The sequence below is a fragment of the Danxiaibacter flavus genome (assembly GCF_041060425.1).
Lineage (GTDB): Bacteria > Bacteroidota > Bacteroidia > Chitinophagales > Chitinophagaceae > Danxiaibacter > Danxiaibacter flavus.
In genome coordinates this window covers 900,142-941,346 of sequence record NZ_JAULBC010000002.1, presented here as the reverse complement: position 1 = coordinate 941,346, position 41,205 = coordinate 900,142, and the positions used below count along the sequence as shown (strand labels likewise).

29 protein-coding genes are annotated in these 41,205 nt (G+C 41.2%); 9 read left to right on the top strand and 20 right to left on the bottom strand.

All coding sequences use genetic code 11. The features are described from left to right. Positions 1-520: 520 nt before the first annotated feature. The 6 genes from leuB to QTN47_RS09400 all read right to left on the bottom strand — a co-directional run bounded on the left by leuB (position 521) and on the right by QTN47_RS09400 (position 7,445). Positions 521-1,636, bottom strand: coding sequence for a 3-isopropylmalate dehydrogenase (gene leuB / locus QTN47_RS09425; protein ID WP_369329106.1), 1,116 nt, complete (start codon positions 1,634-1,636; stop codon positions 521-523). A 27-nt stretch (positions 1,637-1,663) separates the two neighbouring features. Then, a complete protein-coding gene (locus QTN47_RS09420; protein WP_369329105.1) occupies positions 1,664-3,235 on the bottom strand; it encodes an ATP-binding cassette domain-containing protein in 1,572 nt (523 codons plus the stop codon). Between the two features lie 57 nt (positions 3,236-3,292). After that, complete coding sequence (gene leuD / locus QTN47_RS09415) at positions 3,293-3,889, bottom strand: 3-isopropylmalate dehydratase small subunit (protein ID WP_369329104.1); 597 nt, start codon at positions 3,887-3,889, stop codon at positions 3,293-3,295. 46 nt (positions 3,890-3,935) lie between these two features. After that, positions 3,936-4,697, bottom strand: coding sequence for a class I SAM-dependent methyltransferase (locus QTN47_RS09410; RefSeq protein WP_369329103.1), 762 nt, complete (start codon positions 4,695-4,697; stop codon positions 3,936-3,938). A gap of 80 nt (positions 4,698-4,777) precedes the next feature. Continuing rightward, positions 4,778-6,175, bottom strand: a complete 1,398-nt coding sequence (gene leuC / locus QTN47_RS09405) for a 3-isopropylmalate dehydratase large subunit (RefSeq protein WP_369329102.1) — start codon at positions 6,173-6,175, stop codon at positions 4,778-4,780. Between the two features lie 106 nt (positions 6,176-6,281). Continuing rightward, complete coding sequence (locus QTN47_RS09400; protein WP_369329101.1) at positions 6,282-7,445, bottom strand: 2-isopropylmalate synthase; 1,164 nt, start codon at positions 7,443-7,445, stop codon at positions 6,282-6,284. Positions 7,446-7,646: 201 nt separating this feature from the next. Here QTN47_RS09400 and QTN47_RS09395 point away from each other — a divergent pair, with 201 nt between their 5' ends. From QTN47_RS09395 to dinB, 3 genes are all read left to right on the top strand, one after another. Further along, positions 7,647-9,200 (top strand): hypothetical protein, encoded by a 1,554-nt coding sequence (locus QTN47_RS09395; protein ID WP_369329100.1) that lies wholly within the window; start codon positions 7,647-7,649, stop codon positions 9,198-9,200. A 750-nt stretch (positions 9,201-9,950) separates the two neighbouring features. Then, the gene (locus QTN47_RS09390; RefSeq protein WP_369329099.1) at positions 9,951-12,200 is read left to right on the top strand and encodes an FUSC family protein; all 2,250 of its coding nucleotides are present in this window, start codon (positions 9,951-9,953) and stop codon (positions 12,198-12,200) included. A 264-nt stretch (positions 12,201-12,464) separates the two neighbouring features. After that, entirely contained in the window at positions 12,465-13,634 is a 1,170-nt protein-coding gene (gene dinB, locus QTN47_RS09385) for a DNA polymerase IV (RefSeq protein ID WP_369329098.1), read from the top strand. A gap of 4 nt (positions 13,635-13,638) precedes the next feature. On the opposite strand, the gene QTN47_RS09380 is transcribed toward dinB, so the two are convergent. Together QTN47_RS09380 and QTN47_RS09375 are read right to left on the bottom strand one after the other, a co-directional pair. Beyond that, entirely contained in the window at positions 13,639-14,055 is a 417-nt protein-coding gene (locus QTN47_RS09380) for a hypothetical protein (protein WP_369329097.1), read from the bottom strand. A gap of 180 nt (positions 14,056-14,235) precedes the next feature. Then, a complete protein-coding gene (locus QTN47_RS09375; RefSeq protein WP_369329096.1) occupies positions 14,236-16,143 on the bottom strand; it encodes an OmpA family protein in 1,908 nt (635 codons plus the stop codon). 325 nt (positions 16,144-16,468) lie between these two features. On the opposite strand from QTN47_RS09375, the gene rlmN reads away from it, so the two are divergent. From rlmN to QTN47_RS09355, 4 genes are all read left to right on the top strand, one after another. Then, complete coding sequence (rlmN, locus tag QTN47_RS09370; protein ID WP_369329095.1) at positions 16,469-17,533, top strand: dual-specificity RNA methyltransferase RlmN; 1,065 nt, start codon at positions 16,469-16,471, stop codon at positions 17,531-17,533. 126 nt (positions 17,534-17,659) lie between these two features. After that, entirely contained in the window at positions 17,660-18,832 is a 1,173-nt protein-coding gene (locus QTN47_RS09365) for a pseudouridine synthase (RefSeq protein ID WP_369329094.1), read from the top strand. A 95-nt stretch (positions 18,833-18,927) separates the two neighbouring features. Continuing rightward, positions 18,928-19,644, top strand: a complete 717-nt coding sequence (locus QTN47_RS09360) for an RluA family pseudouridine synthase (protein ID WP_369329093.1) — start codon at positions 18,928-18,930, stop codon at positions 19,642-19,644. A 490-nt stretch (positions 19,645-20,134) separates the two neighbouring features. Next, positions 20,135-20,770 (top strand): peroxiredoxin, encoded by a 636-nt coding sequence (locus QTN47_RS09355; RefSeq protein ID WP_369329092.1) that lies wholly within the window; start codon positions 20,135-20,137, stop codon positions 20,768-20,770. A gap of 268 nt (positions 20,771-21,038) precedes the next feature. Here QTN47_RS09355 and QTN47_RS09350 read toward each other — a convergent pair whose 3' ends face one another. The 12 genes from QTN47_RS09350 to QTN47_RS09295 form a co-directional block, all read right to left on the bottom strand. After that, positions 21,039-21,614 carry a DinB family protein gene (locus tag QTN47_RS09350; protein WP_369329091.1) on the bottom strand — a complete coding sequence of 192 codons (576 nt, stop codon included), beginning with the start codon at positions 21,612-21,614 and terminating at the stop codon, positions 21,039-21,041. Positions 21,615-21,690: 76 nt separating this feature from the next. Then, positions 21,691-22,290 carry a Crp/Fnr family transcriptional regulator gene (locus QTN47_RS09345; RefSeq protein ID WP_369329090.1) on the bottom strand — a complete coding sequence of 200 codons (600 nt, stop codon included), beginning with the start codon at positions 22,288-22,290 and terminating at the stop codon, positions 21,691-21,693. A 264-nt stretch (positions 22,291-22,554) separates the two neighbouring features. After that, positions 22,555-23,073, bottom strand: a complete 519-nt coding sequence (rimM, locus tag QTN47_RS09340; protein WP_369329089.1) for a ribosome maturation factor RimM — start codon at positions 23,071-23,073, stop codon at positions 22,555-22,557. Positions 23,074-23,235: 162 nt separating this feature from the next. Then, positions 23,236-23,697, bottom strand: coding sequence for a 30S ribosomal protein S16 (gene rpsP, locus QTN47_RS09335; RefSeq protein ID WP_369329088.1), 462 nt, complete (start codon positions 23,695-23,697; stop codon positions 23,236-23,238). 189 nt (positions 23,698-23,886) lie between these two features. Further along, positions 23,887-25,266, bottom strand: coding sequence for a SusD/RagB family nutrient-binding outer membrane lipoprotein (locus tag QTN47_RS09330; RefSeq protein ID WP_369329087.1), 1,380 nt, complete (start codon positions 25,264-25,266; stop codon positions 23,887-23,889). Positions 25,267-25,278: 12 nt separating this feature from the next. After that, a complete protein-coding gene (locus QTN47_RS09325; protein ID WP_369329086.1) occupies positions 25,279-28,344 on the bottom strand; it encodes a SusC/RagA family TonB-linked outer membrane protein in 3,066 nt (1,021 codons plus the stop codon). 293 nt (positions 28,345-28,637) lie between these two features. Beyond that, positions 28,638-30,017, bottom strand: coding sequence for a SusD/RagB family nutrient-binding outer membrane lipoprotein (locus QTN47_RS09320; RefSeq protein WP_369329085.1), 1,380 nt, complete (start codon positions 30,015-30,017; stop codon positions 28,638-28,640). Positions 30,018-30,033: 16 nt separating this feature from the next. After that, positions 30,034-33,336 (bottom strand): SusC/RagA family TonB-linked outer membrane protein, encoded by a 3,303-nt coding sequence (locus QTN47_RS09315; RefSeq protein ID WP_369329084.1) that lies wholly within the window; start codon positions 33,334-33,336, stop codon positions 30,034-30,036. A gap of 240 nt (positions 33,337-33,576) precedes the next feature. Continuing rightward, positions 33,577-34,230 carry a DnaJ domain-containing protein gene (locus QTN47_RS09310; protein ID WP_369329083.1) on the bottom strand — a complete coding sequence of 218 codons (654 nt, stop codon included), beginning with the start codon at positions 34,228-34,230 and terminating at the stop codon, positions 33,577-33,579. 256 nt (positions 34,231-34,486) lie between these two features. Then, on the bottom strand, positions 34,487-36,613 hold the full coding sequence (locus tag QTN47_RS09305; RefSeq protein ID WP_369329082.1) for a tetratricopeptide repeat protein: 2,127 nt from the start codon (positions 36,611-36,613) through the stop codon (positions 34,487-34,489). Positions 36,614-36,878: 265 nt separating this feature from the next. After that, a complete protein-coding gene (locus tag QTN47_RS09300) occupies positions 36,879-37,646 on the bottom strand; it encodes a 3-keto-disaccharide hydrolase (protein ID WP_369329081.1) in 768 nt (255 codons plus the stop codon). A 70-nt stretch (positions 37,647-37,716) separates the two neighbouring features. Beyond that, positions 37,717-39,033 carry a Gfo/Idh/MocA family protein gene (locus QTN47_RS09295; protein ID WP_369329080.1) on the bottom strand — a complete coding sequence of 439 codons (1,317 nt, stop codon included), beginning with the start codon at positions 39,031-39,033 and terminating at the stop codon, positions 37,717-37,719. 245 nt (positions 39,034-39,278) lie between these two features. On the opposite strand from QTN47_RS09295, the gene QTN47_RS09290 reads away from it, so the two are divergent. Beyond that, on the top strand, positions 39,279-40,007 hold the full coding sequence (locus QTN47_RS09290) for a ThuA domain-containing protein (protein WP_369329079.1): 729 nt from the start codon (positions 39,279-39,281) through the stop codon (positions 40,005-40,007). Between the two features lie 228 nt (positions 40,008-40,235). Further along, positions 40,236-40,793, top strand: coding sequence for an NUDIX domain-containing protein (locus QTN47_RS09285; protein ID WP_369329078.1), 558 nt, complete (start codon positions 40,236-40,238; stop codon positions 40,791-40,793). The last annotated feature ends 412 nt before the right edge of the window (positions 40,794-41,205 follow it).

The window sequence follows — 41,205 nt, the reverse complement described above, 5'->3', positions numbered from 1 at the left end:
CCGGATCGGGATTTGGAGGATTAGTGAATTGTGGGATTATTATCCCGTTGATCCTTTAATCCGATAATCCTGATCAAGACTGATTTTGATTTGGATATTTGTCTAAATCGGGATTTGTTGGATTAGTGGATTATTGGATTTTATTTGTATTAATCCTTTAATCTCATAATCCGATAAATCCAAATCAAGACTTATCCAAATGAAAAACCCGCCTTTGTGAGAGGCGGGTTCGTATATCGTTATTGTGTTTATACTAGTTAACCACCTCCATGCAAAGCAGGAATAATAATGACTACCACCACCACAATAATTGTGGAAATGTTGCGAATGATAGTATTGTTATTGCTGTTAAACATGGAATAAAATTGTTCCACGAATATACAATCGCCAAGTTAATAAACAAAGAACTTACCTGGATTTTGACCAGGATTTGTGGGATTTTTCGGATTCACCGGAATTTAGAAGGATATGAACCAAAAGGTTCTAATCCAAAAAATCCAATAAATCTGTTTAATCCAGGTTATATGATCGTAGACTTCCTCAACTCTATATTTCCCTTATTCACACCATCGGGGATTTTTCCTGATACGTATTCGCTGATCAGGTCGCCGATGGTAGAAGTGAAGTAAAAGTTGATGGGATCAATATCTTTTGTAACGAAGCCGTTGGCTAGTGTCCAGTTAACTGCTTCGCGAACAAGATTTGCTTCTTTTGCTAATCCGAAATTATCAAGCAACATTGCAGCTGATAAAATTGAACCTAAAGGATTCGCAATATCTTTTCCTGCAGCCTGCGGATAAGAACCATGGATAGGTTCAAATAATGCAGCGCCGGTACCGATCGATGCAGATGGAGCGAGACCAAGAGAGCCGCTTAATACGCTGGCTTCATCGCTGATGATGTCACCAAACATATTCTCAGTAAGAACTACATCAAATTGTTTCGGATTAAGAATGATCTGCATTGCTGCATTATCAACAAACATATAGTCAACAGTAACATCGCTGTATTGTGCAGCAATTTCCTGCACAACTTTTCTCCACAAACGGGATGTTTCCAGAACGTTGGCTTTATCAACCAGCGTTAATTTCTTTTTCCTGTTTTGTGCATATTGAAAAGCGAGGTGTGTTACTCTTTCTATTTCAGGTTTTGTGTACAGGCAGTTGTCGCTTGCTGTATTTCCATCTTCACTTAGTTCCTTCTTGCCAAAATAAATACCGCCTGTAAGCTCACGGAAGATAACGAAATCTACATCTTCCAGTTGTTTTGCTTTTAAAGGAGATAAATGCTGTAACGCAGTGTAAGTTGTAATGGGGCGAATATTCGCGTATAGTTGTAAAGATTTGCGCAGTTTTAATAGTCCTTGTTCGGGGCGAACTTTTGCGGTAGGATCATTGTCATATTTCGGATGACCGATGGCTCCAAACAAAATGGCATCGCTGTTAAGGCAGATCTCTACTGTTTCATCAGGTAAAGGATTACCCGTTTTGTCAATAGCATCAGCGCCCATCAGGCAATGCTCGTAAGTGAATTCATGATTGAATTGTGCTGCTATGGCATCCAGCACCTTGATAGATTGTTTGGTCACTTCCGGTCCTATACCGTCTCCATTAATTACTGCAATCTTCTTTTTCATATTATTTTCCCGTAGGGGAGTTTTGTTTTATGCTATTTGTTTTTCTTGTTGGTCGTTTTGAAGTGTTACGTTTTTTTGCATGCCTTCATCCAGCAACATCGCATGGTTAATGCATTGTGGAATCTGGTCCTTGCGATGGCTTACATAAATCAATGTCCGTTCGTTGTTATGCATCAGTGCATCAACTATGCTGATAAACTGATTGCTTTGCTCCACATCCAATCCCTGGCAAGGTTCATCCAGTATTACCAGCGGTGGATTCTTAACCAACGCTCTCGCTAACAACAACATTCTTTGCTGGCCTATAGACACATCTTTCAAACGCTTGTTGGCAATCTCTGTCATGTGTAAATAGGAAAGCCAGTTATTGGCTTCGGCCAGTTGCTGTTCTGTCGGTTTTCTGTATAAGCCTGTTGTATCATAAAATCCTGATACAACGGTATCAAGACAAGTTGTGTTGTTATCAAAGTACCAATGTAATTCAGGAGAGGAGTATCCTATCTTTTTTTTAATATCCCAGATGGTTTCACCTGTTCCTCTCTTTTTGTCAAAGAGATAAATTTCATTGGCATAAGCCTGCGGGTTATCACCTGTAAGCAAGCTTAATAAAGTTGATTTTCCTGCGCCGTTATGCCCTTGCAATAACCATTTTTCACCTTTGTTTATTTTCCAGTGAATATTTTTTAATACAGTTTTTGCACCGTATTTAACGGAAACATTATTTAATGTAACCGCATTCGAAAAGCCAAAGGAAGGTTTGTCAATCGTATGGAGGCCGGCGAGGATTTTTTTGTAAGAAGCCTCTTTATGAGAGGCCGGTTGTTGTTGGAGCGTATAGACCTCTTTTGTTTTTACGCTGATGTGCATTTCTTTCAATTCCGCGATGTGCGTAATGCAACCAGGAATTTCTTCTGTATCCGCAATCAAAATCAGCTGCATACCCTTCAGCGTGAGTCTGCTGAATATTGCATCCAGATTTTTTCTTGCGTCTACATCCAGCCCTATAAATGCGTTATCTATGATGATCAATTGCGCTTCTTCTAAAAAAGCTTTGATCAGTTGTAATTTCTTTTGTTCACCACTGGATAATTGGATCAGCGGTGCATGTATACGATGAAACAAACCGAGTTGTTCCAGGTAGCTGTTGGCTTTTTCTGCCGTTTGTTTATTGGAAAGATCAAAAGACCGTTTAAGATCTTCGAGTACTGTTATGGTATCTTCCGCATCCGAACTTTGATAGCGTTGCTGATAATACAGATCGCTAACGCCGGCTGTATTGGTGAAATGATACCATTGTTCAACAAATACTATTTTCTTTTTTAACGGGGATGTTTTGCTGAAGTCAAGATTGATTGCTCCGTTGCTGTAGATTTTACCACAAATGGCCTTACCAAGAGCAGATTTGCCGATACCAGCCTTTCCGGTGATGAGCCATTGTTCACCACGATTTACAGTGAAAGAAATATTGCTTAATATAACCTGTTGGCGATACTTTATCGTCAAGTCTTTCACCGTTATGAAAGCGCCTGCTTCCATTCTTGCTGATGTGATTTCCTTTTCGGATTGATCTGTTGCCGGTATGTTATTTATTTCTTTCAAAACGAAGTGCTGTTTTTATCAGTGTTGGGGTTTAACCTATAACATAAAGCGCATAGCTTAGTTCTTTTTTGTTTCAAATGCTTCAATCTCACCTTTCATACTCAGTAAATAGTCGATATCATCATACCCATTTAAAAGGCATGTTTTTTTATAGCTGTTGATGTCGAATGATTCCTGTGCGCCTGTAGACACAATCCTGATATATTGATTCTCCAGGTTAACTTCAATTTCAGTATCCGCATCTTTTTGAACCGCATCAAAAATTTGTTGCAGAAAATCTTCGCTAACGGTAACAGGGAGCAAAAAGTTATTGAGCGCGTTGTTTTTAAAGATGTCAGCAAAAAAGCTGCTCACCACAACATCAAAACCGTAATCTTTAATGGCCCATGCAGCATGTTCTCTTGAAGAACCGCAACCGAAGTTTTTTGCCGCTACCAGAACTTTACCCTTAAATGTAGGGTTGTTCAGCACAAAATCTTTTTTTGGATTATTCTCATCATCATTTTCAAAACGCCAGTCGCGAAACAGGTTCTTTCCAAAGCCATCCCTGCTTGTTGCTTTCAAAAAACGTGCAGGAATGATCTGATCCGTGTCAATGTTTTCAATATTAATCGGAACGACTGTGCTTTCTACTATGTTAATGCTTTTGCTCATGATGATCTTTATTTTAAATCGTCTTTCTCTTTTTTGTTGTTTGGCCTTAATGTTTAATGGCCTTCATTCTTAATCTTACATAATCCGCGTACCAAATGCCATCCCGCAGATTTGTTGGTCTAAGCAATTCAACGGCTTTATCAGTGATGGTTGCGGCCCTTTCTTTCGATATATTTTTGAAAAAGAAAGATCCAAACATATGGATCCAATCCTTCATTCCTTCTGCTCCAACAAGTTCAGTCTCCCTTTCAAAATAAGCAGCTTCCTGTATCACGAACCCTTGCTTTTCCAAAAGTGTTGCATATTCGGCAACGGATGGAAAGAACCAGAAGTCATTGGATATTTCATCCTTCAAACCTTCTTCAATCATTGCTTTCTCAACTGCTTCGTAAATGCTTCTTACATTATACTTGCCACCCATCTCAAAAACAAATCTTCCGCCTGGTTTCAAAGTGTTGTAAATGCAACGGATGGCATCTTCCTGCTTGTTGATCCAATGCAGTGTGGCATTGGAGAAAACCGCATCAAAGGGCTCATCGTAAGAAAAATCCGTTGCATCTTTTACTTCAAATTGAATGTCCGGATAAGCGCTTTTTGCTTTAGCAATCATTTCCGGTGATGCATCCATCCCTTTAACCTTTGCACCGTGACCTCCTATTTCATTTGCCAGCTGACCTGTTCCGCAACCCAGATCAAGGATCTGTTCTCCGTCCAAAGGCTGTAACCAGGCGACAACACCTTCTCCGTATTTAGATACGAAATTGTGTTTGTTGTCATATAAGGTTGTGTCCCATTTAATGGTCGGCATAGAATACGTTTTAGGTGTAAGGTGTAAGGTATAAGGTGTGAGGTATCAGGTGTAAGGCTGTTTAACCTTAAGCCTCACGCCTAAATAAATTCTCTAACATCGCCAACCTTACCGGTAACTGCTGCAACTGCCGCTGTTAACGGGCTGGCGAGGAATGTTCTTGCATTAGGACCCTGCCTTCCTTCAAAGTTTCTGTTACTTGTACTAATGCAATATTTACCTGCAGGAATTTTATCTTCATTCATGCCAAGGCACGCAGAGCATCCTGGTTGTCTTAAAATAAAACCTGCTTCTTCAAATATTTTGTTGATACCTTCTTCAATGGCTTGTTTTTCTACCTGTTTACTACCAGGCACAACCCAAACTTCCACATCATCCGCTTTCTTCTTGCCTTTTACAAAAGAGGCTACCATTCTCAAATCTTCAATGCGGCTGTTGGTGCAGCTTCCGATGAAAACATAGTCAACCTTTCTGCCTTTGATATCCGCACCAGGCTCAAGACCCATGTAGTTAAGAGATTTTTGATAAGAAACTTTTTCTTTTTCATCAATCTCAGTTAATGCAGGTATATGGCCAGTAACGCCGATGCCCATGCCCGGGTTTGTACCGTAGGTGATCATCGGTTCAATGTCTTCCGCTTTAATGTTCAGTTCAACATCAAACTTCGCGTCAGCATCGGAATATAAAGTTTGCCATTCTGCAACTGCATTATCCCATGCATCACCTTTAGGAGCAAACTCTCTGCCTTTAATGTAATCGAAAGTTGTTTGATCGGGGGCAATCATACCACAACGGGCACCCATTTCAATGCTCATATTGCAGATGGTCATGCGTGCTTCCATACTTAGGTTGCGGATTGCGCTTCCTGCATATTCAACAGCATAACCTGTTGCACCACTCGCAGATATTTTAGATATGATATATAGAATGATGTCTTTAGAAACAACACCTTTGTTCAGTTCGCCGTCAACATTAATACGCATCAGCTTGGGTTTGCTCTGCATAAGGCACTGGGTAGCCAATACCATTTCAACTTCACTGGTACCGATACCAAATGCAATTGTTCCAAATGCGCCGTGTGTAGAAGTGTGGCTGTCACCGCAAACAATCGTCATGCCTGGCTGAGTAATACCCAGCTCAGGGCCGATTACGTGAACGATGCCCTGGTAAGGATGGCCTAAACCGTATAATTCAATGCCAAACTTTTTACAGTTATCCTGTAATGTTTGTACTTGTAAACGTGATAATTCTTCTTTGATGGGAAGATGCTGATTAAGCGTAGGAACGTTGTGGTCTGCTGTTGCAACCACCTGTTTGGGACGGAAAACCTGTAAACCTCTTTTCTCCAGTCCTTTAAAAGCCTGTGGACTGGTAACCTCATGAATAAAATGCGTATCGATGTAAAATACAGAAGGACCGCCTTCAATATTCTTAACTACATGTTTCTCCCAAATCTTATCAAATAATGTTTTCGCCATTTTTATCTCTTTAAAAACCTGTTCTAAATATTAAGGATTTGAGATTTGAAATTTGAGATTTAAGATTGACGAAATCCTAAATCTCAAATTTCAAATCTCAAATGTACTATATCCCAACTGCTACGTAAGCATTCGCCATTTCTTTCAGGTCGCTGTCTTCCACTTCTTTCTTCGCATCAGCTATTTTCAGGAATTCCTGGTACAACACGTCAATATCATTGCGATTGTATTCAAAACCGAGTTTTAACAAGCGGTGGGCAAGTGCACTGCGGCCGCTGCGGGCAGTAAGTACAATTTTAGAAGTATCAGCACCTACTTCTTCCGGAGCAATAATTTCGTAAGTAAGCGCTTCTTTCAGAAATCCATCCTGGTGAATACCTGATGAATGAGAGAAGGCGTTGCAACCAACAATCGCCTTGTTAGGCTGCACCGGCATACGCATGGTATCAGAAACCAGGCGGCTAACGGGATTCAACTGTTCTGACTTAATGTTGGTATAAAGGTTAAGATCCTGGTGTTTTTTGATGATCATCACTACTTCTTCAAGTGATGTGTTTCCTGCTCTTTCGCCGATACCGTTGATGGTACACTCGATCTGGCGCGCACCCGCAACCGCGCCGGCAATAGAATTGGCGGTGGCAAGACCAAGATCATTATGACAATGGCATGAAAGGATTGCTTTATCTATGTTAGGAACATTGTTCATTAAATAGGCAATCTTGCTGCCATATTCATGAGGCAGGCAATAACCCGTAGTATCAGGGATATTTACTACAGTGGCACCTGCAGCAATAACCGTTTCAACCAGCTTTGCCAAAAATTGCAGGTCTGCGCGTCCTGCATCTTCAGCAAAGAATTCAACATCATCCACAAAATTGCGCGCAAGTTTAACTGCGGCAGTTGCCCTTTCCAGGATAACTTCTCTTGTTGTATTGAATTTGTGTTTAATATGTATATCTGAAGATCCAATGCCGGTATGTATACGGGGACGTTTAGCAAGTTTAAGTGCCTCTGCAGCAACCTCTATATCTTTCTGCACCGCTCTTGTCAGGCCACAAACAGTTGCATTTGTTATTACTTTAGCTATTTCCTGTACGGAAGCAAAATCGCCGGGACTTGAAATAGGAAAACCTGCTTCAATAATGTCCACACCTAAATTCTCTAATGCCAGCGCCAGCTCTATCTTCTCTTTTGTATTTAATTTACAACCGGGAACTTGTTCGCCATCTCTTAAAGTAGTGTCAAAAATGTCTATCTTTTTAGCCGACATATGAATGTTTTAGATAAAAAAATTATGCAGACTGTTTAATTTTGGTTGCCTGCCATAAACTTAAATCAGCCTGCATTGTTCAAATATATTTGCAGATTGCGCTTAAATAAAACCATATTTATGCAGGTTTTACGGTAGATAACGGGTCTTAATATAGTTGAAACCCTTATCTGGCAAGGATTCTTAAACAGTTTATTTACGATGGCTAAACGTACCACAGACGAGTTATTTCAGTTGGTTAAATCTCTTTCCAAAGGTGATAAGAGGAATTTTAAGCTATTTGTTAAACGCCAGACAGGTACGGATGATTTGAAAGTAGTGCAATTGTTTGATGCGCTGGATAAAATGGACGAGTACGATGAAGAATTGCTGCTGCAGAAAAATCCTTCCATTAAGAAGCAACAGCTATCTAACATAAAAGGATATCTGTACAAACAGTTGTTAGCAGGTTTGCGGCAGGTGAAGGATGATGACAATATTGATTTGCAGTTGCATGAACTGATGGATTACGCACGCATTTTATATAACCGCGGCCTTTACCTTCAAAGCCTGAAAACACTTGAAAAAATAAAAGAGCACGCAAAGGGCTCCCATCAACTTGTTTTTCAGTTAGAAGCCGTTTTGTTTGAGAAGAAAATTGAATCCCTCCATATCACCCGCAGCATGGAAGACCGTGCGGAGAAACTGGCTAGTGAGGCGAAAGAACTGACGGATCATGTTTCGTTGCTGGTGAAGGTGTCTAACCTATCGCTTCAGTTATATAGCTGGTACATTAAAATGGGACATGCCAGGGACGAAAAAGATGTTAGTGCGATTAAGCTGTTTTTTGAAACTAACCTTCCCAAGCATAGCATCTCCAAAATGGGCTTCTATGAAAAAATGTATTTGTACCAGTCATATTGCTGGTACACGTTCATTATGCAGGATTTGTTGTCCTTCTACCGGTATGCTCAGAAATGGGTGGATATCTTTGATGCAGAGCCTCAAATGAAAATTTCTGAGGCCGGACAATACATTAAAGGTCTTCATAATTTACTTACTGCACACTTTGTGCTGAATAATTATGACCGCTATAATGAAACACTTGAACAGTTTGAAGCTTTTGCTTCTTCGCATAATAGTGCCTTGAACACAAACATACTTATTCAAACTTTTGTGTATTTGTACACGGCTAAAATTGACCGGCATTTCCTTGAAGGAACTTTCAGCCAGGGGCTTGAATTGGTGCGTGTGATTGAAGAGAAAATCAAGGAATATGAGCTTAATCTGGACAGACATCGTATTCTTGTATTCTACTACAAAATAGCGTGTTTGTATTTTGGAAGTGGTGACAATGAAAAGGCAATTGATTACCTGAATAAGATCATTAACTGGAAGGTTGATCTGCGTACAGATCTTCAATGTTATGCACGTCTGCTGCATCTTATTGCACACTATGAATTAGGCAACTACAGTATCCTCGAATATCTGATTAAATCAGTTTATCGCTTCATGGCCAATATGAAAAATTTGAGTGTGGTAGAGGAGGAGATTTTTAAATTCCTTCGTAAATCTTTTTCGCTTCAGGCCAAACAGATCATTCCCGCTTTCAGACTTTTAAAAGAAAAGCTTGAAAAATATCACGACAATCCGCTTGAGACAAGATCATTTATGTACCTGGATATTATCTCCTGGCTGGAAAGTAAAATACAGAATGTGCCCGTACAGCAGATAAGAAGGCAAATGTTTTTAGGAGGAAGAAAGGTAAGAGCTTAAGAAGACCGTAAGACAGTAAGACAGTAAGATCGTAAGACCGTAAGACAGTAAGATCGTAAGACCGTAAGACGTTTAAGATGGTAAGAAAGTAAGACAGTAGGAAGGGCGGATTTATCGCTCAGATAAACGTATAACGTAAAACTTAAAACGTAAAACTTAAAACGTATCACTTAAAACGTATAACTAAAAAGCAGCCGCAAGTAGTTTTGGTATTATTTACAGGGGATACAGAAACTTCAAATTACAGTATGTTGTTTTAAGTTGCCTAACCACACTTTTTATTCTCTTGCTATAAAAAACATGATTGTTCTTCTTTACAACATCTTGCGGCTTGCTATAAGATGTTTAATTTTTACATATCACAAACTGAAAAGGCCTGAATATATCAGATTTGTGCACTTTGACCAGTTTAAATTTGCGTGTAATTCGTTTTCTTTTTTCGGTGTTAAAAACTTCGTTGACTTTAGCAAAAGTGAAAAAAGAGTCGGCAAGAGGCATTACCTTTTTTATGAAGTTTTTTTCTGCTGTGACCAAATCTTCCCCGAACCCGGGAGTTTTCATTGGCAATATTAATTCGATTTCCATTGGGGGTGGTGTTTATATTACAACATTACATATAAAGTTTGACTAATGCGAATGAAATTCTCGTTAAAAAAAAATACAAATCACCCTTAATTTTTAAGGCAGTTTACGGTATTCTTGTCTCAAGTATATTACATTGTATCTTCGTATACATTCAACGTTTTTGGTATGGGATTAAGCAAAGGATTGAAAAGCCTGGATTATAGCAGAGAACTACGGAAATTTATCACCAGCCAATATTTATACAGCGGCGTCAGAATCACCGCAGGCGTTATTATTCCTGCAATCATTCTTAACCGTTTTGGCCTGTTGCAAACGATGATCGCATTGCCCTTGGGGGCATTGTGTGTGAGCCTTACAGATAGCCCCGGCCCTGAACATCACCGGAGAAATAGTCTTATTGCCAGTCTCATTATTAACGTGCTTGTTTTGCTGGTTACAGGCATAGTTCATACAAGTCCAACGTTAACCATTATCTGCATTATCGTTTTTGGGATGTTTTTTTCCCTGATCGGCGTATATGGAAACAGGGTTTCTTCGATCGGTTTAATTGCTCTGGTTGCATTTACTTTTAATGTGGATGGCCACATGCAGGGTTCGAACCTCTGGCAGACATGCTTATACTTTTCGATCGGCGGGGTATGGTATGCGCTGTTAAGTATGTTGCTGAATACTTTGCGACCATACATGTTTATACAGCAACTGTTGGGTGAAAGTCTTACAGAGATCTCCAACTACCTTCATCTTAAATCGCTTTTTTATAAAAAGGATCCTAATTATAACGCGCTCTACAACCAGATGATCAGCCTGCAGGTAAAGATTCACCAGCACCAGGAAGACTTGCGCGAAATGCTGTTTAAAACCAGGCGCATTATTGAAGAGTCTACGGTGCGCGGCAGGTCATTGATGATGATGTTCCTGGATAGCGTGGACCTGATGGAAAGCGTAATGACATCCCAGCAGGATTATGAAGAGCTTCATAAGGAACTGGATGATACGGGCATGCTGAATAAATACTATGATTGCATTGATGCGATGGCCGAAGAACTGTTTGAAATCGGACTTGCGGTGCAAAGTGGTATTTCTTTAGGCGAACCGAAAGAAATGGAGGAAAAAGTGCAGGATGCCGTAAATGCATTTGTAGCGTTAAGAAAACAGGAATTGAATTCAACCAATATCAGCAAGTTCATCAGGCTCAGACAAATTTTATACAGCATACAGGATGTTGCCGAAAGAATAAAGCGGTTGCGCAGCTTTGCGGAAAACGATAAAAAAGCTGCACGCAAATGGGTTTCGGAGTTAAAGCCGGATGCCGCCGTTCAGCGAACAGAAATTAACCCGATGCTACTCCTGGAGAACCTTAGTTTAAAATCAAATCATTTCAGGCACGCGTTAAGGGTAACGTTGGCAATGCTTACCGGTTACATTATATCCCTGTTGTTTCCGATCGGTCATGGCTATTGGATCCTGCTGACCATCATCACGATCATGAAGCCGGCATACAGCCTTACGAGACAGCGGAACATCCATCGTTTGTTGGGCACAATTGTGGGAGTGATTATCGGCTTTGTAGTTTTGTACTTTATCAAGGACACTACTGCTCTTGCTATCATAATGATCATCGCAATGATCCTCTCTTACAGTTTTATCAAACTCAATTATTTTATCGGGACAGCAGGAATAACGGTTTACGTGTTGGTAAGCTTTCACTTTTTAAGCAGTAATGATTTCAGTTCTGTGATCAAAGACAGGATGATTGATACATCCATCGGATCTGCCATAGCATTCTTTTATGCACTGTTTGTATTTCCCTCCTGGGAGCGCGGGCAGATTGAACAATATCTTGTTGCCATGCTTCAGGCCAATAAAAAGTATTTTGATGCGGTTACGAAATTATACACTGGCGCCGAACCTGTAGATTTTAAGCCGGCCCGTAAAGAAGCATTTGTGGCATTGGCCAACCTCTCTGATAATTTTCAGAAGATCCTTTCCGAACCAAAAGCGCAGCAAAAAAATCTGTCATACTACCACCAGCTGGTGGCAAGTAATCATATTTTAACCTCTTACATAGCATCGCTTTCCTATTATGCGCAACGGACGAAGAATAAATATGCTTCGGCAGATTTTGAACCGTTGATTGAAAAGGTTAGCGATCAAATGGATCTTTCTATTCAGCTTGCTGAGCATAAAGATGTTGTGTTGACCGAAGCTGAAAGCCTGGAATCTCCGGTAATGCGCCGGGTAAATGATTTGCTGGAACAGCGGATCCGCGAGGTAGAAACAGGTCATGGAGAAGGCGATATGACTGTTCGCCGGGCACTGTCAGATCTAAAAACTATCGCCGAGCAATTTAAGCTCATCAATACAATTGTGCGCGACGAGATCAACGTATTGAAAAAACTGGAAAAAGCCGCGTAGTTGTTTGAACCACGGAGGCACGGACGGCACTGAGAAACACGGTTTTTTGAACCACAAAGACACGATGGACACAAAGAAGCACAAAGTTGTAAAATATCGAAGCTATTAAACGTATAACGTACAACTAAAAACGTACAACTTTTCGCCGCGTCGCCGCCTCTTTGCGTACGTTGCGTGAAATTAACCTATTTAAAATCAAACAGCTGGCTGATAGCTGATAGCTGATATCTGACAGCTGATAGCTAACCGCTATCTTTGTATTTCATGAGTAAAAAGCAACGTTATATTGCCCATTTTGACCTGGATTCTTTCTTTGTAAGCGTTGAGTTGTTGAACAACCCGTCGCTGAAAGGATTGCCTGTAATTGTAGGCGGATCAAGGGACAGGGGAGTTGTAACGACCTGCAGTTACGAAGCGCGCAAGTTTGGCGTTCATAGTGCCATGCCGATGAAGCAGGCCATGAAGCTTTGCCCGCAAGCAATTTTGCTACAGGGAACACGGAGTGACTATAGCAAATATTCCCGTTGGGTAACGGAAATTATTGCGGCAAAAGCACCTTTGTTTGAAAAAGCTTCTATAGATGAGTTTTACGTTGATCTTACCGGAATGGATAAATATTTCGATCCTTATCAGTGGACCATAGAACTTCGCAAAGAAATCATCGATCAAACACAGTTACCAATATCATTTGGTTTGGCGACCAATAAGCTGATTGCAAAAATTGCGACTGACGAAGCAAAACCCAATGGCTACATTTTTGTTCAACCTGGAATGGAACAAATGTTTTTGGCGCCCCTTAAGGTCAGCAAGATCCCAGGTGTTGGTAAGCAAACCTACGCCGCACTACAGGCTGCCGGTATTCTAACAATCGGGGACATTGTAAAGACTTCCGAGCAATTCATGGAAACTAATTTCGGTAACTATGGCATCGAGCTTTGGCATAAGGCACATGGAAAGCATGACGGAATTGTGCAGCCTTATCATGAAGCAAAGTCCATTTCCTCTGAAAATACTTTTCATGAAAATACCGCAGATGTTACTTTTCTTCTGAGTGAATTGGTTCGGCTGACAGAAAAAATAGCGTATGAACTGCGCCAGGATGAAAAACTTGCCGGTTGCGTCACTGTTAAAATACGTTATCCCAATTTTGAAACCACGAGCCGCCAGGTGTCCATCGACTATACATTCCGGGATGATGAATTGATCGTTGTTGCAAAAGATCTCTTTCACAAACTATATCGCAAAGGCACCCCCGTTAGGTTGCTGGGCGTGCGGTTAAGCGAACTCACCAATCACGCCGTTCAAGGCAGTTTGTTTGACGATGCTGAGAAAAAGACCAATCTCTATAAGGCAATTGATGATGTTAAAAATAAATTCGGTCGCAGTGCTCTCAAAAAAGCCCGGACAATTCGCGACAACGACCGGGAGAGTTAAATTTTTATCCTTTTTTTAAATAAAGTTCATATGATTCAAAGGCTTGATCTACATCTATATCATTTAGCAGATTATTGATGGTTGCTGAAATGCAGTCAATCCAGGATGACAATTGCTCAATCTGCTCATTACTCAAAAGCTTGTTTCTTCTCAGCATTCCTCCTTCATCGAGTGCCCAAGACCTTGTGAAGTAGCAAATGCTCCAAAAAGAAGAAATGACTTGTCTGTTGATATGAGAATCTCTAAAGTGATAGCTTAATGTCCTCAAAATTGACATTACTTCATGGAAATTTTTTTCATATAACGAGCCTTGAAATGGCCTCAACATTCCAAGAAATCCTTGTTTTGTTTTAATATTCTCTAAATCTTCGTGATTATAGCCATGATATTTTAATAGCTCTAAGGACTCAGTTTCCGTCATACAAATAAGTTCAAAAATTAGTTCTTCTCAAATACTTTTCACATAAGTAGGTACGAAATGAGATTGGAAATATTTGGTGGTTGAATTTGTAATGCGTCCTGCACCTTTGCAAATCAGTCATCCTCAAATCCGAAATCAGCCATTGCCTCCCATTTTCAATTGTCAACTTTCAATTGTCCATTAAATAGACGTTATTACGAACTCCGTTCTCCTGTTCGCAGCTTTGCCTTCCTCGGTATTGTTGTCTGCAATAGGTTTGGTTTCGCCAAAGCCTTTTGCAGCAAGACGTTTGGCATCGATGCCGTTTGATACCAGGTATTCAACAACGGCTTTAGCACGGTTAAGTGATAGTTGCATGTTTTGTGCCGGAGTACCGGTGTTATCTGTATGGCCGTTGATCTGCACTTTTACCGTTTCATTGTCTTTTAATAACTGCACCAGCTTGTTCAGCTCGATAATACTAACCGGCTGAAGTTTGTATGAGTTTGTTTCAAACTGGATGTTCTTAAGCGTGACAGAAGAGTTCACGGCAATTGGCTGCAGACTGATATTCTTTTTATATGTACTATCAGAAGGCTTGGTTGCCAAGGCAAATACATCGCTGTAAAACAGGTATCCTTTGCGGTTCACCACAAATGTATAGTCCTTGTTTACAGGCAGCGTTACAAAATAAAACCCTGTTTCATCGGTTTGCAAATGTGTTACCGGTTGTTGTGTTTTATCATCAAACAGATCAACAGAACATGGGATTCCTTTTTGCGTTGTTGCGTCTGTAACATAACCCTGCACGTACAATGTTTTTGCAGGACGAATATCTGCCCTCAGCTTAAACTTATACAGATCGAGCCCGCCACGCGAGTCAGCTCTGTCGGCAGCAAAATAACCGGTAACGCCATCTGAAGCGATGAAAAGACTGCCTTCGTTGTCAACCGTATTTACCGGATAACCGATATTTTCGGGTACGCCCCATTTTCCGTCGGCACCTTTACGTGTAACAAAAATGTCGAAGCTGCCGTATCCGGGCAGACCGCTGCTGGTAAAATATAAAGTCTGATTATCGGCATGGATAAATGGCGCCAATTCATCGCCCTTTGTGTTAATATTCGGCCCCATGTTTTCTGCCTGCGACCATTTTCCGTTTGGCTGTCTGTAGCTAACATACAAATCCTTGCCTCCATAACCGCCGGGTCTGTCACTGGCGAAATAGAGTGTGTTTTTATCCGGACTCAAACTTGGCGAGCTATCCCAAAAATCCGTATTGATGGCAGGACCCAGATTGGTTGGTTCGCTCCAACCAGTGGGTGTATTGTAGGAAATGTATAGATCAAAATTTCCGAAGCCCCTGGCAAAGTTTCCTGCAAATAGTAACCATTCACCATCCTGGGAAATATTCAATGCGCCCTTGGATGGTTCTACGTTAATGTCGCCTTCAATCAATTTTGCTTTATGATAGCCGCTATCCATTAGCCTGCTTTCCATAAAGTTCTCACGAATGCCGCCGCCATTTTGTGTGAAAACAAAAATGCTATCGTCGATGGTGAAGGAGGGATAATACTCATGCCTGGGCGTGTTTATGCTGTCTCCTAAATTAATCGGCGCAAATACATAGTTGTCTGCAGGATGTTTTGAAGCATAATCTATCGCAAACTCATAAGTTTTTTTCTTGTATTCAGCATTGGCCTTGTTACGGTCGTTCAGGTTGGGTATTTCCAGGAAATGGTTCACCGCATCCAGTGCCTCATTAAACTGACCTGATGCAGCAAGGCTGGTTGCATAGGGCAGGTAGAATATTTTAAAATAGCTGGAGTCAATGTCTTTTGCTTTTTTGTAATTGGCAACGGACTTTGAATAATCTCTAATCTCCGCGTAGCCGCCGGCCAGAGAAAGATAGGCGTCCATGTAATTTGGGTCTAACTGAACTGCTTTCTCTAATAACGGTAGCGCATCCTTTACCGGAAGACCATTTTGTAGTTCCTGAATCCCCCTATTATAGGCTGCAACCGCTTTTTTATTGACATTTTCAGGATTATATTGAGCAAACGATGATATGCCGAAAAGAACAGATATGAGTAAGAGAAGTTTTTTCATCGATATTTTAAGATTAATAGCTTGAACGTCAACGCCAGCGCCTTAGTTCTTTTAAAACGTTATATTTCATGTTAAAAATAAGGAAAAGGAGAGAAGCTAAAAGCTCCGGAAAAGTTTTACGTTATAAGTGGTACGTTGTACGTTTATTGGAGCGAAGAAAATTATAATAGCATAAACAGGCGGTTATGCATATCGTTTCTGATGCATATTTCAGTCCCTTTTAGCCTACACTTCTGTCTTGGAGCATTAAGCCCTCAAACCTGATACCTGACGTCTGATACCTCATTCCCGCCCCACATCCCCCACTTTTTTGTACCTTTGCGCCATGTCAGACGCGCAGCAGAAGAATATCCGCCATTTAACCTACGCGGAAATTGAGGAATACTTTTTACAAATCGGTGATAAGAAATTCAGGGCCAAACAGGTCTATGAATGGCTTTGGCAGAAGCATGCCCATAGTTTTGAGGCTATGACCAATTTGAGTAAAGAGTTGAGAACCAGGCTGGGTTCAGACTTTTCTCTGCCTGCATTACTGGTAAATACAACGCAACATAGCGGGGATGGCACCATTAAAAGCCGTTTTAAAACATTTGACGGTCACATGGTGGAAGGTGTATTAATACCTACCGATAACCGTCAGACCGCTTGTGTTTCTTCTCAAATAGGCTGTAGCCTTAGCTGTAAGTTCTGCGCCACTGGTTATATGGATCGCAAACGTAACCTGACGTTCGACGAAATCTATGATGAAGTAGTACTCATTAATCAACAGGCGGAAAAAGCATATAATAAAAAGCTGTCAAACATTGTTTTCATGGGCATGGGGGAACCGTTGCTTAATTATAACAATGTGATGAAAGCGATCGAGCGCATTACAGCGGAAGATGGTCTTGCGATGAGCCCTAAGCGTATAACAGTTTCAACCGCGGGCGTGGCGAAGATGATTAAAAAGCTGGGTGATGATAAAGTAAGATTTAAGCTGGCTTTATCACTGCATGCGGCGAACGATGAAAAACGCAACCAGATAATGCCGATTAATGAAAGCAATAATATTAAAGCACTGATCGAAGCATTGAATTATTTCTACAAGAACACCAAGAACGAAATAACTTTCGAATATATTCTTTTCAAAGATCTCAATGATGGCCTGAAAGACGCCGAGGAACTGGTAAAGATATACAGGCAGGTGCCTGCTGATCTCGTAAACATTATTGAGTACAATCCAATTGATGCATTCCAGTTCACTAAACCGGATGAAGAATCAACCCAACAATTCATTCAATACTTAGAGGCACACAAAGTGAATGCGCATTTACGCAGAAGCCGGGGTAAAGATATTGATGCAGCATGCGGACAGTTGGCGAATAAAACAAGAGAGGAAGCTTTAGCTTAATTGACAATTGAAAATGGACAATTGAGAATGCCATCGCAGCAATCTTCTGACTATACAACGTACAACGTATAATTTAAAACGTACAACGTTACTTAACTACTGTTGAAAAACAGCAAATACAATTCTATGAGTAAAAAAGCATTTGACAAGTTTATTCAGCCTAATAACGCGAGCCGCAAAGAAGCAATGCGCCGCGAAAAAAGGGAAGCCAAAGCTGATATGAGAGCGCAGGGTGAAGAAATGCGCAAGAAGAAACTTGATAAGCAAAGAGGTATCGAGTCGCCTGAAGACAAAACCAAGCGTGAAGAACGACAGGCAAAACATAAAGGCAGAACCGTTGGTGAAAATGGAAAGGCTGGCAAAAGAGGACAGGAGCCGCGTTTTGACAAGAGAAACGACAAACCCGCAAAAGAAGAAGGAACCTTTGAAGGAAGAAATGACAAGAAATTGTTTTTGAAGAGGGATGGTAAAAGGTCTCATGCAGAAAGCCCCGAAACAAAAACAGGCGGAGCTCCGTTTATTCAGAAAAAGCTGGGTGATGAGAAGATGCCGCTCAACAAGTATATAGCACATGCAGGTGTGTGTGCGAGAAGGGAAGCAGCCGAATTGGTGAAGGAAGGAAAAGTGCAGGTGAATAACAATATAATTTATGAACCTGGCTTTAAAGTTTCGCCTGATGATAAAGTGAAAGTGAAAGGAAAACTGGTACATATTCAAAAGAACCTTGTCTACATATTATTAAACAAACCCAAAGATTATATTACTACCCTCGATGATCCACAAGGCCGCAAGACTGTGCTCGATCTGATTAAAGGTGCAGTAACAAACGAGCGGGTATATCCTGTTGGCCGCCTCGACCGCAACACGACTGGTGTTTTATTAATTACCAATGATGGGGAGCTTGCGCAAAAACTAACGCACCCTTCTTTTGAAGTTAAAAAGATCTACGAAGTAACGCTCGACAAGCCGCTCGCTAAAAACGACGGACAAGCCATTTTAGATGGAGTTGAGCTGGAAGATGGTTTGGTTAAAGCTGATGCTGTAGGTTATGTTGATGCGCGTGACAAGAATGTTGTAGGTGTGCAGATCCACAGCGGACGAAACCGCATTGTGCGTCGCATATTTGAACATCTGGGTTACAATGTGAAAAATCTTGACCGGGTAATGTTTGCAAATCTTACCAAGAAAAATGTAGAGCGCGGCAAATGGCGCTACCTTAACGAGAAAGAGGTTAGGTTGTTGAAGTTTATGAACCAGAGCTTTATTAAGAAAGCTCAAAGCGCAAAGCCTAAAGCTTAAAGCCTAAAGCCCAAAGCTTAAAGCCTAAAACTATTCTTCAAAAAAGGACGTTGTCCGAATTTTCACGATTGACTATTCACGATTGACTATTATCAATGAAGCTTAATATAATATTCGAAAACGATCATTTTATTGCCATCAATAAGCCTGCTGGTTTGTTGAGTGTTCCGGACAGGATGCAGAGTGAAGTATCTTTAAAAGATTTGCTTTTGCAGCAATATGGTTCGATTTACACCGTACACAGATTGGATAAAGACACCAGCGGCGTAATTGTTTTTGCAAAAGATGAAGAAACTCATAAGCAGCTTTCTCAATTATTTGAAGGCCGTGACGTAGAGAAGTTTTATCTCGGGCTTGTTCATGGACATCTGCAACAGGAAAAAGGAAGCATTGATGCATCTATAATGGAACATCCTGGCAAGAATGGAAAAATGATCACGCATGCAAAGGGCAAGACGTCGTTGACAGATTATGAAGTTGTTGAGAGTTTCAAATTGTATTCTCTTATAAAATTCCAGATTCATACCGGCCGTACACACCAGATCCGTGTACACATGCAGCATATTGGTCATAGTATTGTATGTGACGAATTGTATGGTGACGGTGAGCCCGTTTTTATTTCGTCTCTTAAACGCAACTACAAACTTTCTAAATCGGAAGATGAAGAAAGGCCGATATTATCAAGACTGGCGCTGCATTCAGCACTGTTGAAGTTTGAGCTTGACGGAGAAAGTTATACGCTTGAAGCGGAACTGCCTAAAGACATGCGTGCATTGTTGCAGCAATTAAGAAAAGCGGGACAGAAGAAGTAGCTGTGAGCTTTGAGCTATCAGCTATCAGCTTTCAGCGATAAAACGCTTAACATAAAAAAAATGGCCTGAATGTATGTGGGTATATTCAGGCTTTTTTGTTTGTCAGTATGTCGGATCGCAATTTAAACACAATCATCTTCAATTTTAATTTTCGTTCCCCGCCCAAGCCGTGTGGCTTCGTCCCCCCGCAACGGCGCTCCTTAGAGCGCTTTGAAAAAAATGCTACGCATTTTTCAATCGTCCATTCGGAAGGAATGTACTATAAGATACACCTTCGATCAATAAGTATCTGAAGGGACGCTAGCATTAGCCCAGGGCAACGCCCTGGGAAATAAATCCAACACAAGTAAGCCCTGAAAGGGCGAAAGCAAATAATTAATTAACCGGCAAAATGGAAATCTGTTTAAAATGCCTAACCAAAAAATATTTTTCAGAAGTCTACTTTTTTTATAGGGAATTACTATATTCGTAGCCTTAAAAATTATTCCGTATGAGTTTACGTCTGGGCGATGCCGCTCCTAACTTCGATGCAAAAACAACCATTGGTGATATCAATTTTTACGAATACCTGGGTGATAGCTGGGGTATTCTGTTTTCGCACCCTGCTGATTATACTCCTGTTTGTACAACTGAATTGGGCAAGACTGCCTTATTACAGGAAGAGTTTGCAAAACGCAATGTAAAAGTATTGGCGTTAAGTGTTGACGATCTTGGTAAGCACCGTGGCTGGATCAATGACATCAACGAAACTCAATCTTGTGCAGTTGGATTTCCGATCATTGCTGATGAAGACAGAAAAGTGGCTGGTTTATATGATATGATCCATCCTAATGCATCTGAAACATTTACTGTTCGTTCTCTGTTTGTTATCGGACCAGATAAAAAAGTAAAACTGACTATCACTTACCCTGCTTCAACCGGAAGAAATTTCAATGAAGTATTGCGTGTAATTGATTCTTTACAATTAACAGCTAACCATAGCGTTGCTACTCCCGCAAACTGGCAGGAAGGTGAAGATGTGATTGTTGTCCCTGCGATCAAAACAGAAGATGCTATTGTTAAATTCCCTAAAGGCGTTAAAGTAGTTAAACCTTATCTGCGTTATACACCGCAGCCAAATAAATAAACAACAACAAGGCAGCTCGCGTTGCCTGTTTTAGCAACCTCTCATGTGTCTGCCCTGCATGTATGAATGTAAATTCTGTGCGGGGCCTTTTTTTGAAGACGCGTAAGACCGTAAGATCGTAAGACAGTAAGATCGTAAGAGACAGGTGAAACAACTTTACTTTTTTTCATCTTCATTCAATCTTATACAGCTCTTATAATCTTACCATCTTACGAGTCTTACATGTCTTACCATCTTACGGTCTTACACGTCTTACTATCTTACTGTCTTACGATCCTACTGTCTTACGATCTCCCACGGCCCTCTCCGCCTGCAGTACATGCCTTCTATTGTGAGCAATAACAAACATAAATACATCGCCCAGTTTGAGACGGATGAATTTTGCGATGGAAATAGGGATCTGTATTTTATTCAGGTCTTTTTTTCTGGCCAGTTCCAGTAGCTGTAATGTTTTTTCCTGCTGATCGATAAATGTTGAAATTACCTCAACACTGCTTTTTATTGTTTTTGGTGAATGATTGGCAGGCGATTTCATTTTCTTAGACGGACCATTCTCGCCGGGTTCCATCAGCCGTGTAAAATAATTTCCCAGGCGACCAGTTTTGAAAGTTGCTGAAGGTTTTGCCGCTGATAGGCCCATTGCTTTTTCAATGGCGGGCAAATAGTAATCACCATAGCTATTCAGGTGTTGCAGGCATTCATTAGCGCTCCATTTGCCGGGAGCGGGTTGCCTGGAAAATTCTTCATGAGATAACATTTGCCATTCGCGGATAGCTGTTTGCAAAATTTCCTCAGTCTGTTCCTGAAGCGTTGTTATCAGTTCCTGGGATGTGTAGGTTGGCATGGTCTTATTTTTTCACAAAGTTGTTAGCAATGCTCAAAAAAAATCTTGGTCTGCGCCAAGATTTTGTGGCAATGAATTACATCGTCAGTCTTACCGATCCCAATAACTTACTAAAGGTCGTCGCGTCTATCCCAAGGTAAGAAGCAAGGTATTTGTGAGGAATGAGTCTGAGTACATGCGGACTTCTTTTAAGCAAGGTGAGAAATTTCTGTTCGGCGGAAAAGCATTGCAGTTCTATCTGCCTTTCTAAAACGCCGGATAAAGTTGCACTCAATGCCTTAATGATAAAGCTTTGAAATGACGGATACAGTTTCATCATTTCATCCACCTGCGAATAAGTTGTACGAATAAACCTGCTCGCCGTAAGCGTTTCCATATAATATTTTGATGGCTGCTGCAACAGGAAGGAATCAACAACGCCCGAAAACGAGGGAGCATAAGTGAACACCAGCGTTACATCTTTTTCCTCGCCACTTAGGCTAAAGGCTCTTTGCACACCTTCAGTAACAAAATAAAGATGCTTTTCAGTCTCGCCTGTTGCCAGTAATAATGTTTTTCTTTTTGCTGTAAAAGGCTTCCAAGTGCCAGCGAAATGTTCCCATTCTTCTTCACTGCTAAATGCATATAAGGGTGAAACAAATTTCCTTAAGGTTAACAAGTCTTCGGAGTGGGACATACGCGCAGTGTTGTAATAAAGATAGGAGAAAAGCCGGGGGGGGCAAAAGTCAAAATTCAAAAGTCAAAATTCAAAAATCCGTGCTGGTAACTTCATCGACATTGGCAGCTCTTTTCCTCTTGAACCTGGCATAAAAGCCGGCCTAATAACCTGCATGCACTCTATCATTCGCAACAGCCCTCTTACATGTCTTACTTTCTTACAGTCTTACGGTCTTACGATCTTACGGTCTTACGGTCTTACGGTCTTACGATCTTACGATCTTCAAAGATATATCTCTAATAATCCATCCGGCAGCGTTACATGAACTTCCTTTTTCTTTTTATCAATTTTGTCGAGTGTTTCCTGGTGGAGAGGGATAAGGGCTTCTTTGTTTTTATAATCCACGCGGAGAAGAACCTGGTGCGGCTGCTCGATCACTTCTTCAATAATGCCGACAGGCTCACCTTCATTGATTAGCGTATAGCCGAGCAATGCAATGGGAGAGGATGAGTCAGCCAGTTGTCTGAAATCTTTATCAGTCAGCCAAACCTGTTTGTGAAGAATAGGTCTTGCAGCTTCTTTGGTGTCAATTCCTTCTACCTTGACAAACATCTCAGTTTCGTCTTTGGCTTTTGATTTTTCAACAAAATAAGGCAGATAAGAACCTTTTACCTGTTCTACGAAGATAACTTTAACGTCTTTCAAATTTGTTTTAGCACCAAGGCCATGTTGAAGAATCAATTCTCCCTTTAAGCCAAATGCGGCCACAATTTTTCCAATATTAACGTAGTTCTCTGTCATCTTGAATAATTGACAATTGACAATTGAAAATTGAAAATTGAAAATGGGGGATGGAGTACGCTTCGATTGTTTTTCATTATCAATTTTCCATTATCCACTTTCAATTAAAAAAGTCCCGGGCAAACTGCCAGGGACTTTAAAAATTTTGTACGGCAAATACCATTAAGCTTCAGTAGCAGGAGCAGCTTCGCCACCTGAATTTTCTACTCTTCTAACTGCTGGTCTTGTACCACCGGATCTTTTTGTACGCTGCTGTTTCTTGTGCTCTTCAGTACGTTTTTTCATAGTCACTTCGTGTTCTTCATGCCACTTTTGGAATTTCACCATTGCTGTAGCTTCATCAAACAGTCCTAACTTAACGCCACGTAATAAGTGCTTCAGGTAAAGAACGCCTTTGAAAGAAAGGATGCGACGAACTGTGTCAGTAGGTTGAGCACCTTTGTGCAACCATTCCAATGCTTTCTGACGATCTAACTGAATTGTAGCAGGTACGGTAAGCGGGTTGTACGTACCAATTTTCTGAATGAATTTACCATCACGGGGTGCACGGGCATCGGCAACTACAATAAAGTAGAACGGCCTTTTTTTACTTCCGTGTCTTTGAAGTCTCATTTTTACTGCCATTGTAAATAGACATTTAACGGCTATTAAACCAGGTTAACAAAAAATATTCGCTGCGAAAGTAGCATTTACGTGGGAAAATGCAAAAGCAGCACAAAAAAAATTAAATTTTTATGACTAATTTTTAATATTAGAGGCTGTTTCGTGTTGGAACAGCCTCTAATTCATTCTCATTCGTTTAAACACTGATTACTAAGGAGTTGCCCACCAAACCGGTACGTTTAGTTCGATAACTTTTGCGTTATCAGGGTTACCCAAGCGCTCCTTGGATGGAGTTGGCAGGCGAACCGGAATGTAACTTAAAACCGCGCCTGCAGAAGCCGGCCTGGGTGTTAAGGCGGGAATGTTAGTGCGTCTTACATCATTCCAGCCTTCAATTTGTCCAAACATTGCCTTGTATTTTTCCGTCAGTATAGCAGTTTTGGTTGCGGTCGCCTGTGTGTATTTCGCTATTGAACTTCCGTCATTTGTGCCCTTCGTAACATACTGAACAGATTCTTTAATGCCACTATTTAAAGCGACGGAAGCATCCTGGCCGAGGCGTTGTTTAGCTTCGGCTTCAAGAAAACGTGCTTCGTAGGAAGTAACGAGGGGATAGTTCTGATCCACATCGAAATAAGGCCCGATTGGAGATGCATCAGTATTAATAACTTCTTCGGTAATATCAGCTCCAAAATAAGTACCATCCGTTCCCTCTGCAAAATAATAAGTGAGGCGTGGATCGCTATTGGCATTCAGCATATCGATAAAGAACTTATTCCCTACGAAATACCCTTCGCGTTGATTTTGAAAGGCTCCCCATTGGTTTTGTGCTGTTCCACTACCATCATGCTTTGCTTCGAGATTATGGGCTGGATCGGAAATTCCTTTGGCCAGGTAATTTAGGACATTAGTAGCTGAGCCAGTGGGATCTTTCAAGCTAAGTCTGTTTGCATAACGTGCTTTCAATGTCCATGCTGCCTGTATCCATGAGGCAGCATCGCCGCCAAATATCAGGTCATCTGAGCCTGGCAAATCATGGTTTTCAGAATCTGGTTTTGAAAGCGCTGTAATTGCTTCACTTAACAAATTTTGGATAGTATCAAGAATCTCCTGTTGTGGCTGATATTTGGCCGCAAAGTTGGCAGGGGCCAGAAATGCTTCAGAATAGGGCACGTCGCCCCAAATATCCGTAGCCACGCCCAGATTCATCGCCATCATTATCCTGGCGATTCCGCCATACCATGGGCTTTCACCACTGTAAGTATCCATCATGGTCTTAGCATTTTTCATGGTGTTACTCCATAAGCCTGCCCAATGATTATCGTAATCAGATTCGGTCATTTTATAATTTTGAAGATCCTGGTATTGTCCTGTTGCGCCTGCCATTTGCTGGTCTAATACAGAAGATACGCGCGCTAAGTCGCCTTCAATATTCATAAAAGTGTTTACTTCAACAGAAGTCAGAAGCGTTTGCGGGGTTACCGTTAAAGGATGTGATGGATCTATAAAAAGATCGTCTCCTTTTTTGCAACTACCCACAAGAATGAATACTGTTATTAAAGACAGGTATATTATGTTATTGCTTTTCATAAGTTTCTTCTTTTATAATCCAATTTTCAGATTGAACAAATAAGACTTGGTGCCTGGGTTGTTGTAGTAATCGTACCCATTAAAGTTTTGTGATGCACCAGTTAAACTTGTTTCAGGATCGATGCCCTTGTAATCGGTAATAAGAATTACGTTCCTGAGGCCTGCGCCCAATTCTATGTATTGAATAGCTTTTTTATTGAAAGAAAATCTGTAAGAAAGTGCAACAGATCTTAAACGCACCCATCCGCCATCCTGCATAGCTACTTCACTACCGGTATTGCCCAGGTAGTTTTGATAGTAACTGGTTGCGGAGATAGCTGTTGTATTCTTTTGCCCCTTGTTAGGACCATCAGCATATACGCCGTCTATTACGTAAGTGCGTTCGCGATCTCCGGATTCAGCCGATTTACCCCTGAAATTAAGATTGGACCATGTACCGTTCCATACTGTTCCACCATGCCGTATATCCCAAAGGAAAGAGAAGTTCCAGTTTTTATAAGTAAACGAGTTATTAATGTTCGCGAGCCATTCTGGCAATGGGTTTCCAATATTCTGGTTTGTGGTTTCCTGGGCGGGAAGTCCACTGCCGGACAGTATTAGCATATTGCCATTTGCATCACGCTGAAACTTTGTTCCATAAAGCACGCCAAAAGGTTCGCCTACAATGGCAAAGGATTGTGGCGTAGTAAATGCACTTCCTACAGGAAGTTCAGGAATGCCAGGGGCAAGCTGCAATACCTCATTTACGTTCTTGGACCAGTTAACAACAATGTTCCAGAGAAAGTCTTTTGATTTGATCACATCGCCACTCAGACCTACTTCTATGCCGCGGTTTCTTATTTCCCCTATGTTCACATATTTGTATTGGAAACCTGATGTTGGAGCAATTGGTTGACCAATTAACAGGTCTTTGGATTTTTGTTGATATAGTGTAAGATCAAGTCCTATTCTGTTTTTGAAGAACTTCATCTCCAAACCTGCTTCCAAACCGATATTGCGTTCAGGTTTCAGATCAAATCCGTATAAGGTATTAGAGATTGCATATCCATTTTGTTCCATGTACGGAAAGCTTAATCCGCCAGTATAACCATCGGCAATATTAGGCACGGTATAATACGTGCGGTCTGTATAAACCGTTGGCGAAATACCCACATTTGCATAAGCAACTCTCACTTTGCCATAGTTAACAACTTTGCTGTCTTTGAAGAGGCTGCTGAATACGTAAGACAGGTCTGCTTTAGGATAGAAAAATCCTTTTGCATTTTTACCGAATGTTGTAGACCATTCATTCCTTCCTGTTAGTGTGAGGAAGACTGTACTCTTGTAATCAAAAGTAAGATCGGCAAATAACGCCTTACTGTTCTGGTAGCTTTCAGCATCGCTTGCATATAGTTCAGATAAACCGGAAAGCCCGTAGAAGCCGGGAATAGAAAGCCCTCTGCCTCGTGCAAATAATGATTGATATTGCTTGTAATTGTAGTTGGCTCCGATCATACCGTTCAGTCCAAAGTTTTTATCTGCACCAAAGGATGTTTTGAATTTCAATAACAGGTCAGAATACAGGTTGCGATAACCGACATGGATCTTGTTAACTTGTCCTGTACCATCAGCGTTATCGTTACCAAGAGATGACCATGCATATATTTGTCTACTGTCAGTGTTATAAAAATCCGATCCAACTTTCCATGAAAGTGAAAAGGTCTTACTCAATTTTGCATCAGCATATACATTACCTAAAAAGCGATCTGTTTCATCTGTGTAGGGATTCATTCTTACAGAGAAGAAGGGGTTGTCATATGCCCCGTAGAAAGTTATCTGGGTACCATCTGGGTTAATATAATTTCTTCCATCAAAGTCAACAGGCATTCTTAACAATGCCAGCATAACACCCGCAAGGTTGGAACCATTTTGAACCAGCGTGCTTTGCGTGTTAGAATAGTTGGCTGTTCCACCAACAGTCAGCCAGTTACTCAATTTTGAATCGCCAGTAATCCTTGCTGAATAACGGTTTAATTTGGAGTTCGGAACAATACCTTTCATGTTTGTACTGTTGACAGACATACGGAAAGTTGTTTTATCACTGCCTCCATTAAGAGAGATGTTATTGTTAAAAGTTGTACCCGTTTGAAAGAAATTGTCAATGTTATCATAGATTGGTTTGCCTGCTTTAACCAGATCCTCTCCCCAGCTATTGGGAGTTGTATTGCTATAAGATCCGTTGTTACCTTGCCCGTACCGCATTTGAATTCCAGGCAGCTTGCTCACATTTTGTATTTCAACATTGCCGCTGTATGATACACCAATTCCTCTTCTTGCTGCACCTTTTTTTGTTGTGTAAATGATTGCGCCGTTTCCCGCCGCTTGTCCATATATCGCCGCCGCCGCTGGTCCTTTTAATATGGATACAGACTCAATGTCTTCCGGCGCAATATCTAACGCCCTGTTTGCTACCTGAACACCAGATAGTGCATTATTGTAAGGGTTGTCTGCCGGGTTTACGTTATTAACTGAGTTGTCCATCGGCACACCGTCAATAACAATCAGTGGCTGGTTATCTCCGCTAAAAGTAGCAGGCCCTCTTAATACAATCTTTGAAGAGGCACCCGGTGTGCCGCTTGATGAAGTTACCTGCACGCCCGTTGCTTTTGCAGCTAGACCTTCAATGATGTTGGTTTCGCCTGACTTTACAAGTTCATCGGCTTTTACTGTTGATACCGAATAGCCAATTGCTTTTTGTTCTTTTTTTACACCCAAAGCAGTTACTACAACTTCGTTGATTACGTTGTCTTGCTGGCTCATTGTAACAGTGTAGTCATTGTCACTGCCAACTGTAAGGTCTTGTGATGCAAAATTGAGCGCATCAATGGTGAGTATAGTTCCGGAACTTACTGAAATGGAAAAAGTGCCATCGGAGCCTGTTGTAGTTCCTTTTTCGGTACCCTTAACATGTACAGAAGCGCCTTCTACGGCCTTCCCGTTTTTGTCAAGTACCTTCCCAGTAATAGTTTTAGTATTTTGTGCTAACGCAACCGCAGAAGAAAACATTAGCATCAAAAACATGCATAAAATGTTTCTCATGATTTACATTTAAAATGAAGTGTTTCATTTAACCCATAAGGGCAGGTTAAATCAATATGTGATAACTGTAAGGACGCCAAAGAGTTCAAAAAAGCTGTATTAAATTTAGCTTTTAATTAATTTTTAAGCCGAGGTATTTGGTAGACTAAATTCGTGTCTTTTTATAATATACTGATTATCATATATTAGTTTTAAATTTTATCACGGCTTAATATGGCAAAGGTTTATACATTAAAAAAAGATGCCTTTTAAAGGCATCTTTTTTTAATGTTCTCATAAGCCTGCAACAAGGGTTAATTGTCCCAGAATATTTTAGGTGTGAATAAAGTAACCTTTGGTGTATTTTCTCCATTATAGGATAATTCACTTTGAGGATACAACAGCCTTCTTGGAATAGCATTTCCTGTAATTGGTGTAAGTGGCGGATTGTTTGTCCTGCGCCACAGTGTAAATACTTCCGGGTTTAAGTACAGGGCAATATATTCCTGCAGGGCGAGCTGGCCGATAGCATTCGCGACAGGGCCTGTTAAATTGCCCTGGGCATTTACATAAGTAGTGATGTCTGCATCAGGAACGCCCAGCTTTTGCATATTGGCAGTTATTGCGGTCCGGAATACAGTTTGTGCTGTTGATATGTCTCCGGTTGTTCTCAAAATGGCTTCGGCTTTCATAAACAGCATTTCATCATAAGTAATAAACTCAACCGGTGAATTGATGGATGCATAATAATCTCCCAGTCCGCCAAAATGTTTTCCGGATTGACCTGCGCTTCCGTCATTCAGACTGTCAATATAAATAGAATAACGCGGATCTTTTAATTGCAACATCCACATCGCTATTGTTGTATTAGAATAGGTGATATCACCAGGGCGTTGTTCATTAAACTGATACCAGGGGTTGGAAGAAGTTTCTGCATTACCAAAGGTATATTGTGCGTTTTCTGAATTATCGGCAAACGCTAACGCAATTTCGTCAAGGGCTTTTGTTGCCATTGCCACATTGCCTTTGCTCTGGTGAAAATAAATGCGCGCTTTTATAGCATGGCCAAACTTTATCCATTTAGCTGCGTCTCCGTTATAAATAAAATCTTCAACTCCCGGAACCAGCGCCCCGGGGTCGGGATCATTAAGCTGGGCAATACCAACATCTATCAAACTCACTATTGTGTCGTACAATCCTTTATCGCTGTCATAGATGGGTTTTAGTTGCGAGTTGCCGATCAATGCCTGGGAATAAGGAATGCTTCCCCAAAGGTCAACAGTGATTTGCAAAGTGTAAGCCATCAATATTCTTGATACGCCGCTATATGCATTGTAGTGTCCTACGTCTGCAAGGTTTTTTAATGTATCATCATTTACCATTACAGATGTATAAAGATCAGGCCACACGTTATCAAATGTTCCTGCGTTCAGTGCATATTGATAATAGGCTTGTGACTGGCTGGCATTGCCATATACCTGCTGCATAAGTAAAGATGTATACCTGGAAATATCACCACCCTGGGTATAACCCAGTGCAGCTTCTACAGTTGAAAGAACAAGGGCAGGAGAAACAGATGCCGGTGCATTGGGGTTTTGGTTAACATCTGTAAAAAAAGATTTTTTACAGGAGACGTTGCATAAGGTAATCAGCATTATGCAACAGATAATTATATTTAGTTTAAACAGTTTCATGGCTCTTCTTTTTTAATTATAAACCAATGTTTAATCGAATGCCATAACTCTTTGTGCCCGGATTATTAAAGTAATCAAGGCCTTGTGCATTGGCAGGTCCGGCAAGACTTGTTTCAGGATCTACGCCATCATATTTTGTCATTAACCACAAATTGTTAGCGAAAACGGTTAAAGAAATAGATGTGAATTTGGCGTTGGGACCATATATGGACTGAGGCAATTCATATGTTAAACTGATCTGGCGCAATCTTGAAAATCCAGCGCTTTTAATATCTACTTCCTGTGGGCCTGAACCAAAGCTGCTGCCTATATTTTGCCAGTAATACTGGTCGTATGTGCTTTGAATAGTATTTGTCACGCCTGGTCCGGGTAATTCTGTTACGCCATCTTTATCCAGGTGAACTACGTTGCCATTGGCGTCCAGGTGACCCAGCAATCCTTTAAATACAGTAGTTGTTCCCCTGTTTGCAGTCTGATATGAAGTGCCTTTGTTGGAAAGTGCGCCACGTGTACCGTTCCACATTTGTCCACCATGCCTGATATCAAACTGGAAGGCGAATGTAAAGCCCTTGAAAGTAAGGTTGCTGATAGCCGATCCAATCCATTCGGGATTCGTGTTTCCTATCACGGCATTCGGGCCGCCTGCAAGTGGTTGTGCATATCCGTCACCCTTTACATCATTTATCAGCAACTGGCTGTTCATATTATTGGGATCGGATCGTACAAATGTATTACCATAGATCATTCCGAATGGTTGACCAACAACAGCATCAATTTCTGCTTCACCACCGCCAAAGCCGGCTACAAAGAATCTGTCAACACCCGGAGTAAGTGATTTCACATTGTTAAGGTTGCGTGACCAGTTGATCGTAACATCCCATTTCAAGCCATTCGATAATATTAGCGGAACAGCATTTAATGTAAGCTCCAATCCTTTGTTACTAATGGTTGCTGCATTCAACAACTTAGCCGCATAGCCAGTGGAATATGGAATTGATGTTGGGAATATCACATCTCTTGATTCACTGTAATAAGCTGTGGCATTAAGGTTAATCCTGTTCTTCAGGAAAGAGAGATCAGCACCCAGTTCATATGAATATGTATTTTCCGGTTTAAGATCAGGGTTGCCTATTGTTGCAATTGCTGAGCTTATCTGGTACCCACCAATGCCGTTAACCGGGAAGTTAATGCCTGTTGTAAATCCATCTTTAAATGCACCTATAGTAAAAGGTGTGTTTAAAGAATAAATAGGAGCGTCTTTACCTACCTGTGCAAAGGATGCGCGTAGTTTACCAAATGACAAGACCTTACTTCCTTTAAATGAGTTGAGTTCTGTAAAGATCCAGCCGGCGCTTACTGACGGATAAAAGAAGGTATTATTGTGTGCCGGTAATGTTGAAGATGTTTCGCGACGCGCGGTTAAAGTAAGATAGAGTTCGCGTTTATAATTCAAATCGAATTGCCCATAAAAGGCCATTGTTCTTTTTCTGAGTAATGTTTCTGTAGATAAAAAGGATGATGCGTTCGTAATATCAAAGAATCCTGGCTGAAGTAAAGATGTTCCTTGTGCCAACCTGTTGCTTTGGTTCAACGTAAAATAGTTGTGTCCCAACGTTAAAGCAGCATCCCAGTCATTTCCGAAAGTTTTATGCATGTTGATAATGAAGTCGGAGTTAAATTGCTTGTTGGTGTAATTGTTTAAATACACTGCACCTGCGGGGAAAGCACTGGTGTTTATATCGTAAGAGTTCTTATCATTTTGTCCATAAATATCGCCTCCCAATCGGTAGGTAAGATTTAACCAGTCAAGCACCTGGTAGCTTGCCTGTCCAAAGCCAAATACGCGGTCAAGGTCAGATGTAAAAGGACTTTTATTAACTGTCCAGTATGGATTGTCATAGCCTCCTCCTCCGCGATAGTTTCTCTGTGTTCCATCAGGCAATATGTATGCATCAGGATGATTTTCGGCATCGGAATATCCGTTCGAGTTGTCAAATGTTACAGGTGTACGCACTAGCCCAAGCATTACTCCGGAAAGGTTTGATCCCTGTTGAACCTTGTAGTTGGAGGAGTTAGTATATGTAATTCCGGCAGAAGCAGTAAGTTTTTCAGTGATCTTACTTTGGCCGTTCAGGCTCACAGTTGTTTTTACGTACTTGCTTTTGGGAATAATACCATGCTGGTATAAGTTCCCTAATGAAAAACGATAGGATGATTTATCGTTGCCACCTGAAAGTGCAATGTTGTTATTGACAGAAGTTCCCGTTCTGAAAAAAGAGTATCTGTCATAAGGTGTTACTGGAATTTTTGCGGAAGGGTCAGATCTGCCAACAATGTGTCCGTGTTTATCAAAAGGATAATCAGTTGCCCCATCCCAGGATAATGTATCGATGGCTGCACCCCAGGAAATGGAACCTCCGTTTTCAGGAGGCGAATAATGGCCTCCGCTGCCTTGTGAGTATTGACTCTGCAAACCAGGTAATTTGCTGACCTTATCAAATGTAACAGATGAATTGAACACGATACTAGTACCTTTCCTTCCCGCATTTCCTTTTTTGGTTGTGATTACAATAGCGCCACTCGCTGCCTGAATACCATACAATGCAGTGGCTGCCGGACCTTTTAAAACGTTGATGGACTCAATATCATTGGGATTAATATCCACTCCGCGGTTGGTTGGTTGAGCGCCGCCAGTCAGGTTTCCATTGGCGCCTCCCGCACCTGCACCAGCATTTGTCGGGTCGAAGTTATTGATTGAGTTGTCGATAGGAACCCCATCTATAATCATCAGCGGCTGGTTATTACCTGTAATAGAGGTAACACCACGGAGCCGGATATATGTACCTCCACCTGGTTCGCCGGTACTGTTAATCACTGTTAACCCGGCGGCCTTACCATTCAGTTCGCTTAGCGGGTTGTTCGTTCCTGATTTGTTCAACTGATCGCTGCTTACAGCTTGTGTAGCATAACTGAGCGATCTTTTTTCCCTCCTGATACCCAATGCTGTTACTACTACTTCTTTTACTTCGTTGGCCTGTGGTTTTAACGTAACAGGATAATCTGAAGCGTCTGTTACCTGTACCTCTGCCGTGGCGAAATTTACCGCGGAGATAACAAGCGTTCTGCCTTTAGCGACAGAAATTGTAAAACTGCCGTCAGCTGCGGCAGCCGTTCCATTTGTGGTGCCTTTGATTGTTATTGACGCTCCATCTACAGGCTGGCCATTTTCATCAACAATCTTTCCTGTTATAGTTTTGGTTTGTGCCAGGCTGCATAGGAAACTGCAAAGAAGCAATAAAAGGCAATAAGCGTTTCTCATAACGCATAATTAAAGTGGTGATAAATACATAATTGCGGAGTCAGGGCACGCAGCAGGGTTAGGCTATAAATAGCAGTATTCCGTATAAGACAGTTAATACAATGCAAAAGCTGTAAACAATAAGAAAGCTAAATTTTTTTTAACCGTTATTTAAACCCTGTTTAATCTGAAATCCTTGTGAAGCGTGAGTTTGAGGCTGTTCAGTGTTCTGGAATTGATGTTGTGCGTTTCTGCAATGGTTTACAACTTAACTGCATAGATGAGCCAGCATAATATTAATGCTATTAAAATCACGGCGACTATTTTGTACTTCTGCCAGAAATATTTCCATTTTCTCGCTTTCATTTCGGCCTGAATTTTTTCTACAAGTGGGTCATGGCCTTGTGCCACATCATTAAGTAATGTGGTTGTATCCTTAAAAAGCGATTCAGGTAAAGGCCTGGTAGCTGCAAGCAGCTGATCGATAATTTTTTCATTAACATCCATTTTGTTATCATGTTTTAAGACGAGCAGATTGTATTCTGATAACAAAATTTTTAGCTGATTAAAAAGCCCGTCTGCATTTATCCTGAATGGGTCGGTAGCCTGAACTTTTTTGCGTAATTCTGTCGCTTCTTTTAAAATCCATTCGGGGGAAATGCGATGAATGTCGCTGGTGTTTTTTGGCGGAGCCGCTTTGAAAAAGCGCTCATAGTTATATGCTTCCCTTTTTCGTTGATTGCTGAGTATTTCGTAGGCTTCTTTTATCTCTTTAAAATGTAGTGACGCAAGATGATCGTTGTTGGTTTTGTCAGGATGAAATTTAAGGGCAAGTTTTCTGTAGGACCTTTTTATTTCTTCATGTGATGCCCTGGGATGAACATGCAATATGTCGTAATAGTCTTTGGATGTCATAGTTAGAGGAACAATATTACGAATTTGGAGAGGAACTTGATTGTCTGGACCGGGATTTATGGGATTGGAGGATTAACGGGATTAATTGAACTGAATAATTGCTTTAGGATGGTTAAGAGATAAGTATCAGCATTTGCACATTCTCCCATTCGCATATTTGCACATTTTCATATTTGCATATTCGCACATTTTCCTTCGCCTTCATTTTCAATTGTCCCCGCCTGAATGACATTAGTCGGGCAGGAATTTTCCCTTGTCAATTAACTACGTGTTTTAGCGCATTGAGTAAATCCGCGTCCTGCGGAGAAAGTTTAAGTCCTTGCCGAAGTATTACAACGGCTTGTTTTTTATTGCCGGTTTTATTAAGCATAAGGCCATAGTTGTAGTAGAGTCTTGGATTACTTTTATCTAATTCAATCGCTTTTGCAAAATTGTTGACGGCCGAGTTGTAATCATTCATTTCTGCTTGCAACAAAGCAAGGCTGTAATACAAATGGCTGCTACGCGGCTCGACCTTGATGGCCATGTTGAGCAGGTTTAAAGCCTCGTCATTTTTCCCTGTTGAATTATAGAGGCTGGCGAGATTAAGTTGCGCAATGGTGAGAAGGCTGTCTTTTGCTAATGCGCGCTTGTAATATTTTTCTGCGGAGATATCGTCTTTATTTCTTCTAAATTCATCTGCCACCATTACATTTCCAATTGGAAAATCAAGCTGGTAATTCATGAATGCGAGTCTTTCGCTTTTTGCATAGTCAAGTGCATTCTTGAACTGAGTGGGGATTTGATTCTCTGGGATCTCTGCAAAAAGCGATGCAGCTGCAATTCTTACTGCTCGCACTTTATCACTCAATAACGGTGCTGCCTTTATGCTCCATTGGTCTGACGGAAAGGATGCAAGGCTTCTCAATGCCCGATATCTAACCTGTGCATCTTTGTGTTCCAGGCATGTTAAGAGATCCTGCAGGGCGGTTGCTGTTCCTTGCCGCTGCAAGTAATAGGCTGCTGTGGCCTTAATGATATTTGGAACGGCAGTATCCTGTAGTAATTTATGCAGATGTGGACCGGCTTCTGCATTGTTCATGCTCCCTGGAATGAGATCTTCACTGAAATGATATTTTCTGGAGTTCCCGGATTTTTGAGCGATGATATTTGCAGCCCATATTACGGTTTTGTCAGTGTGGCAATTGTTACATGCGTTGGGTGTACCATATTTCACTGAAAGATCTGGTCTCGGCACACGAAAACTATGATCGTGCCTGAAATCATTTCCCATATATAGTTTACCAGGCATGTGGCAATTAACGCATGAGGCACCGGTTGTTCCCGTTGCATGAAAAGTATGCGTGAACTCATCATACTTTTTTTCATGGCATTGCAAACAGACAAGATTGCCTGTAAGCACTGTTTTAACAGAATGCGGATTGTGGCAATTCATGCAGGTTACATTGTGCCTGTACATTTTGCTTTGGAGAAAAGATGTGTAGTTATAATCTTCGTCATTCATCTGTCCGTCTGCATAAAAATTTTCAGTGGAGGGTATTTCTGGAATATAATTGTCCATTATTTCTTCAGACGGAATTTCTTTGTCAGAAATTTCTCCGCGCCTTGCATGGCAGGGAGCACACGTATTAATGCGATCGGTGTTGTTGTCAATCTTTTTTAAAAAGGAGCCGGCAACTTTATTGCCTTTTTTGTATTCATCGCCGTTTATATAAGCAACATGTTTCTCTGCAGGTCCATGGCAGCTTTCACAATTCAGGTTTACGATATTGTACGTTGTATGAAAGGAATCAGCTTCGGGGAAATAGTTCTTCTGCAAATTGGTGCTATGGCATCGTGCGCACATGGTATTCCAGTTTTGGCCGCCTTTTAACCAGTGTAGCCAGTCTTTCGTCTCAATCTTCTGACCGGCATATTGATGAAACCATCTCTTTTTGTTAACATCCCAGCTTGCACGTGTTGCCTGCATTTTACCTTTTTCAGTCTTGACAAGATATTGCTGCAATGGTTTGTAGCCAAAGATGTAACTCACTTCAAAATCACGATAATTTCCATTGAGGTCTTTTGTGTTAATAAAGAACTTGCCATCCTTCTTAAAGAACCGGTTCGTAACGCCATCAGCAGTGTATACAGCATTATTAAAATCGCCGGATACAGTGGAATCAGTAGCTGGCAGCATGGACATGAAATGATCTGATTGTTTCCAGTCGTTATATTCTTTCGAATGACACGAAATGCAACTCTGTTCACCGATATAATTGTTAGAGGATGTATCCGCTTTACTGTCGCGTGTTTGCGACGGAGTGCAATACTGAAAGAGCAGGCTTGCTGCGGTCAACAAGATTGCAAAGAATGAAATATAAAATAGTTTCTTATGGCGCATAGGAATTGAAAAGGTTATAATGATCACAAGATCAAATATGGACGATAGACAAATGTAATCATATCCGCCTAATCTCGGCTGAATTCGTGCAACACATCCCTGAAATATGCAAACAAAAAACCGCAGTGTTTGCTGCGGCTTTTTTGAATTTGTTCAATGTATGTAGTCTGAGACTAAAACTCAGAACTGCTAAAAAAAAGTTCGATCGGCAGTGTATTCTCGCTGTCAACTCATGGCTGAAAGCTGATAGCTGACTGCTGATAGCTTATAGCGGTCTAACCCATATATTTCTAAAGCTGATGGGTTCGCTCTTGTCGCCATGCGCCTGTAATTTAATAGGGCAGGGGCCATGTTTATGATAAGAAGGCTTGCCAATATAAAGCGTTTCACCTTTTAACTCGTAGTTATTTTGTAACAGGACACCGTTATGGAAAACGGTAACATGCGCAGGTGTTTTTACTGTGCCATCTTCGTTAAAACGTGGTGCGTTCCAAACAACATCATAAGTTTGCCATTCGCCTGGTTTCTTACATGCATTAGCCAACGGAATTGCTTGCTTGTAAATAGAACCTGTCTGACCGTTTACATATGTTTTGTTGTTGTAGCAATCCAATACCTGCAATTCGTAGCCGGCATCGCCGCCTCCTGTTGACGCAAGGAAGATGCCGCTGTTGCCGCGGGCCTGTCCTTCACCTGTAATATTGGACGGAATCTTCCATTCAATATGTAACTGGTAATCGGTAAATGATTGTTTTGTTTGAATGTTGCCTGAATTTTTATTAACCGTCAAAGCGCCATCTGCAACGGTCCATTGGGCAGGGCTGCCATCTTTTACTGTTACCCAGTTATCCAGGTTTTTGCCGTCAAACAGAACTACTGCATCCGATGGAGCATCAGAGAAAATAGCTCCGGTGGTAACCACCTTCGGAACCGGCTCCCATACTTCTGTATCTTTCGGATCACCTTTTTGTTGTGCAAAACTCATAGCTGAAACAAATGTTGTCGCTGCTAATAATGAAAATTTTCTGATCATATTGGTTGTTGTTATTTGTGACTATCATTAAGCTGCAGGGCTAAAATTAATCGTTTATAATTTTCTAAACTCAAGGTATTTTATAGCCGTTGTGATAGTCGGCTGCGAGAAACTTGTTAGATTGTTTGTCTGTAAATTTATTTTTGTCTTTATCCCAGAATATTTTCTTTCCAGTCTTGAACGCAATGTTTCCCATTTGGCAAACAGTGGCAACGTGCGCCCCAGCCTGTATTGGTGTTCTTAGGTCTTCCAACTTCCGGCTTTTTACCACATCAATAAAGTTTTGCGCGTGTAATTCAAGCCCCTCGTCTGTTTTTAGCTGACGTGCAACGGCTTCCATTTTGGGTGTGCCGTTAATTATTTCCGGTATCACTTCCCATCCTCCGCGATCTACCACGAGCGTTCCATTGTTGCCGATAAATGCAACGCCGTGATCACGTGTATACGGACCATCATTTATGCCGGTGGCATGCTCCCATAACATGTTAAATCCATCAAACTCATATACAGCAGTTAATGTGTCCGGTGTTTCTTCTGCATCGTCAGGATAGGCAAATTTGCCACCTCCCGCCATAATGCTTTTGGGGAGATCGGCATTCATTCCCAATAAAGCGTAATCTATCATGTGCACACCCCAATCCGTCATTAATCCGCCTGCATAATCCCAAAACCAACGGAAGTTGAAGTGGAAGCGATTCTCGTTAAAAGGTCTTGTCTGCGCTGGTCCCAACCACATTTGATAATCAACACCGGCCGGAGCCGCAGTGTCTGGTTTAACCGGAACAGATTTCATCCAGCCCTGGTAGGCCCAGGCTTTTACAAGGCGTACCTGGCCCAGTTTGCCCGATCTTACAAAATTAACAGCGTCCTGGTAATGTTTGTTGCTTCGTTGCCACTGGCCAACCTGCACAACGCGATTATATTTTTGCTGAGCATCCACCATGGCGCGGCACTCAATAATTGAATTGCCTGCCGGTTTTTCAACATATACATCTTTACCCGCCTGGCAGGCATCATGCATTATTAAGCAGTGCCAATGATCAGGCGTGCCGATAATCACCACATCAACGTCTTTGTTATCCAGCACTTTTCTGTAATCATTATAGGTCGTTGGTGCTTTGATGTTTAGTTTGGTAAGTTCCGCTACGCGTTTGTCCAGCACATTTTGATCTACATCGCACAACGCTACCACCTGAGTTTCAGGAACTTTAAGGATAGCTGTAAGATCGGCCCAGCCCATTCCGTTTATGCCGATTGCCGCTACATTTATTTTACCGTTGGCTGAAATGCTCTTTTTCATGGCAAGCAAGTCGGCTGGTAAAACCGATGCCAGCCCAGCGCCCATTAGCAGCGTGGATGATGATTGCAGAAAATCTCTTCTTTTCATAAATGGCAATGTTTTAAAGGATTTTTGAAACTTAGCCCGGAACTGTGCTTGGGGGGCTAACCGGAAAAACATTGTAAATTAAGCATAAAACATATGTGTCATTCACACAATTATTAAATTTTCTTTTCGCCCGTTTCAGTTTCCGGTTTCATTGCCATATTTACCGACAATTTGCTATTCCATTTTTGTTTTGAAATTACATTCTGTAAGTTTATGCTTTCTTACTTGTTTAATAACAACCAAATATGAACAAAAAACTATTGCTTTCCTTTAGCTTGCTGCTTTTCTTTAGTGTTGCTGCCCTTGCAAAAAAACAATACAAAGTGCTGGTGTTTTCAAAAACTGCCGGCTTTCACCATTCTTCCATTCCTGCCGGCATCGCTGCCATTCAGCAATTGGGCAAGGACAATGGTTTCTCAGTTGATACAACCACCGACAGTACAAAATTTAATAAGGCCAATCTTAAACAATATAACGCGGTAATATTTTTAAGCACAACGATGAACGTATTGGGTGATGCTGAACAAGATGCCTTTCAAAAATACATTCAGTCTGGCGGCGGATACGTTGGTGTACATGCAGCAACTGATACCGAGTACGACTGGCCCTGGTACAACAAATTGGTTGGAGCGCAATTTAAAAGTCATCCCAAACAGCAGGAAGCTGTATTGCATGTAGTTGACTCAACTTTCATCGCGACCAAACATTTGCCGCGTGAATGGAAACGTTTTGATGAATGGTACAATTTCAAAAATCTGCAGCTTGATAATAATGTTCATGTACTCATAACCATTGATGAAAGCAGCTACAAAGGCGGTGAAAATGGCAACTACCATCCCATGAGCTGGTATCATGAGTTTGATGGCGGTCGTGCTTTTTATACTGAGCTTGGTCATACAGATGATTCTTACAAAGATCCTTTGTACCTGCAGCATTTGCTGGGTGGGATTAAGTATGCGATGGGGCGGAAATAGCTGTGAGCTATCAGCTATGAGGTGTGGGGTATGAGGTTTCAGGTATCAGGTATCAGGCATGAGTTAGTTTCAGGTGTTGGATACCTGTTCTCCGTTTGGTGATTCGTGCTGCTTTTGTTATGTTCTACGCGCAAAAACATTTTAATTAATTGTAAAATAATTCAGGACAGGCGTCGGTCGCTGATAGCTGATAGCTGATACCTGACGCCTGATACCTGACACCTGTTAATGAACGAACAAACAAATCCCTGGACAATTCTCGGTTCCCGGGAAAAGTACGATAACAAGTGGATCAATGTCACGGAGTATGACGTGATCAACCCGTCTGGCGGGAAAGGAATTTATGGCAAAGTGCATTTTAAGAATGTAGCGATAGGGGTAATGGTATTGGATGAAGATATGAATACCTACCTCGTTGGCCAGTTCCGTTTTACATTGGATCAATATTCCTGGGAGATTCCTGAAGGTGGTGGTCCTTTTGATGAACAGCCGCTCGAAGCTGCCAAACGGGAACTGTTGGAGGAAACCGGGTTGAAAGCGGCAAAATGGACGAAGCTGATTGAGATGCATTTGTCTAACTCAATCAGCGATGAGTTGTCCATCGTCTATCTTGCGCAGGAGTTAAGCATGCACAATCCTGATCCGGAAGAAACAGAGCAGTTGATGGTGAAAAAAATTCCTTTTGATGAGGCTTATGAAATGGTAACTACCGGTAAGATCACCGATTCTGTTTCGGTAACTGCTATTTTGAAAGTGAAGATTATGTTGTTGGAAGGAGGTTTATAAACCACGGAGGCACGACAGCAGGGAGGTACACGGAGTTTTTGCCACGAAGGCGCAAAGACTGAAAGAGGCACAAAAAAGCTGAAAAACAATTAAGGTTATTAAGGAGCGCAGTTCGTTAAAAAAAAGCATAAGTAGACGAAATTAGTGATTGCTATTTTGAAAGTGAAGATTATGTTGTTGGAAGGAGGTTTATAAACCACGGAGGCACGACGGCAGGGAGGTACACGGAGTTTTTGCCACGAACGCGCAAAGACTGAAAGAGGCACAAAAAAGCTGAAAAACAATTAAGGTTATTAAGGAGCGCTAGTTCGTTAAAAAAAGCATAAGTAGACGAAATTAGTGATTGCTATTTTGAAAGTGAAGATTATGTTGTTGGAAGGAGGTTTATAAACCACGGAGGCACGACGGCAGG

Coding starts and splice junctions, on each gene's coding strand:
- leuB (WP_369329106.1), bottom strand. CDS start 1,636: ATGAAAAAGAAGATTGCAGTAATTAATGGAGACGGTATAGGACCGGAA.
- leuD (WP_369329104.1), bottom strand. CDS start 3,889: ATGAGCAAAAGCATTAACATAGTAGAAAGCACAGTCGTTCCGATTAAT.
- QTN47_RS09410 (WP_369329103.1), bottom strand. CDS start 4,697: ATGCCGACCATTAAATGGGACACAACCTTATATGACAACAAACACAAT.
- leuC (WP_369329102.1), bottom strand. CDS start 6,175: ATGGCGAAAACATTATTTGATAAGATTTGGGAGAAACATGTAGTTAAG.
- QTN47_RS09400 (WP_369329101.1), bottom strand. CDS start 7,445: ATGTCGGCTAAAAAGATAGACATTTTTGACACTACTTTAAGAGATGGC.
- QTN47_RS09395 (WP_369329100.1), top strand. CDS start 7,647: ATGGCTAAACGTACCACAGACGAGTTATTTCAGTTGGTTAAATCTCTT.
- QTN47_RS09390 (WP_369329099.1), top strand. CDS start 9,951: ATGGGATTAAGCAAAGGATTGAAAAGCCTGGATTATAGCAGAGAACTA.
- dinB (WP_369329098.1), top strand. CDS start 12,465: ATGAGTAAAAAGCAACGTTATATTGCCCATTTTGACCTGGATTCTTTC.
- QTN47_RS09380 (WP_369329097.1), bottom strand. CDS start 14,055: ATGACGGAAACTGAGTCCTTAGAGCTATTAAAATATCATGGCTATAAT.
- QTN47_RS09375 (WP_369329096.1), bottom strand. CDS start 16,143: ATGAAAAAACTTCTCTTACTCATATCTGTTCTTTTCGGCATATCATCG.
- rlmN (WP_369329095.1), top strand. CDS start 16,469: ATGTCAGACGCGCAGCAGAAGAATATCCGCCATTTAACCTACGCGGAA.
- QTN47_RS09365 (WP_369329094.1), top strand. CDS start 17,660: ATGAGTAAAAAAGCATTTGACAAGTTTATTCAGCCTAATAACGCGAGC.
- QTN47_RS09360 (WP_369329093.1), top strand. CDS start 18,928: ATGAAGCTTAATATAATATTCGAAAACGATCATTTTATTGCCATCAAT.
- QTN47_RS09355 (WP_369329092.1), top strand. CDS start 20,135: ATGAGTTTACGTCTGGGCGATGCCGCTCCTAACTTCGATGCAAAAACA.
- QTN47_RS09350 (WP_369329091.1), bottom strand. CDS start 21,614: ATGCCAACCTACACATCCCAGGAACTGATAACAACGCTTCAGGAACAG.
- QTN47_RS09345 (WP_369329090.1), bottom strand. CDS start 22,290: ATGTCCCACTCCGAAGACTTGTTAACCTTAAGGAAATTTGTTTCACCC.
- rimM (WP_369329089.1), bottom strand. CDS start 23,073: ATGACAGAGAACTACGTTAATATTGGAAAAATTGTGGCCGCATTTGGC.
- rpsP (WP_369329088.1), bottom strand. CDS start 23,697: ATGGCAGTAAAAATGAGACTTCAAAGACACGGAAGTAAAAAAAGGCCG.
- QTN47_RS09330 (WP_369329087.1), bottom strand. CDS start 25,266: ATGAAAAGCAATAACATAATATACCTGTCTTTAATAACAGTATTCATT.
- QTN47_RS09325 (WP_369329086.1), bottom strand. CDS start 28,344: ATGAGAAACATTTTATGCATGTTTTTGATGCTAATGTTTTCTTCTGCG.
- QTN47_RS09320 (WP_369329085.1), bottom strand. CDS start 30,017: ATGAAACTGTTTAAACTAAATATAATTATCTGTTGCATAATGCTGATT.
- QTN47_RS09315 (WP_369329084.1), bottom strand. CDS start 33,336: ATGAGAAACGCTTATTGCCTTTTATTGCTTCTTTGCAGTTTCCTATGC.
- QTN47_RS09310 (WP_369329083.1), bottom strand. CDS start 34,230: ATGACATCCAAAGACTATTACGACATATTGCATGTTCATCCCAGGGCA.
- QTN47_RS09305 (WP_369329082.1), bottom strand. CDS start 36,613: ATGCGCCATAAGAAACTATTTTATATTTCATTCTTTGCAATCTTGTTG.
- QTN47_RS09300 (WP_369329081.1), bottom strand. CDS start 37,646: ATGATCAGAAAATTTTCATTATTAGCAGCGACAACATTTGTTTCAGCT.
- QTN47_RS09295 (WP_369329080.1), bottom strand. CDS start 39,033: ATGAAAAGAAGAGATTTTCTGCAATCATCATCCACGCTGCTAATGGGC.
- QTN47_RS09290 (WP_369329079.1), top strand. CDS start 39,279: ATGAACAAAAAACTATTGCTTTCCTTTAGCTTGCTGCTTTTCTTTAGT.
- QTN47_RS09285 (WP_369329078.1), top strand. CDS start 40,236: ATGAACGAACAAACAAATCCCTGGACAATTCTCGGTTCCCGGGAAAAG.